Origin of the sequence: Dysosmobacter acutus (assembly GCF_018919205.1) — a bacterium.
In the GTDB taxonomy this organism is placed as follows: domain Bacteria; phylum Bacillota; class Clostridia; order Oscillospirales; family Oscillospiraceae; genus Oscillibacter; species Oscillibacter acutus.
The window spans coordinates 2,568,791-2,619,407 of sequence record NZ_JAHLQN010000001.1 but is presented as its reverse complement, the minus strand read 5'-3'; the positions used below and the strand labels follow the sequence as shown (position 1 = coordinate 2,619,407).

77 protein-coding genes and 1 other RNA gene (2 of these 78 cut by a window edge) are annotated in these 50,617 nt (G+C 55.3%); 51 read left to right on the top strand and 27 right to left on the bottom strand.

Going from position 1 to position 50,617, the window contains the following annotated elements; all coding sequences use genetic code 11:
• From pyrB to KQI82_RS12710, 7 genes are all read right to left on the bottom strand, one after another.
• Nucleotides 1-698, bottom strand: partial view of an aspartate carbamoyltransferase gene (gene pyrB, locus KQI82_RS12740; protein WP_216633111.1) — the 5' portion only. It extends 220 nt beyond the left edge of the window; only the first 698 of its 918 coding nucleotides appear in the window; it begins with the start codon at nucleotides 696-698; the stop codon falls past the left edge of the window.
• A 13-nt stretch (nucleotides 699-711) separates the two neighbouring features.
• Nucleotides 712-1,347 carry an orotate phosphoribosyltransferase gene (pyrE, locus tag KQI82_RS12735; protein WP_338148980.1) on the bottom strand — a complete coding sequence of 212 codons (636 nt, stop codon included), beginning with the start codon at nucleotides 1,345-1,347 and terminating at the stop codon, nucleotides 712-714.
• Nucleotides 1,348-1,381: 34 nt separating this feature from the next.
• Entirely contained in the window at nucleotides 1,382-2,083 is a 702-nt protein-coding gene (pyrF, locus tag KQI82_RS12730) for an orotidine-5'-phosphate decarboxylase (protein WP_216633110.1), read from the bottom strand.
• 31 nt (nucleotides 2,084-2,114) lie between these two features.
• The gene (locus KQI82_RS12725) at nucleotides 2,115-3,026 is read right to left on the bottom strand and encodes a dihydroorotate dehydrogenase (protein ID WP_216633109.1); all 912 of its coding nucleotides are present in this window, start codon (nucleotides 3,024-3,026) and stop codon (nucleotides 2,115-2,117) included.
• Nucleotides 3,020-3,754, bottom strand: a complete 735-nt coding sequence (locus KQI82_RS12720) for a dihydroorotate dehydrogenase electron transfer subunit (RefSeq protein ID WP_216633108.1) — start codon at nucleotides 3,752-3,754, stop codon at nucleotides 3,020-3,022. Before KQI82_RS12720 ends, KQI82_RS12725 begins: the two co-directional genes overlap by 7 nt.
• A complete protein-coding gene (locus KQI82_RS12715) occupies nucleotides 3,751-5,013 on the bottom strand; it encodes a dihydroorotase (RefSeq protein WP_216633107.1) in 1,263 nt (420 codons plus the stop codon). Before KQI82_RS12715 ends, KQI82_RS12720 begins: the two co-directional genes overlap by 4 nt.
• A 115-nt stretch (nucleotides 5,014-5,128) precedes the next feature.
• Nucleotides 5,129-5,773 (bottom strand): superoxide dismutase, encoded by a 645-nt coding sequence (locus tag KQI82_RS12710; protein WP_216633106.1) that lies wholly within the window; start codon nucleotides 5,771-5,773, stop codon nucleotides 5,129-5,131.
• A gap of 247 nt (nucleotides 5,774-6,020) precedes the next feature.
• Here KQI82_RS12710 and KQI82_RS12705 point away from each other — a divergent pair, with 247 nt between their 5' ends.
• Nucleotides 6,021-7,523, top strand: coding sequence for an IMP dehydrogenase (locus KQI82_RS12705; RefSeq protein ID WP_216633105.1), 1,503 nt, complete (start codon nucleotides 6,021-6,023; stop codon nucleotides 7,521-7,523).
• 136 nt (nucleotides 7,524-7,659) lie between these two features.
• Here KQI82_RS12705 and KQI82_RS12700 read toward each other — a convergent pair whose 3' ends face one another.
• Entirely contained in the window at nucleotides 7,660-7,827 is a 168-nt protein-coding gene (locus KQI82_RS12700; RefSeq protein WP_187333473.1) for a hypothetical protein, read from the bottom strand.
• A gap of 97 nt (nucleotides 7,828-7,924) precedes the next feature.
• Between KQI82_RS12700 and KQI82_RS12695 the strand changes: the two genes are divergently transcribed.
• Nucleotides 7,925-8,083: a hypothetical protein gene (locus tag KQI82_RS12695; protein WP_216633104.1), complete on the top strand. Its 159-nt coding sequence runs from the start codon at nucleotides 7,925-7,927 to the stop codon at nucleotides 8,081-8,083.
• 47 nt (nucleotides 8,084-8,130) lie between these two features.
• Here KQI82_RS12695 and KQI82_RS12690 read toward each other — a convergent pair whose 3' ends face one another.
• Nucleotides 8,131-9,564, bottom strand: a complete 1,434-nt coding sequence (locus KQI82_RS12690; protein WP_216633103.1) for an FAD-dependent oxidoreductase — start codon at nucleotides 9,562-9,564, stop codon at nucleotides 8,131-8,133.
• Between the two features lie 98 nt (nucleotides 9,565-9,662).
• On the opposite strand from KQI82_RS12690, the gene KQI82_RS12685 reads away from it, so the two are divergent.
• Nucleotides 9,663-10,340, top strand: coding sequence for a manganese catalase family protein (locus KQI82_RS12685; RefSeq protein WP_216633102.1), 678 nt, complete (start codon nucleotides 9,663-9,665; stop codon nucleotides 10,338-10,340).
• Nucleotides 10,341-10,429: 89 nt separating this feature from the next.
• Here KQI82_RS12685 and KQI82_RS12680 read toward each other — a convergent pair whose 3' ends face one another.
• The 10 genes from KQI82_RS12680 to KQI82_RS12635 all read right to left on the bottom strand — a co-directional run bounded on the left by KQI82_RS12680 (nucleotide 10,430) and on the right by KQI82_RS12635 (nucleotide 20,535).
• Nucleotides 10,430-12,157 (bottom strand): phospho-sugar mutase, encoded by a 1,728-nt coding sequence (locus KQI82_RS12680; protein WP_216633101.1) that lies wholly within the window; start codon nucleotides 12,155-12,157, stop codon nucleotides 10,430-10,432.
• Between the two features lie 16 nt (nucleotides 12,158-12,173).
• Nucleotides 12,174-12,485 carry a hypothetical protein gene (locus KQI82_RS12675; RefSeq protein WP_216633100.1) on the bottom strand — a complete coding sequence of 104 codons (312 nt, stop codon included), beginning with the start codon at nucleotides 12,483-12,485 and terminating at the stop codon, nucleotides 12,174-12,176.
• A gap of 15 nt (nucleotides 12,486-12,500) precedes the next feature.
• Nucleotides 12,501-12,983 carry a 23S rRNA (pseudouridine(1915)-N(3))-methyltransferase RlmH gene (gene rlmH, locus KQI82_RS12670; protein ID WP_216633099.1) on the bottom strand — a complete coding sequence of 161 codons (483 nt, stop codon included), beginning with the start codon at nucleotides 12,981-12,983 and terminating at the stop codon, nucleotides 12,501-12,503.
• The gene (locus KQI82_RS12665; protein WP_241426709.1) at nucleotides 12,971-13,774 is read right to left on the bottom strand and encodes an MBL fold metallo-hydrolase; all 804 of its coding nucleotides are present in this window, start codon (nucleotides 13,772-13,774) and stop codon (nucleotides 12,971-12,973) included. Before KQI82_RS12665 ends, rlmH begins: the two co-directional genes overlap by 13 nt.
• Before the next feature lie 113 nt (nucleotides 13,775-13,887).
• Nucleotides 13,888-15,186 (bottom strand): UDP-N-acetylglucosamine 1-carboxyvinyltransferase, encoded by a 1,299-nt coding sequence (locus KQI82_RS12660; protein WP_216633098.1) that lies wholly within the window; start codon nucleotides 15,184-15,186, stop codon nucleotides 13,888-13,890.
• 207 nt (nucleotides 15,187-15,393) lie between these two features.
• Nucleotides 15,394-16,206, bottom strand: a complete 813-nt coding sequence (locus KQI82_RS12655; protein ID WP_216633097.1) for a hypothetical protein — start codon at nucleotides 16,204-16,206, stop codon at nucleotides 15,394-15,396.
• Nucleotides 16,207-16,230: 24 nt separating this feature from the next.
• Nucleotides 16,231-17,472 carry a hypothetical protein gene (locus KQI82_RS12650; protein WP_216633096.1) on the bottom strand — a complete coding sequence of 414 codons (1,242 nt, stop codon included), beginning with the start codon at nucleotides 17,470-17,472 and terminating at the stop codon, nucleotides 16,231-16,233.
• An 18-nt stretch (nucleotides 17,473-17,490) separates the two neighbouring features.
• Nucleotides 17,491-19,236 carry an ATP-binding protein gene (locus tag KQI82_RS12645; RefSeq protein ID WP_241426708.1) on the bottom strand — a complete coding sequence of 582 codons (1,746 nt, stop codon included), beginning with the start codon at nucleotides 19,234-19,236 and terminating at the stop codon, nucleotides 17,491-17,493.
• A gap of 44 nt (nucleotides 19,237-19,280) precedes the next feature.
• On the bottom strand, nucleotides 19,281-19,988 hold the full coding sequence (locus KQI82_RS12640) for a response regulator (protein WP_216633094.1): 708 nt from the start codon (nucleotides 19,986-19,988) through the stop codon (nucleotides 19,281-19,283).
• Between the two features lie 10 nt (nucleotides 19,989-19,998).
• Nucleotides 19,999-20,535, bottom strand: a complete 537-nt coding sequence (locus KQI82_RS12635; RefSeq protein WP_216633093.1) for an NUDIX domain-containing protein — start codon at nucleotides 20,533-20,535, stop codon at nucleotides 19,999-20,001.
• A 248-nt stretch (nucleotides 20,536-20,783) separates the two neighbouring features.
• Here KQI82_RS12635 and smpB point away from each other — a divergent pair, with 248 nt between their 5' ends.
• The 4 genes from smpB (at nucleotide 20,784) to ssrA (ending at nucleotide 23,022) form a co-directional block, all read left to right on the top strand.
• Complete coding sequence (gene smpB / locus KQI82_RS12630; RefSeq protein ID WP_338148979.1) at nucleotides 20,784-21,257, top strand: SsrA-binding protein SmpB; 474 nt, start codon at nucleotides 20,784-20,786, stop codon at nucleotides 21,255-21,257.
• A 16-nt stretch (nucleotides 21,258-21,273) separates the two neighbouring features.
• Nucleotides 21,274-21,804 carry a peptidylprolyl isomerase gene (locus tag KQI82_RS12625; RefSeq protein ID WP_216633092.1) on the top strand — a complete coding sequence of 177 codons (531 nt, stop codon included), beginning with the start codon at nucleotides 21,274-21,276 and terminating at the stop codon, nucleotides 21,802-21,804.
• A gap of 14 nt (nucleotides 21,805-21,818) precedes the next feature.
• Nucleotides 21,819-22,577: an SDR family NAD(P)-dependent oxidoreductase gene (locus KQI82_RS12620; RefSeq protein ID WP_216633091.1), complete on the top strand. Its 759-nt coding sequence runs from the start codon at nucleotides 21,819-21,821 to the stop codon at nucleotides 22,575-22,577.
• An 80-nt stretch (nucleotides 22,578-22,657) separates the two neighbouring features.
• Nucleotides 22,658-23,022: a transfer-messenger RNA gene (ssrA, locus tag KQI82_RS12615) on the top strand.
• 156 nt (nucleotides 23,023-23,178) lie between these two features.
• Here ssrA and KQI82_RS12610 read toward each other — a convergent pair.
• Together KQI82_RS12610 and KQI82_RS12605 are read right to left on the bottom strand one after the other, a co-directional pair.
• Nucleotides 23,179-24,201: a site-specific integrase gene (locus KQI82_RS12610; protein WP_216633090.1), complete on the bottom strand. Its 1,023-nt coding sequence runs from the start codon at nucleotides 24,199-24,201 to the stop codon at nucleotides 23,179-23,181.
• Between the two features lie 133 nt (nucleotides 24,202-24,334).
• A complete protein-coding gene (locus KQI82_RS12605; protein WP_216633089.1) occupies nucleotides 24,335-25,018 on the bottom strand; it encodes a stalk domain-containing protein in 684 nt (227 codons plus the stop codon).
• A gap of 84 nt (nucleotides 25,019-25,102) precedes the next feature.
• On the opposite strand from KQI82_RS12605, the gene KQI82_RS15960 reads away from it, so the two are divergent.
• Entirely contained in the window at nucleotides 25,103-25,306 is a 204-nt protein-coding gene (locus KQI82_RS15960; RefSeq protein WP_420908115.1) for a helix-turn-helix transcriptional regulator, read from the top strand.
• A 437-nt stretch (nucleotides 25,307-25,743) separates the two neighbouring features.
• Here the strand turns inward: KQI82_RS15960 and KQI82_RS12595 are convergent, their stop codons facing one another.
• Nucleotides 25,744-26,097 carry a helix-turn-helix domain-containing protein gene (locus KQI82_RS12595; protein WP_216633087.1) on the bottom strand — a complete coding sequence of 118 codons (354 nt, stop codon included), beginning with the start codon at nucleotides 26,095-26,097 and terminating at the stop codon, nucleotides 25,744-25,746.
• Between the two features lie 173 nt (nucleotides 26,098-26,270).
• Between KQI82_RS12595 and KQI82_RS12590 the strand changes: the two genes are divergently transcribed.
• Nucleotides 26,271-26,477, top strand: coding sequence for a helix-turn-helix domain-containing protein (locus KQI82_RS12590; protein WP_216633086.1), 207 nt, complete (start codon nucleotides 26,271-26,273; stop codon nucleotides 26,475-26,477).
• Nucleotides 26,478-26,709: 232 nt separating this feature from the next.
• Here KQI82_RS12590 and KQI82_RS12585 read toward each other — a convergent pair whose 3' ends face one another.
• Nucleotides 26,710-26,880, bottom strand: a complete 171-nt coding sequence (locus tag KQI82_RS12585; protein ID WP_216633085.1) for a hypothetical protein — start codon at nucleotides 26,878-26,880, stop codon at nucleotides 26,710-26,712.
• 33 nt (nucleotides 26,881-26,913) lie between these two features.
• On the opposite strand from KQI82_RS12585, the gene KQI82_RS12580 reads away from it, so the two are divergent.
• Nucleotides 26,914-27,153: a toxin-antitoxin system HicB family antitoxin gene (locus KQI82_RS12580; RefSeq protein ID WP_216633084.1), complete on the top strand. Its 240-nt coding sequence runs from the start codon at nucleotides 26,914-26,916 to the stop codon at nucleotides 27,151-27,153.
• Between the two features lie 65 nt (nucleotides 27,154-27,218).
• Here the strand turns inward: KQI82_RS12580 and KQI82_RS12575 are convergent, their stop codons facing one another.
• Both KQI82_RS12575 and KQI82_RS12570 read right to left on the bottom strand, forming a co-directional pair.
• Nucleotides 27,219-27,722, bottom strand: a complete 504-nt coding sequence (locus tag KQI82_RS12575) for a hypothetical protein (protein WP_216633083.1) — start codon at nucleotides 27,720-27,722, stop codon at nucleotides 27,219-27,221.
• Nucleotides 27,723-28,269: 547 nt separating this feature from the next.
• Entirely contained in the window at nucleotides 28,270-28,470 is a 201-nt protein-coding gene (locus KQI82_RS12570; RefSeq protein ID WP_216633082.1) for a hypothetical protein, read from the bottom strand.
• Between the two features lie 111 nt (nucleotides 28,471-28,581).
• Here KQI82_RS12570 and KQI82_RS12565 point away from each other — a divergent pair, with 111 nt between their 5' ends.
• Nucleotides 28,582-28,794, top strand: coding sequence for a helix-turn-helix transcriptional regulator (locus KQI82_RS12565; protein ID WP_216633081.1), 213 nt, complete (start codon nucleotides 28,582-28,584; stop codon nucleotides 28,792-28,794).
• 63 nt (nucleotides 28,795-28,857) lie between these two features.
• Here the strand turns inward: KQI82_RS12565 and KQI82_RS12560 are convergent, their stop codons facing one another.
• Nucleotides 28,858-29,181: a hypothetical protein gene (locus KQI82_RS12560; protein WP_216633080.1), complete on the bottom strand. Its 324-nt coding sequence runs from the start codon at nucleotides 29,179-29,181 to the stop codon at nucleotides 28,858-28,860.
• Nucleotides 29,178-29,408 (bottom strand): helix-turn-helix domain-containing protein, encoded by a 231-nt coding sequence (locus KQI82_RS12555; protein ID WP_216633079.1) that lies wholly within the window; start codon nucleotides 29,406-29,408, stop codon nucleotides 29,178-29,180. The genes KQI82_RS12560 and KQI82_RS12555 overlap by 4 nt, the downstream gene beginning before the upstream one ends.
• 136 nt (nucleotides 29,409-29,544) lie before the next feature.
• Here KQI82_RS12555 and KQI82_RS12550 point away from each other — a divergent pair, with 136 nt between their 5' ends.
• The 40 genes from KQI82_RS12550 to KQI82_RS12360 all read left to right on the top strand — a co-directional run.
• Nucleotides 29,545-29,754: a hypothetical protein gene (locus tag KQI82_RS12550; RefSeq protein ID WP_216633078.1), complete on the top strand. Its 210-nt coding sequence runs from the start codon at nucleotides 29,545-29,547 to the stop codon at nucleotides 29,752-29,754.
• Between the two features lie 96 nt (nucleotides 29,755-29,850).
• A complete protein-coding gene (locus KQI82_RS12545) occupies nucleotides 29,851-30,105 on the top strand; it encodes a helix-turn-helix domain-containing protein (protein ID WP_216633077.1) in 255 nt (84 codons plus the stop codon).
• A complete protein-coding gene (locus KQI82_RS12540) occupies nucleotides 30,102-30,281 on the top strand; it encodes a hypothetical protein (protein ID WP_216633076.1) in 180 nt (59 codons plus the stop codon). The genes KQI82_RS12545 and KQI82_RS12540 overlap by 4 nt, the downstream gene beginning before the upstream one ends.
• A 127-nt stretch (nucleotides 30,282-30,408) precedes the next feature.
• A complete protein-coding gene (locus tag KQI82_RS12535; protein ID WP_216633075.1) occupies nucleotides 30,409-30,603 on the top strand; it encodes a hypothetical protein in 195 nt (64 codons plus the stop codon).
• 14 nt (nucleotides 30,604-30,617) lie between these two features.
• Nucleotides 30,618-31,199 carry an ERF family protein gene (locus KQI82_RS12530; RefSeq protein ID WP_216633074.1) on the top strand — a complete coding sequence of 194 codons (582 nt, stop codon included), beginning with the start codon at nucleotides 30,618-30,620 and terminating at the stop codon, nucleotides 31,197-31,199.
• Nucleotides 31,189-31,527: a hypothetical protein gene (locus KQI82_RS12525; protein WP_216633073.1), complete on the top strand. Its 339-nt coding sequence runs from the start codon at nucleotides 31,189-31,191 to the stop codon at nucleotides 31,525-31,527. The genes KQI82_RS12530 and KQI82_RS12525 overlap by 11 nt, the downstream gene beginning before the upstream one ends.
• On the top strand, nucleotides 31,515-31,874 hold the full coding sequence (locus KQI82_RS15955) for an HNH endonuclease (RefSeq protein ID WP_216633072.1): 360 nt from the start codon (nucleotides 31,515-31,517) through the stop codon (nucleotides 31,872-31,874). The genes KQI82_RS12525 and KQI82_RS15955 overlap by 13 nt, the downstream gene beginning before the upstream one ends.
• Nucleotides 31,846-32,025, top strand: a complete 180-nt coding sequence (locus KQI82_RS12515; RefSeq protein ID WP_241426706.1) for a helix-turn-helix domain-containing protein — start codon at nucleotides 31,846-31,848, stop codon at nucleotides 32,023-32,025. Before KQI82_RS15955 ends, KQI82_RS12515 begins: the two co-directional genes overlap by 29 nt.
• Nucleotides 32,019-32,441 (top strand): single-stranded DNA-binding protein, encoded by a 423-nt coding sequence (locus KQI82_RS12510; RefSeq protein ID WP_216633070.1) that lies wholly within the window; start codon nucleotides 32,019-32,021, stop codon nucleotides 32,439-32,441. Before KQI82_RS12515 ends, KQI82_RS12510 begins: the two co-directional genes overlap by 7 nt.
• 12 nt (nucleotides 32,442-32,453) lie before the next feature.
• Entirely contained in the window at nucleotides 32,454-33,062 is a 609-nt protein-coding gene (locus tag KQI82_RS12505) for a DUF6291 domain-containing protein (protein WP_216633069.1), read from the top strand.
• Between the two features lie 9 nt (nucleotides 33,063-33,071).
• The gene (locus KQI82_RS12500; protein ID WP_216633068.1) at nucleotides 33,072-33,440 is read left to right on the top strand and encodes a RusA family crossover junction endodeoxyribonuclease; all 369 of its coding nucleotides are present in this window, start codon (nucleotides 33,072-33,074) and stop codon (nucleotides 33,438-33,440) included.
• A complete protein-coding gene (locus KQI82_RS12495) occupies nucleotides 33,437-33,613 on the top strand; it encodes a hypothetical protein (RefSeq protein WP_216633067.1) in 177 nt (58 codons plus the stop codon). Before KQI82_RS12500 ends, KQI82_RS12495 begins: the two co-directional genes overlap by 4 nt.
• Nucleotides 33,610-34,002 carry a hypothetical protein gene (locus KQI82_RS12490; RefSeq protein ID WP_216633066.1) on the top strand — a complete coding sequence of 131 codons (393 nt, stop codon included), beginning with the start codon at nucleotides 33,610-33,612 and terminating at the stop codon, nucleotides 34,000-34,002. The genes KQI82_RS12495 and KQI82_RS12490 overlap by 4 nt, the downstream gene beginning before the upstream one ends.
• A 93-nt stretch (nucleotides 34,003-34,095) precedes the next feature.
• The gene (locus KQI82_RS12485; RefSeq protein ID WP_216633065.1) at nucleotides 34,096-34,674 is read left to right on the top strand and encodes a hypothetical protein; all 579 of its coding nucleotides are present in this window, start codon (nucleotides 34,096-34,098) and stop codon (nucleotides 34,672-34,674) included.
• Between the two features lie 87 nt (nucleotides 34,675-34,761).
• Nucleotides 34,762-35,058 (top strand): hypothetical protein, encoded by a 297-nt coding sequence (locus KQI82_RS12480; RefSeq protein WP_216633064.1) that lies wholly within the window; start codon nucleotides 34,762-34,764, stop codon nucleotides 35,056-35,058.
• A gap of 3 nt (nucleotides 35,059-35,061) precedes the next feature.
• Complete coding sequence (locus KQI82_RS12475; protein WP_216632002.1) at nucleotides 35,062-35,484, top strand: hypothetical protein; 423 nt, start codon at nucleotides 35,062-35,064, stop codon at nucleotides 35,482-35,484.
• Nucleotides 35,481-35,951 (top strand): hypothetical protein, encoded by a 471-nt coding sequence (locus KQI82_RS12470; RefSeq protein WP_216632003.1) that lies wholly within the window; start codon nucleotides 35,481-35,483, stop codon nucleotides 35,949-35,951. Before KQI82_RS12475 ends, KQI82_RS12470 begins: the two co-directional genes overlap by 4 nt.
• Nucleotides 35,944-36,102 carry a hypothetical protein gene (locus KQI82_RS12465; protein WP_216632004.1) on the top strand — a complete coding sequence of 53 codons (159 nt, stop codon included), beginning with the start codon at nucleotides 35,944-35,946 and terminating at the stop codon, nucleotides 36,100-36,102. The genes KQI82_RS12470 and KQI82_RS12465 overlap by 8 nt, the downstream gene beginning before the upstream one ends.
• The gene (locus KQI82_RS12460; RefSeq protein WP_216632005.1) at nucleotides 36,089-36,337 is read left to right on the top strand and encodes a hypothetical protein; all 249 of its coding nucleotides are present in this window, start codon (nucleotides 36,089-36,091) and stop codon (nucleotides 36,335-36,337) included. Before KQI82_RS12465 ends, KQI82_RS12460 begins: the two co-directional genes overlap by 14 nt.
• A 31-nt stretch (nucleotides 36,338-36,368) precedes the next feature.
• Complete coding sequence (locus tag KQI82_RS12455) at nucleotides 36,369-36,557, top strand: hypothetical protein (protein WP_216632006.1); 189 nt, start codon at nucleotides 36,369-36,371, stop codon at nucleotides 36,555-36,557.
• Nucleotides 36,550-36,822, top strand: coding sequence for a hypothetical protein (locus KQI82_RS15705; RefSeq protein WP_241426902.1), 273 nt, complete (start codon nucleotides 36,550-36,552; stop codon nucleotides 36,820-36,822). The genes KQI82_RS12455 and KQI82_RS15705 overlap by 8 nt, the downstream gene beginning before the upstream one ends.
• Nucleotides 36,704-37,024, top strand: a complete 321-nt coding sequence (locus KQI82_RS12450) for a DUF551 domain-containing protein (RefSeq protein WP_338149008.1) — start codon at nucleotides 36,704-36,706, stop codon at nucleotides 37,022-37,024. The genes KQI82_RS15705 and KQI82_RS12450 overlap by 119 nt, the downstream gene beginning before the upstream one ends.
• 307 nt (nucleotides 37,025-37,331) lie before the next feature.
• On the top strand, nucleotides 37,332-37,652 hold the full coding sequence (locus KQI82_RS12445; RefSeq protein WP_216633063.1) for a hypothetical protein: 321 nt from the start codon (nucleotides 37,332-37,334) through the stop codon (nucleotides 37,650-37,652).
• A 28-nt stretch (nucleotides 37,653-37,680) separates the two neighbouring features.
• Nucleotides 37,681-38,076 (top strand): hypothetical protein, encoded by a 396-nt coding sequence (locus KQI82_RS12440; protein ID WP_216633062.1) that lies wholly within the window; start codon nucleotides 37,681-37,683, stop codon nucleotides 38,074-38,076.
• A 450-nt stretch (nucleotides 38,077-38,526) separates the two neighbouring features.
• On the top strand, nucleotides 38,527-38,733 hold the full coding sequence (locus KQI82_RS12435; RefSeq protein WP_216633061.1) for an HNH endonuclease: 207 nt from the start codon (nucleotides 38,527-38,529) through the stop codon (nucleotides 38,731-38,733).
• A 111-nt stretch (nucleotides 38,734-38,844) separates the two neighbouring features.
• Nucleotides 38,845-39,288 carry a phage terminase small subunit P27 family gene (locus KQI82_RS12430; RefSeq protein WP_241426705.1) on the top strand — a complete coding sequence of 148 codons (444 nt, stop codon included), beginning with the start codon at nucleotides 38,845-38,847 and terminating at the stop codon, nucleotides 39,286-39,288.
• A complete protein-coding gene (locus KQI82_RS12425; protein ID WP_216633059.1) occupies nucleotides 39,281-41,011 on the top strand; it encodes a terminase large subunit in 1,731 nt (576 codons plus the stop codon). The genes KQI82_RS12430 and KQI82_RS12425 overlap by 8 nt, the downstream gene beginning before the upstream one ends.
• A gap of 4 nt (nucleotides 41,012-41,015) precedes the next feature.
• Nucleotides 41,016-42,254: a phage portal protein gene (locus KQI82_RS12420; protein ID WP_216633058.1), complete on the top strand. Its 1,239-nt coding sequence runs from the start codon at nucleotides 41,016-41,018 to the stop codon at nucleotides 42,252-42,254.
• Nucleotides 42,241-43,053: a hypothetical protein gene (locus KQI82_RS12415; protein WP_216633057.1), complete on the top strand. Its 813-nt coding sequence runs from the start codon at nucleotides 42,241-42,243 to the stop codon at nucleotides 43,051-43,053. Before KQI82_RS12420 ends, KQI82_RS12415 begins: the two co-directional genes overlap by 14 nt.
• The gene (locus KQI82_RS12410; protein WP_216633056.1) at nucleotides 43,050-44,207 is read left to right on the top strand and encodes a phage major capsid protein; all 1,158 of its coding nucleotides are present in this window, start codon (nucleotides 43,050-43,052) and stop codon (nucleotides 44,205-44,207) included. Before KQI82_RS12415 ends, KQI82_RS12410 begins: the two co-directional genes overlap by 4 nt.
• The gene (locus KQI82_RS12405; RefSeq protein ID WP_216633055.1) at nucleotides 44,207-44,365 is read left to right on the top strand and encodes a hypothetical protein; all 159 of its coding nucleotides are present in this window, start codon (nucleotides 44,207-44,209) and stop codon (nucleotides 44,363-44,365) included. The genes KQI82_RS12410 and KQI82_RS12405 overlap by 1 nt, the downstream gene beginning before the upstream one ends.
• 55 nt (nucleotides 44,366-44,420) lie before the next feature.
• A complete protein-coding gene (locus KQI82_RS12400; RefSeq protein WP_216633054.1) occupies nucleotides 44,421-44,702 on the top strand; it encodes a phage head-tail connector protein in 282 nt (93 codons plus the stop codon).
• Entirely contained in the window at nucleotides 44,699-45,001 is a 303-nt protein-coding gene (locus tag KQI82_RS12395; RefSeq protein WP_216633053.1) for a hypothetical protein, read from the top strand. The genes KQI82_RS12400 and KQI82_RS12395 overlap by 4 nt, the downstream gene beginning before the upstream one ends.
• The gene (locus tag KQI82_RS12390) at nucleotides 44,998-45,327 is read left to right on the top strand and encodes a hypothetical protein (protein ID WP_216633052.1); all 330 of its coding nucleotides are present in this window, start codon (nucleotides 44,998-45,000) and stop codon (nucleotides 45,325-45,327) included. The genes KQI82_RS12395 and KQI82_RS12390 overlap by 4 nt, the downstream gene beginning before the upstream one ends.
• On the top strand, nucleotides 45,324-45,770 hold the full coding sequence (locus KQI82_RS12385) for an HK97 gp10 family phage protein (protein WP_216633051.1): 447 nt from the start codon (nucleotides 45,324-45,326) through the stop codon (nucleotides 45,768-45,770). Before KQI82_RS12390 ends, KQI82_RS12385 begins: the two co-directional genes overlap by 4 nt.
• 7 nt (nucleotides 45,771-45,777) lie before the next feature.
• Nucleotides 45,778-46,359, top strand: coding sequence for a major tail protein (locus KQI82_RS12380; protein WP_216633050.1), 582 nt, complete (start codon nucleotides 45,778-45,780; stop codon nucleotides 46,357-46,359).
• Nucleotides 46,360-46,374: 15 nt separating this feature from the next.
• Nucleotides 46,375-46,755 (top strand): hypothetical protein, encoded by a 381-nt coding sequence (locus KQI82_RS12375; protein WP_216633049.1) that lies wholly within the window; start codon nucleotides 46,375-46,377, stop codon nucleotides 46,753-46,755.
• Nucleotides 46,756-46,960: 205 nt separating this feature from the next.
• Nucleotides 46,961-48,961, top strand: coding sequence for a phage tail tape measure protein (locus KQI82_RS12370; protein ID WP_216633048.1), 2,001 nt, complete (start codon nucleotides 46,961-46,963; stop codon nucleotides 48,959-48,961).
• 12 nt (nucleotides 48,962-48,973) lie between these two features.
• A complete protein-coding gene (locus KQI82_RS12365; protein ID WP_216633047.1) occupies nucleotides 48,974-49,348 on the top strand; it encodes a hypothetical protein in 375 nt (124 codons plus the stop codon).
• Nucleotides 49,341-50,617, top strand: partial view of a hypothetical protein gene (locus KQI82_RS12360; RefSeq protein WP_216633046.1) — the 5' portion only. Its footprint extends 925 nt past the window's final position; 1,277 of the gene's 2,202 nt are visible here — the first part of the coding sequence; the start codon lies at nucleotides 49,341-49,343; its stop codon lies off the right edge, out of view. Before KQI82_RS12365 ends, KQI82_RS12360 begins: the two co-directional genes overlap by 8 nt.

Here is a 50,617-nt window from a genome sequence, read left to right as displayed (position 1 = left end):
TTGAAAAAGCGCTCCTTCTGGACGCGGGTCATGTAGAGGATGTCCAACTGGGGCATGGCCTCTTCCAGGCTGGCAGTCTCCTCGTAGAGAAGACCGTTGCGCTCCAGCACGTTCTCCTTCAGGTAGTCCGGCAGCTTCAGCTCCTCCGGGGAGATGAAGACGAACTTGATGTCCGTTTCCCGGCTGAGGGCGTTGACCAGGGAGTGGACGGTGCGGCCGAACTTCAAATCACCGCAAAAGCCAATGGTAAAGCCGTTCAGCCGTCCCTTTTCCCGGTGGATGGTCAAAAGGTCCGTCAGAGTCTGGGTGGGGTGGTTGTGGCCGCCGTCGCCGGCGTTGATGATGGGCACCTCGCTGCGCAAAGAGGCGGCGAAGGGCGCGCCCTCCTTGGGATGGCGCATGGCGATGATGTCGGCATAGCAGCTGACGGTGTGGATGGTGTCGGCCACGGTTTCGCCCTTGGCGGTAGAGGAGCTCATGGCCTCGGAAAAGCCCAGGGTCTGGCCGCCTAAGGCCAGCATGGCGGATTCAAAGCTGAGGCGCGTCCGGGTGGAGGGCTCAAAGAACAGCGTGGCCAGTTGCTTGCCCCGGCACACCTGGGCGTATGCCTCCGGCCGGTCGATGATATCCTCGGCGGTGGCGATCAGCTGGTCAATTTCCTCTGTGGTCAGGTCGGTGATGTCGATCAGGTTTCTCATAGTGACTCCTTCCTCAGTTTCTCCAGCTCTCGTCGGAGGGGTTGGCCCGGAACTTTTTCAGCCGTGCGATGTCGGAGGGCTGGATGCGGCCCTCCTCGGCGGCCACCTCGCACACGGCGTCGAAGTTGCTCAGGCTGTAGTTGGTGACATCGGCCGCGGCCAGGCGGTCCAAGCCTTTTTGCAGCCCGTAGGTGAAGATGGACACGATGCCCAAAACCTGGGCGCCGGCCTCCCGGAGGACGTCCACCACCTCGATGCAGCTGCCTCCGGTGGAGATCAGGTCCTCCACCACCACCACCTTCTGGCCCTTTTCCAGCCGGCCCTCGATCTGGTTGCCCCGGCCGTGGTCCTTGTGCCCGCTGCGGACATAGCCCATGGGCAGGTTCATCAGATGGCCGCAGATGGCGGCGTGGGCGATGCCGGCGGTGGAGGTGCCCATCAGCACTTCCACGTCGGGATAGCGGGTGCGGATCAGCTCCACCAGGCCGTTTTCCACGGCCGCGCGCACATCGGGGGCGGTGAGGGTCAGACGGTTGTCACAGTAGATGGGGCTTTTGATGCCGCTGGCCCAGGTAAAGGGCTCATCGGGGCGGAGGAACACCGCGCCGATGCGCAGAAGTCCCTTGGCAATTTCACGTTCCATATTCATCGAATGATATCCTCCTTATGTGTAAAATCAGCGATTATCCCAGGAAATCGGCAACAGCCCGGCGGTAGGCGGCCACGGGGTCGGAGGCCTTGGTGATGGGGCGGCCCACCACGATAAAGTCGCAGCCGCTGCGGGCGGCCCGCTCCGGGGTCATGATCCGCTTCTGGTCGCCGGCCTCGCTGTCCGCAAAGCGGATGCCAGGGGTGACGGTGACAAAGCCGGCGCCGCAGCGCTCCTTCACCAGGGCGGCCTCCAGGGGGGAGCAGACCACGCCGTCCAAACCGCTGTCGGCGGCGTTTTTGGCGTAGCGCATGACGGTTTCCGCCATGGGCACGTCGATGAGCAGTTCGTTTTTCAGCGCCGCTTCATCGGTGGAGGTCAGCTGTGTGACGGCGATAAGCAGCGGCCGGGTGCCGTCGGGCCGGGTCAGGCCCTCCAGGGCGCCCTTCATCATCTCGGAGGCTCCGGCGGCGTGGAGGTTTACCATATCCACGTCCAGGCGGCTGAGCACGGCCATGGCCCGGCGCACCGTGTTGGGGATATCGTGGAGTTTTAAATCCAGGAAAATCCGATGGCCCCGGGCCTTGATCTCCCGGACCATATCCGGTCCCTCGGCATAAAAGAGCTCCATGCCGATCTTCACAAAGGGCTTTTCCCCGGCGGGAAACTGGTCCAGAAACGCAAGGGCCTCCTTCCGGTCGGGGAAGTCCAGGGCAATGATAACATCCTTTTGCATGGCAAAAAACACCTTTCTCTCTTGTTCAAATTCAGTGGGCGCCGCCGGTCAGCTTGCGGATTTGCGAGACGCCAAGCCGTTCGCAGACGCCGCTCAATTCCTCCACGATCTTTTTGCAGGCCATAGGGTCCCGCAGGTTGACCGCGCCCACCTCCACGGCGGAGGCGCCGGCAAGCATCAGCTCGCACACATCCTCGGCGCAGCTGACGCCGCCCATGCCGATGATGGGGATGGACACAGCCTCGTAGACCTCATAGACCATCCGCACCGCCACAGGAAGCAGCGCGGGACCGGAGAGACCGCCGGTTTTGTTGGCCAGCAGGGGCCTGCGGCGCTTTAAGTCGATCCGCATCCCAAGCAGGGTGTTGATGAGGCTGACTCCGTCGGCCCCGGCGTCCTCGCAGGCCTTGGCGATCTCCGCGATGTCGGTGACGTTGGGGCTCAGCTTCATGAATACAGGCTTACTTGTGACGGCCTTGACCGCCGCAGTGACCTCCGCGGCGCTGGTGGGGTCGGAGCCGAAGTTCTTTCCCCCGCAGTGCAGGTTGGGGCAGCTGATGTTCACCTCAATGATGCCCACCTGCGGGCATTGGTCGATCTTGCGGCAGTTTTCCGCATATTCCTCCACAGAGAAGCCGCCGATGTTGGCGATCAGAGGCCCTTGAAACAGCTTTGCCATGTTGGGGACTTCCAAGGCGATCACCGCGTCGATGCCCGGGTTCTGAAGCCCCACCGCGTTGAGCATGCCGGAGGGAGTCTCCGCAATGCGGGGCGTGGGGTTTCCGAACCGTGCCTCGGCGGTGGTGCCTTTGAAGGAGAAGCTGCCAAGGAGGTTCAGATCGTAGCACTCGGCAAATTCCCGGCCGTAGCCGAAGGTGCCGGAGGCGGGGATAACCGGGTTTTTCAGGGAAACGCCGGCAAGGGAGACGCTCAGATCTACCATACGATCTCCTCCTTATCAAGGACGGGGCCGTCCTTGCAGATGCGCTTGGAGCCGTACCTGGTCTTGCAGGTGCAGCCCATGCAGGCGCCGAAACCGCAGCCCATCCGCTCTTCAAAGCTGAACTGCCCGCCCGTCAGCTGCTCACAGCCCCAAACCGCCTTGAGCATGGGCTCCGGACCGCAGACAAAGCCGTAGCCGCAGCCGGTGTGGGGCAGCAGGTCCGTCACCAAACCCTTGCGGCCCAAGGAACCGTCCACCGTGGCCAGGGAAATCTGGCAGCCCAGTTCCGCGAATTCCTTCAGATAGAAGGCGTCGTCCCCCGAGTTGAACCCCATGGCGACGGCGGGGGCGTCCCCCGCCGTCGCCATGCGCTTTGCAAGGCCGTAGAGGGGCGCGCTGCCGATGCCGCCGCCCACAAGCACGCTCTTTCCGGTGGAGCGGGCGGGATCAAAGCCGTTGCCAAGGCCCATCAGGGTGTCAAAGGACGTACCCACCTCGGAGCGGCACAGCTGCTGCGTGCCCTTGCCGGCCACCCGGACCAGAAGGAGCAGAATGTCCTTGTCCCAGTCGCACACGGAGATGGGGCGGCGGAGAAAGCGGCCCTCAAGCAGCAGATTGACGAACTGTCCCGGCGCGGTGATGGCGGAGGTGTCTCCGGCCAGGGCCAGCTCCCACACGTCCCGAGTCAGCTGCTTTTTGTGAATGAGGGTCAAAGGCGTCTCGATCACAGATAGTCCCTCCCGTCGTATACGATTTTCCCGCCGCAGATGGTCATTTCCACCGCGGCGTTGACCTGCCGGCCTTCAAAGGGCGTGGCGCGGCCTAAGGAGCGGAAGCGGCGGCTGTCAATGATGTGGGGGGCGTTCAGGTTCAGCACGGTCAGATCGGCCTCGCTGCCGGGCTTCAAATCCACCTCCGGCAGGCCGAAAATGCGCCGGGGAGCGGTTGTCATCTTGTCGATGAGCTGTTCAAGGGGCATCATACCCGTCTCCACCAGCGCGCTGTAAAGCACGGGGAAGGCGGTCTCCAGCCCCACGATGCCCATGGCGCTTCCCCGCAGACCTCTGGACTTCTCCTCCGCGCTGTGGGGGGCATGGTCCGTGGCGATGCAGTCGATGGTGCCGTCCAGGAGGCCCTGACGCAGCGCGTCCCGGTCGGCGGCGGAGCGCAGGGGCGGGTTCATTTTGAACCGGCCCTCATCCCGCAGGTCGTCCTCGCACAGCACCAGGTAGTGGGGCGCAGTCTCGCAGGTGACGGGCAGGCCCTCCGCCTTGGCCCGGCGGATGAGCTCCACAGACTCCTTGGTGGAGATGTGGCACACGTGGTAGCGGCAGCTTGTCCTGCGCACAAGGCCGATGTCCCGCTCCACCTGGCGCCATTCGCTCTCCGACGAGATGCCGGGAAAACCGTGCTCCCGGGCCCAGCGTCCATCGTGGATGCAGCCGCCGCGAAGCAGGCTGTTTACCTCACAGTGGGCCACGATGGGCTTATTTAAAGATTTGGCGCGGCGCATGGCCGCCTCCATCCGCTCGTCGGACTGCACGCCCCGGCCGTCGTCGGAAAAGGCCACCACGTAGGGCGCCATCTCCTCCATGCCCGAGAGCTCTTCGCCCTGCTGGCCCCGGGTGATGGCTCCGTAGGGGATCACGTGGATGGCGGAGCCGCGCTCGATGGCGCTCAGCTCCCGGCGCAGATTGGCCAGGGAATCCGGCACCGGGTTTAAGTTTGGCATGGGGCACACGGTGGTGTAGCCACCCGCGGCTGCGGCGGCGGTCCCGGTGGAAATGGTCTCCTTATAAGAAAAACCAGGCTCCCGAAGATGAACGTGTACATCAACGAAACCTGGAACAAGGAAACGGTCATTCAGTTGAAGGACTTCCTCCCCGCTGCCGGAAACAGAAACAATGCGGCCGTGGGAAATGGCAATGTCCAAAGGATGAAAAGAGGAGCCGGAATATACGCTTGCGCCCTTCAGGGTGAGTCCCATTTTTGCACCTCCTGAGATTTTTTCTAAATTTAAATTTTAACGGATAGGAGGTGGGTTGTCAACTGAAACTTTTGGCAAAGTGTAAAAAGTTTTCCATACCGTGACGGACGCGCCGTCACGGCATGGGATAGGGAGGTCTGCCCGTCAGATAGGCCGCCATGCGGGAAGAAACGGCGGGCCAGTTGACCAGCATGAACCAGTTGTCAAAGTATTCGCCCCTGCGATTTTGGTACTGTAAGTAGTAGGCGTGCTCCCAAAGGTCTGTGCACAAAAGCGGGAACAGGGGCAGGGGCGTATCCTGGTTGGGCGTTTTCACCAGGCTGAGCTGCGCGTCGGCATTGACGCACAGCCAGGCGTAGCCGGAGCCGAATACGTCGGCGGCCGCCTTCTTCATGGCCGTGCGGAAGGGTTCAAATCCGCCGAAGCCGCGGATGATGGCGCCGCCCAGCAGTTCGTCGGGGCTGGAGATCGGAGGAGGAGCGAGCAGGCTGAAGTACAGCTCGTGGTTATAGACCCCGCCCGCATTTTTGCGCACTCCATGGCGGATGGTATCGGGCAGCGCTTCCCAGTCCAGAATGAGCTTGGCCAGCGGCCAGTTGTGGTAGGCGGGATAGGGCGTCAGCAGCCGGTTCAGGTTGTCCACGTACGCGGCAAAGTGGCGGTCATGGTGGAAGGCCAGGGTCCGGGAGTCCAGATGGGGAACCAGAGCGTCGTAAGCATAGGGAAGGGGAGGAAGAGAAAAGGGATAGTGTCGGTTCATAATCAGCCTCCTTATGGTTTCTATCAGTTTATGCGCGGCCGGGCGGAATCAGACTAAGAAAGAATTCCAATTTTTTCGGGGAAATGGTATAATCAATGAAACAAGCATGAGGCCGATGCCCGGAGGGACAAGCACCTTTTCACACTGAGCGAAAAACGGGTTGATTTTGACAGCTGTTGTGCTATACTGACTCATAAAAACCTGGCCGGAGCCGTCGGCTCCGACCGATACAAAAGGAGTGCATGCCATGGCTTACTACTATCCGGAACCGTCCCACACCTTCAGCGAGTATCTGCTGATTCCCGGCTATTCGGACGCGAACTGCATCCCATCCAACGTGTCGCTGCGCACGCCGCTGGTGAAATACCGCCGGGGGGAGGAGCCTTCGCTGTCCATGAACATCCCCATGGTTTCCGCCGTCATGCAGTCCGTCTCCGACGACCGCATGGCCATCGCCCTGGCCCGGGAGGGCGGCGTATCCTTCCTTTACGGCTCTCAGCCCATCGACCAGCAGGCGGAGATGGTCCGGCGTGTCAAGCGCTATAAGGCCGGGTTTGTGGCCTCCGACTCCAACATCCGCCCGGATCAGACCCTGCGGGACATCTTGGAGCTGAAGGAGCGGCTGGGGCATTCCACCATCGCCGTCACCGACGACGGCACCGGCACCGGAAAGCTTGTAGGTCTGGTGACCAGCCGGGACTACCGGGTCAGCCGCATGAGCGGTGAGGAACGGGTTTCAGAGTTCATGACGCCCATGGAAAAGCTGATTACCGCGCCGGAGGGCACCTCCTTGAAGGACGCCAACGACATCATCTGGGACCACAAGCTCAACGCTCTGCCCATTGTCACCGGGGACGGCCGCCTCTCTTCCTTTGTGTTCCGCAAGGACTACGACCAGCACAAGGAGAACCCCAACGAACTGTTGGACAGCCGCAAGCGGTATGTGGTGGGCGCCGGGGTGGGCACACGGGACTATGAAGAGCGTATCCCCGCCCTGGTGGAGGCCGGAGCCGACGTGCTGTGCATCGACTCCTCCGAAGGGTTCACGCAGTGGCAGAGCAGGACCCTTGCCTGGGTGCGCGGGCGCTATGGCGAAGAGGTGAAGATCGGCGCCGGAAACGTGGTGGACCGGGACGGGTTCCGCTTCCTGGCCGAGGCCGGAGCCGACTTTGTGAAGGTGGGCATTGGCGGAGGCTCCATCTGCATCACCCGGGAGACCAAGGGCATCGGCCGGGGCCAGGCCACGGCGGTCATCGAGGTGGCCCGGGCCAGGGACGAGTACTTTGAAGAGACGGGCGTTTATGTCCCCATCTGCTCCGACGGCGGCATTGTGCTGGATTACCACATCACTCTGGCTCTTGCCATGGGGTGCGATTTCTGCATGTTGGGACGCTATTTCTCCCGCTTTGACGAGAGTCCCACGGATAAGGTGCTGGTGGGCGGCAGCTATATGAAGGAGTATTGGGGCGAGGGCAGCGCCAGGGCCCGGAACTGGCAGCGCTATGATCTGGGCGGCGACCGCAAGCTCTCCTTTGTGGAGGGTGTGGACTGTTATGTGCCCTACGCCGGCCCCCTTCATGACAACGTGATCACAACGCTGTCCAAGGTCCGCTCCACCATGTGCAACTGCGGCGCGCTGAGCATCCCGGAGCTTCAGCGCAAGGCGAAGCTGACGCTGGTCTCCGCCACCTCCATTGTGGAGGGCGGCGCCCATGACGTGATGGTCAAGGACAACAGCACCAGCCGCTGAGCAGGCGGGGCTTTTACAATTGCGCCAACCGCATTCAAAAAAGGAGGGCCTTCCCATTTGGGAAGGCCCTCCTTTTTCCATACAGGCGAAAATTCGACAGATTTTTTGTATCCGGCGGCTTATAAATAGAAAGGAATTACAGTTCGATCTTTCCGTATTCTTTTTCAAACGCGGAGATGCGCAGCCGAATCATGTGTTCCAGCTCCCGGTTTTTGGTGCGCCCTTCAAATTCGGCGATATACCCAAGCTTTTCCAACAGCTCCCTGCTGACGCGCAGGGTAAAGCGGGACATGGGATCCTTCACAGCATCACCTCTTGACTCAATATTGACATCATCATAGCGTCATGCTATGATGTTTTGTAAGAATGACGCAGTTTTGACGCATAGAATGGAGGCGGACATGCAGGATTACCAACAGAATTATGAGATTCTGTGCGCCGCCGTTTCCGATGCGATTGAGCTCATCCAGGAGAACGAGTCAGAGCGGGCCAAAGCGCTTTTGGAGCGGATTTTAGACCGGGCGCAGGATCTTTCCAAACAGATGGAGAACGACCGCTGAACAGGCGGCCGTTCTTTTTTATTGTCACAAGGGGGGATGCGCCGCCCTTACTCCTTAAGCCCTTTCTGGGCCGGTCCTGACAACAGCGCGCCCTGATAGTCGAAGCGGGAGCCGTGGCAGGGGCAGTCCCAGCTCTTCTCCTCCGGGTTCCACTCCAACTGGCATCCCAGATGGGGACAGCGGATGTCCACCGCGAAGACCTGCCCCCGGTCGTCCCGGTAGACGCCGGCCTTTTTCCCGTCCACCTCCACAATGGCGCCGTGGCCGGCGGGGAGGTTTTCCACGGGAATCCGTCCAGGCTCCAGCAGGAAGCGGCCCAGGCCCTCAATGGCATGCCCCATCTCTCCGGCCAGCTTTTTTGCGGAGGCGGTTGGGCGGAACCGGTCGGGGGAGAAGACCTCGCTATCCTCCGCACTGTGGCCCTGTACCAGCGCGCAGAGGATGCGGCCGGCGGTCATGGAGGAGGTCATGCCCCACTTCTGAAACCCTGTGGCCACAAACCAATTGGACTCTCCGGAGGAGAAGGGGCCGATATAGGGGACGCCGTCAATGGGCATGCAGTCCTGGGCGGACCAGGAGGCCGCCTCCCGGCAGTGGGGCCAGTACCGCCGCGCGGCCTGGCGGAGGGAGGAGTATTGTCCGCCCTCCCGGTTTTCCCCGGTGCGGTGACCGCCGCCGCCGATGAGCAGGTACTTGTCCCAGCTGCGAAAGGAGAGCCCCGCCCCGGAGACGCCCAGGTAGATGTCTTCAAGGACGGCGGCCTGCTCCAGGGCCAGCACGTAGCTCCGCTCCTGGTGCTGGCGGGCAAAAAAGTAGCCCGGCACATTTACAAAGGGGAAATGGCAGGTGAAGATAAGCTTCTCCGCCCGCACCAGCCCTTGGGGCGTGCGCGCCTGGTCGGAGGACACCTCTGTCACCGGCGAGTTCTCATAGACGGTCAGATCCTTTGCAAGGGCGGCAAGGAAGCGGAGGGGGTGGAACCGGGCCTGATCCCGGAATCCAAGGGCGTTTACAGGGAAGGGAAGCTCAGTCTCCCGGGTGAGAAAGGCGTCGATGCCCAGGCGTTTGGCCGCCTCATACTCCTCCTGTAGCGGCTGAGGGTCCTCCTCCGTGAACAAAAAGGCGGTGCATGGGGTGAAATCGCAGTCCATGTGCTGCCGGCGCACCATGGTCGCGTAGGCCTCAATGGAGCGGAGATTGGCATGGGCATACTGGCGGGAGCGCTCCTCGCCAAGCTGTTCCAGCAGACGGTGGTAGATCAGCCCGTGCTGGGCCGTGATTTTGGCCGTGGTGCCCGCGGTCTGGCCGCGGCCGACGCGGCCCCGCTCCAACACCACCACCTGTACTCCGGCGCACTGCAAAAGATAGGCGGTGAGGAGTCCGGCCAGCCCGCCGCCGATGACGGCCGCCTCGGCGCGGGCCTCTCCCGTCAGGGTGGGGAATGAGGGCAGCGACGAGGTCTGTTCCCAGAGAGATGACATTGAAAAACGCCTCCTTTTTTTGTAGTTTGTCCCTCCTGCGCCGTATCATCCCCGGCGGGCGGGAGAAACTATGGATACAATGAAAAAGGAGGAACACTATGTTCAAACATGAAAAACTGCTTTTCCACCCCGTGCAGGTGGAGAAGCCCAATCCCCAGTACGCCGCGCTGCTGCAGGAGCAGTTAGGCGGCGGGAATGGTGAGCTGAAGGCGGCCATGCAGTATATGTCCCAGAGCTTTCGCATCAAGGACCCGGCTATCAAGGACTTGTTTATGGATATTGCCGCGGAGGAGCTGAGCCACATGGAGATGGTGGCCACCACCATCAATCTGCTCAACGGCCACGACGTGGACTATGAGAAGGTGGGCGCCGGAGAGGTGGAGACCCACGTGCTGCTGGGTCTGAACCCCGGACTGATCAATGCCTCCGGCTATTCCTGGACCGCGGACTATGTTACCGTCACCGGCGACCTCTGCGCGGACCTTCTGTCCAACATCGCCTCGGAGCAGCGGGCCAAGGTGGTGTACGAGTATTTATACCGCCAGATCAAGGACAAGAAGGTGCAAGAGACCATCGACTTCCTGCTCAACCGGGAAGAGGCCCACAACGCCATGTTCCGGGAGGCCTTCAACCGGGTGCAGGACACCGGCTCCAACAAGGATTTCGGTGTGACAAAGGATTCCCGCATCTATTTCGACCTGTCCACCCCCTCGCCCAAAAACGGCTTTGGGGACACAAAGGCAGACGCGCCCGAGTTCAAAAACCCCAACAAGTAAAAAAACGCCGGACAGCCCTTCTCATGGGCCGTCCGGCGTTTCTCAAAGAAAAAACAAGCGGGACGGATTTTTCCGTCCCGCTTTGTTCATCAGTCCTGAAGGGAGGCCGCCCACCGACCGTAGCGTTCCAGGTTGGCGGAGCAGTCCGCCCCATCCGCGCCCTGGGTCAGGATGTAGACCTTGATCTTGGGCTCCGTGCCGGAGGGACGCACCAGAATGGTGGTGCCGTCGGTGAGTTCAAAGCGCAGCACGTTGGAGCCGGAGAGCTCCATGGTGGTTCTCATGCCGCTTGCGCAGTCGGTGAGCGTGCCGTCGGCGTAGTCCTTGCGGACCGCCACAGCCACGCCGGAAATCTCCTCCGGCGGCGCCTCACGGAGGCGCTTCATCAGCGCCGCCATCTTGCTCAGGCCGTCCAGGCCGGGCATCACCAGGTTGTGGGTCTTTTCCGCGTAGTAGCCGTACTTTTTGTACAGGGCCTCCAGTGCGTCGAAGAGCGTCATGCCCTGGGCGGCGTACCAGGCCGCCATCTCCGTGAGGAGCATGGAGGCGGTGACGGCGTCCTTGTCCCGGACGTAGTCGCCCAACATATAGCCGTAGGACTCCTCATAGGAGAAGATCACCTTACCCTGCCCGCTGGACTCCAGCTGGCCCTTTTTCTCAGCCATGAACTTAAAGCCGGTAAATGTGTCATAGCAGGCCACGCCGTTGGATTCGGCCACCTTCCGGGCCATCTCTGTGGTGACGATGGTCTTCAGGGCCACCGGATGCTCCGGCAGCTTCCCGGAGCGGCGCATGGCGCCGATCAGATAGTCCAGCAGCAGCACGCCGGTCTGGTTGCCGGTGACGGGGCGGTATTCGCCGCTGCGGTCCCGGATCATGATGCCCACCCGGTCGCTGTCCGGATCGGTGCCTAAGATGAAATCCACGTCGTTTTCCCGGGCCAGTTCAATGGCCAGGTAGAATCCCTCCGGGTTCTCCGGGTTGGGGGAGACCACAGTGGGGAAGGAGCCGTCGATGACCATTTGCCTGGGCTCGCAGAGCAGGTGCTTGATCCCCAGGGCCTTCAGTGCCTCCGGCACTAATTTGTAGCCGCAGCCGTGGAAGGGCGTGTAGACCATCTTGAAGGTGTCCGCCACCCTGGCCACGGTTTCTTTATCGTTGATCATATCGGTGACGTTGGCCATGAACTTCTGGTCCGTCTCCTCGCCCAGCACCTCGATGAGCCCGGCGCTGACCGCCTCATCATAGTCCATGCGCCGGACGCCGGCGAAGATGTCGATCTTCTCCAGTTCCCTTGCAATGGCGTCGGCATGGTGGGGGGGAAGCTGGGCGCCGTCCTCCCAGTAGACCTTGTAGCCGTTGTACTCTTTGGGATTGTGGCTGGCGGTGACGTTGATGCCCGCCTGGCAGCGGTACTCCCGGACGGCGAAGCTCAGCTCCGGCGTGGGGCGCAGGGACTCAAAGATGCGCACGTGGATGTGGTTGCCGGCACAGACCTCCGCCGCGGCCCGGGCAAACTCCATGGAGTGCAGACGGCAGTCCATGCAGATGGCGACGCCCCGGCGTTTGGCCTCCTCGCCCTCGGCGGCAATGACGTTGGCAAAGCCCTGGGTGGCCCAGCGGATCACATAGATGTTCATGTTGTGCAGCCCCACGGCCATGGTGCCCCGCAGCCCGGCGGTGCCGAACTCCAGGGGACCGTAAAACCGGGACTCAATCTCCCTGGGGTCGCCGGCGATGGATCTGAGCTCTTCGGTTTCCGCCTCGGTCAGCACGCCGCTGTCCAGCCACTTTTCATACTCTTTCATGAAATCCATTTGCGCTTCCTCCTTTTTATTCTTCTTCCGCGGGGGCCGCCGCCTCCAGCAGGCCCTTTGCTTCCTCCAGCCGGGAGGCAGGCACGTACAAACTGGCGCCATAGCCGGAAAATCCAAGGATGACACGGCCCAGTCCGCCTTCTTTTTCATAGCGCTTCATTACGGGGATGCCGTATGCCTCCAACTGGGCCACCGTCATATCCGCGATAGCTCCGCTGTCCGGCAGGTCGACCAGAAAAACCGCCTTTTCCGGTGCGCCGCCCTCCTCTTTGGGCCAGCGGTCATAGAGGCCGCCCTCGGCGCGGCCCCAGGTGGTGGGATCGTTCATGGCGCGTCAACTCCTTTACTTGTGGTATTTTGTATTGGATTGAATCTGATAGGCCCGGTAGATCTGCTCCAGGAGCATGACCCTGGCCAGGTGGTGGGGAAAGGTCATGGGAGACATGGAAAGCTGCGCCCAGGCCTGGGTCTTGATGGAGGAGTGCAGCCCAAAGGAGCCGCCGATCAGGAAGACCAGCTGCTTTTCCCCCCGGCCGGCCCATGCGGCCATCAGCTGTGCAAGCTCCTCGCTGGAACGCATCCGGCCCTCAATGCACAGCGCGATGACACTGGAGGAAGGGGGCAGTTTCTCCCGGATGGCTCCGGCCTCTTTCAGAAGGGCCGCCTCGATCTGAGCTTGGGAGGGGTTCTCCGGCAGCCGCTCCTCCGGAAGCTCAAGGATGGTCAGACTGCAGTAGCGGGAAAGCCGTTTGACGTACTCCGCCGCCGCCTCGGCGTAGAACCTCTCCTTCAGCTTACCCACGCACAAGAGCGTTATCTTCTGCATCCGGCACCGACCATATGGCACTCGCTCAGGGCGCTGCGGGGCGCCACGGTGAGACGGGGAGAGAGCCCGGCGGCGGCCAGGCTGCGTTCCACGGCACTGCGGGCCATGGCGGGCGTATTGTTCTCCTCACTCAGATGGGCCAGCACGATTTCCGAGGCGCCCCATCCGGCCGCTTCCGCGGCAAAAGATGCCGCCGCCTCATTGGACAGGTGTCCATTGTCTCCAAGGATACGGCGCTTGAGATAGTAGGGGTAGGAGCCGGAGCGCAGCGTGTCCACGTCGTGATTGGCCTCAAGCAGCAGCAGCTCCACGCCAGGCAGCACCTCGCGCGCTCCGTCGGGAATGCATCCGGAGTCCGTGAGAAAACCAAAGCCGCCCTCCTCCGTGTCGATCCGGTAAGCGGTGGAGCCCGGCGCGTCATGACAGGTGGAAAACGGCGTGACGCGGCACCCGTCAACCTCAAAGGGAACGCCCTGGGAAAAGGGACGGAGCAGATCCTCCACCCCCGCGATCCGGTACTGGAGGCCGCGGGCGGTCTCATAGCTGGAGTAGATGGGCGCGCGGCAGCGCTTCACCAGGGTGGCAAGGCCGCTGATGTGGTCGCTGTGGGTGTGGGAGATCAAAAGGGCGGACAGGTCGCACAGCTCCAGGCCCAACTGGCGCAGTCCCTGTTCAATGCGCCGGCAGGAGATGCCGGCGTCCAACAGGATGTGGGTATTTTCCGTTGAAAGCACCAGCGCGTTCCCGGAGGAACCGCTGGAGAGCGTATGTACAGTGGTCAAGTCTATCATACCTCACTTGCAGAGTCGAAAATGCGTCCGTTGCGGAGCACGATGACCAACGTCGCCATGCTCCGCAGCGGACGCAGCGGTTGATTTGATATCCGGCCGCCGCGTTTCGCGGCTCAGCCGATGTGAGCCTCCAGCTCTTCGCTGTCGCCGGGGACCTCCACCGCGCGGATGTCGGCGCCCAGGGCGCGGAGCTTGCCCACCATGTCCTCATAACCCCGTTCAATATACTGCACGCCGCTGATCTCCGTGGTGCCCTCGGCGGCAAGCGCCGCAATCACCAGCGCGGCCCCGGCCCGCAGGTCGCAGGCCTGGATGGGCGCTCCGGTGAGATGGTCCACGCCCTCCACCACGGCGGTCTTCTCGTCCACCTGGATGTTGGCGCCCAGGCGCTTGAGCTCGTCCACATAGCGGTAGCGGTTGCTCCAAACACCCTCCGTTACCATGCTGGTTCCCTCCGCCAGCGTCAGCACCGTGGTGATCTGAGGCTGCATGTCGGTGGGGAAGCCGGGATAGGGCATGGTCTTCACATTGGCCTTTTGCATCCGCCCGGTGCGCCGGACCAGCAGCGTGTCCTCCTGCTCCTCAATCTGGACCCCCATCTCCTGGAGCTTGGCCGTAATGCAGTCCATATGCTTGGGGATGATGTTCTTGACAAGAACCTGCCCTCCGGTGGCGGATACGGCGGCCATGTAGGTGCCGGCTTCAATCTGGTCGGGGATGATGGCGTAGCTGCCGCCTCTGAGGTGGTCCACGCCCTGAATCTTAATGGTGTCGGTGCCGGCGCCGCGGATGTTGGCTCCCATGGAGTTGAGGAAGTTGGCCAGGTCCACGATATGGGGCTCCTTGGCGGCGTTTTCAATGGTGGTATTGCCCTGGGCCAGCGCGGCGGCCATCATGATGTTCATGGTGGCGCCCACGGAAACCACGTCCAGATAGATGTTGGCGCCCTTCAGCCGGCCGCCCTCGGTGGTGGCATGGATGAAGCCGCCCTCTACCACCACCTTGGCGCCCATGGCGGTAAAGCCCTTGATGTGCTGGTCAATGGGGCGCACACCGAAGTTGCACCCGCCGGGCATGGCCACTTCCGCTTGGCCAAAGCGGCCCAGGAGCGCGCCGATCAGATAGTAGGAGGCCCGGATGCGGCGGACCATTTCATAGGAGGTCCGGGCTCTGCGGATGCGGCGGCAGTCCACTTCCACCGCGTGGCGGTTAATGGTGCGGATGCCGGCGCCCAACTCCTCCAGAATTTTAAGAAATAGGGTGACATCGGAAATCTGAGGGATGTTTTCAATGCGGCAGACCCCGTCCACCAGGAGCGCGGCGGGAAGGATGGCGACAGCGGCGTTTTTGGCGCCGCTGATCTCGACTTCCCCAAACAGCGGCTTTCCGCCGTGCACGACATAATTTGTCAAAAAAAGCACCTTCTCTTCAGGCATTTATCAGCGCCGGGACGCCTTTGCGCGCACAGTTAGGCGCAAAGACAGTTTGCCCCCGGCAATGGAGCTTCATACTCTCTTTTTCAGAGGCAGAAGAAATATACGTTTAGCAACGTTTAGCAGATTTAGTATAACAGAAATTTCATAAAAAGCAACGAAAAATCCACGAGAAAAAATCAACGCTCAGCTCTGAGTCACAGCACGGGTTGAGAAGTTTACATAATATTTATACGTGTCGGTGCCGATCAGCCAAACGGGAGTCAGGGAAAGGGGCGCCGCGGGAGTGCTCTCAAGGAGGTAGCCCGCGGAGATGGAGGTGACGGCGCTGGCCACGGAGATGGCGTCGGTGGTGGTGCGGGACTGAAGAAACAGCGTCAGGGCGGTGGAGGCGGACATGGAGCCCTCCGCAGGGGCGGGGGCGGTATGGTCCGGCAGAGCATAGCCGCTGACTGAGGTGAGCACGTTTTTTGCAAAGGTAAAGGAGACGGAGCAGTTGACCACCTCCGCGCCGCCGAACAGAAGGGGCGCGGTATAAGTTCCGGTCCCGCCGTTCAGGCGGCCCTGAAGCTCTCCGTATCCAAATTCACGGCAGACCCGCCTGCACAGGTCCTCCGCCGGTTCGTCCGGCATCTCCACCACAGCGATGTTAAAGGCGCCGTTGGCGCGGAAACGGGCGGTGCCGGCTCGTCCCGTGTAGAGATAAATGCCTCCGCCCTCGTCGGAGACAGTGAGGTTCTCCCCCAAAATGGATTCAGCCAGATCCTGGTCGCGCTCCGTGCTGCGGCTGAGCGTCAGGGGAGCAAGGGTGGAGTCCTCCGGGATCAGGTCAGGGTCCAGGGAGATGCCCTCTGATTCAAACAGAGCGGAGAGCTGCTGACCAGAGGCTTGTCGGGCGCTGCGCCGGGCGGCCTGGTGGTTGCCCAACAGGCCCAAAAGGCACACATTGACCAGGACCAGGATCAAAATAATGATGTTTTTCAGGCGATAGGTCTGCATCGGTCAAAGTCCTTTCCTGTGGATTCAGCCGGCCACCCACTGGGCGCTGACGCTGTCGGAGAGCGAGTCCACATAGGCCACCATCAGTTCCGCTCCGCTGTAGCGGTGCCGGGCAATGGCCGCCGCCTGCCGGACGGGCAGGAGGACGGAGGGGGAGTCGGTGGCTGTGTAGCTGCGCAGACGCAGGGTGAAGGAGACGATGGAGCCGTTTTGAATCAGCAACTCCGCGGCGCTCATCTCATCGGAAAAGAGGATGGGGACTCCATCCAGCTGATACCCGAAGGAGACCAGCCAGCCGTCCGCCTTCTGCTGGACACCGCGCAGGCAGAGGGACGCTTCCCCCGGCGACAGGACGGATTCCGCCAATGACCGGGCCGCGGCCGCCGCTTCCACGGCGGTGGGCGACTCACCGGCGGCGGAGACGGGGAAGGAGCGCTCACCGTCCCCCGACTGATAGGTTACGGTGCCGTCGGTATAGATGCGCAGCGTCCGGTCATTTTCGATGATGACCTCCGTGCCGCCGGAGTCCACATAGCGGTTGTTGGTGTGTGGGTTGAACTGGAGCCGCCGGAGCAGTGTGTCCGTGTCCGCCAACGGGTTGGAAGCGGAGAGAGTGTGATACTCGGACGGCTCGTCGATGAACAGGGTATAGGGGTCCAGAGCCGAGTACTCCTCCCCTGACTCAAAGGCAAAGGAGGCGCTGGAGGACTGGTAGCTGTCCAAAACAGAGGAGAGGGCGGACCCCAGCACGCTGGTGGTGCAGGAGTAAACGGCCTCGTCCTCAAAATAGAGCTGCACCGAGGAACCTTCGGCGGCAAGGATCAGCCGCCTTGCGGTGAGCGAGGCAAGGGATGGTGAAGCCTCCGCGCCCAGCAGGGCCGAGAGCACCGGAAGAGGAAGGGGAAGGGTAAAATCAAAGAAGAGGTTCTCCCCGTCCAGCAGCTCCCGGAAGGAAGCCTCCGGCACAGCGGAGGCGGGGCCGGCAGTGCCCAGCGCCTCACCCAAAAGCAGAACCAGGCTTGAAGCGTCGGAGGTGGTGCTGCGGCCCTGTCCGGAGCGGCCGAAGCTGTTGGTTACCGCCACGCGGAGCGGAGAGGAGAATTCCGCCAGAGAGCCGGTGGCGCCCTGCACGGCGTCGGCGGGGTCGGCCGCCAGCTGGATGCGGCCCAGGGCGGTCAGCTGAATCTGGGCAAAAAGCACCACGGCGGACAGGGACAGGAGGCAGATGGCGATATTTTGCAGCCGGTTGCGTGTGAGCTTGCCCATGGCATCTCCTTTCTGCGGTTATTCCGGCTGCTTGACGGGCAGGCTGAGCCGGACGGTGGTGCCGGGGCCCTCGTGGTCGGCCAGGGCGATGGTGCCGTGGTGGCGGGCCACGATTTCGCGGGCGATGGACAGCCCCAGGCCGGTGCCTCCGTGCTCTCTGGAGCGGGCCTTGTCCACCCGGTAGAAGCGGTCAAAAATCCGGTCCCGGTCCTCGGGGGGAATGCCGATGCCGTCGTCGCTGACCTCCATCCACACGTGATCGTCCGCGCTTCCGGCGCTGACGCGGATGTGGCCGCCGTCGGGGGTGTACTTGATGGCGTTGCCCAGGACGTTCATCATCACCTGCTCCAGCCGGCCCCGGTCCCCCATGATGAGGGGCAGGTCCAAGAGGTCGCCGCAGACAAGCTGGTGGCTGTGGCGCCTGGCCTCCAGGGCGTTGGCCCGGCACACGCTTTCGATGGCGTCGGCAAAGGGAAAGCGGGCCATGCTGAACTCGCCCCGGCCGGAGTCCAGGCGGGAGAGGGTCAGCAGGTCCTGGACGATGTGGGTCATGCGGTCGGTTTCGCCGATGATGATGTCCAAAAAGCCGTCGGCGGTCTCCTTGGAGATGTCGCCGGAGTCCCGCAGGGTCTCGGCATAGCTGCGCACGTTTGTCAGGGGGGTTCGCAGCTCATGGGACACGTTGGCCACGAACTCCTTGCGCCGCTCTTCGTTGCGGTGCTGCTCCGTCACGTCGTGGAGCACGATGAGTACGCCGCCGTCCGCGTCGTCGGAAAAACGGGCCAGGTACAGCTCCAGCGTGCGCTCGCCCACCGTCTGCTGGCTTTCGGCAAAGTTGGGCCGCTGGAGGGAGAGCATCTGCTGGAAGGGGTATACCTCGGCGAAGAGGTCGTCGTAAGTACAGCCCTCGATGGACCGGCCCAGCATTTCCGTGGCGGCGGGGTTGCAGTGGATCAGCGTCCCGGCGTGGTCAAAGGCCACCACGCCGTCGGTCATGTGGAGGAACAGGGTGTCCAGCTTGTTGCGCTCGTTCTCCACGGCGGCCAGCGTGGACTGCAGCACGTCCGCCATTTCATTGAAGGTGTTGGTCAGGATGCCGATTTCATCCGTGGACTCCACATCGATCTTGCTTGAGAAGTCTCCGTCCGCCACCCGCTCCGCGCCAAGGGTCAATTTTTCAATGGAACTGACCATGGCCTTGGAGAGCAGGAAGCTCAGAAGCAGCGAGATCAGAAGGCCGATGACCAGGGCCTGCATGATGAGGAGGAAGAGCTGGGAGTTGAGGTCGCTGACGGTTTCCCGGCTGTCCTTGATGTAGACGATGAAGGAGTTGCCGCCCCCGGCAATGGGCACCGCCACATCCATGTAGTCGGCTGTGGCGTCACTCTTGTCGCCCACCTCGCCGTTGAGGGCGCAGAGCAGGTTTGGCGTGTCGTAGCTCAGCTCCTCCCCGCCCGGTTCGTCGGAGCCGGTGAGAAACGCGCCGGTCCGCCCGTCCAGGATATAGTAGTTCCGCGTGCGGTAGTCGATTCCCAGCCGGCCGGCGTTGGCGGCCAGGATGTCCTGGATGGTGTCGGCGGGGTTCTCCTGCTCGGCGGCGCTGCACAGGCTCAGGTAGAAATCGGCGTTGTCCTCCCCGAACACGTCCGTGATTTGTTCATAAAAGCTGTTGATATAGAAATTGGAGACGCTGGTGGTCAAAAAGGCGCCGACCACCGCCATCAGCGAGGTGATCATCAGCAGCATAATCAAGACCAGCTTCATGTGCAGGCTGCGGAACATGGCAGATCTCCTTTCGGAAGGAATGGCTATTGCGCTGTGCTGAAATAATAGCCCAGGCCCCGGCGGGTCAGGATAAAGACAGGGGTGGCGGGGTTGTCTTCAATCTTCTCCCGCAGCCGCCGGACCGTGACGTCCACCGTCCGGGCGTCGTCGCCCACATAGCCGTAGTTCCAGACCTGCTCCATCAGGTCGACCCGGGAGTAGACCTTATTGGGGTGGCTGGCCAGGAAGGTCAGCAGTTCGTACTCCCGCTGGGTGAGATCGATGTGCCGGCCCCGGCGGTAGACCTGGCAGCTGTCGGTGTGGATGGTCAGGTCCCCGGCCACAGGCATGGCGTCCTCCTGGGAGGCGGAGGCCGCCATGGCGGTGCGCCGGATGTTGGCCCGGACCCGGGCGATCAGCTCACGCATGGAAAAGGGCTTTGTGATATAGTCATCGGCGCCGATCTCAAGTCCCAGGACCTTGTCGGTTTCCTCCTCCCGGGCGGTGAGGATGATGACGGGCACGTTGTCCCCGCTCTCCCGCAGGGCCTTGCATACGTCAAAGCCGATCATTTTCGGCAGCATGACGTCCAGCAGGATCAGGTCCGGGCGGGAGGACCTTGCAAGCTCCAGCCCCGCCTCGCCATCATAGGCTTCCAGGGTGTCGAAGCCCTCCCGCTGAAGGTTGAAGCGGAGAATATCCACAATATTTTTTTCATCTTCCACGATCAGGACGGTTTTCTTGCTGTCCATGAAATCCTCCTTACAAATTGAGCAGTACCTTGGTCTTCAGCACGGCGGCCACGGTCTTGGCGTCCTGGAGCTCACCGGCCATCACCCGGTGCACCATCTCGTCGAACGGGACCCGCTCCATGGTGAGAAACTCGTCCTCATCCGGCTGCTGTGCCTCCATGTGAAGGCCCCTGGCCAAAAAGAGGTGCAGGACCTCCCCATAGCAGCCGGGGGCGGGAATGATGGAACCTAAGGGGAGGATGGTGTCCGGCACGGCCCCCGTCTCCTCCTTCAGCTCCCGCAGGGCGCTGGCCATGGGGTCCTCGCCGCTCTCCATTTTACCGGCCGGAATCTCCTGCATGGTGCGGCCGAAGGTGTAGCGGTACTGGCTGACTGTGATGACGTTGTTCCGCTCGTCCAGGGGCAAAATGGCCACGCCGCCCGGATGCTCCACCACCTCGCGGACCGCCTCCTTCCCATTGGGCAGGGCGACCGTGTCCACATGGAGCTGAACGATGCGTCCGCTGTAAATCTCTTTGCGGCTGAGCCGCTTTTCCGTAAAATCCATTTCAAAAGACCTCTTCTGACAAAATTCTTCACAAAATGCTCATATTTATCTGTTATACTGTCATCATACGGCGGGCGGCATCGCGGCTATTATGCCTTGGCGGCGGCCCCGCTAAACAAACCGGCTGTTTGGACTGTGTAATCCTGTGGCAATTATATCATACGGCGCCGAAAAATCCAATCCAATTCTCCCGCTTGAAAGCAAGAGGGGAGTATGGTATACTATCATCCACTTGCAGGGGAGAAGAGGTGGTCCTCACGGAAAAAAAGGGAATTAAGATCGCGGCGCAGAACCGAAAGGCATTCCACGACTATTTTGTGGAGGACCGGTACGAGGCGGGCATCGAGCTCTCCGGCACGGAGGTGAAGTCCATCCGGGCAGGCACGCTGAACCTGAAAGACGCCTACTGCACTGTCAAGGAAGGGGAGATGTGGCTCCACTCCATGCATATCTCTCCCTATGAAAAGGGAAACATCTTCAATAAGGACCCGGTGCGGCCCAGGCGGCTGTTGATGCATAAGCGGGAAATCCGTAAGCTCCACGCTCTGGTGAAGCAGGACGGCTACGCTCTGGTCCCGCTGTCCGTTTATTTCAAGGACGCGCGGGTGAAAATAGAGGTGGGCCTCTGCCGCGGCAAGAAGAACTATGATAAGCGCGAGGCCCTGGCCAGGCGGGAAGCGGGCCGTGAGATGGACCGCGCGGTCAAAGAGAGAAATCGCTGAGAAAGGACGTAGAACAATGTCTGAAGGAAAGAACCCCATCGCTGTCATTGAGCTGAAAAACGGCAAAGTGCTGAAAGCGGAGCTGTATCCGGAGAAGGCGCCCAACACGGTCAGCAACTTCATCGACCTGGCCAACGGAGGGTTTTACGACGGATTGATTTTCCACCGGGTGATCCCCGGATTCATGATCCAGGGCGGCTGCCCCAACGGCAACGGCATGGGAGGCCCCGGATACTCCATCCGCGGGGAATTTTCCGGCAATGGGTTTGCGGAAAACGACCTCAAGCACGTCACCGGCGTGCTCTCCATGGCCCGGGCCATGCAGCCCGACTCCGCCGGCAGCCAGTTTTTTATTATGGTTGCCCCCGCACCCCATCTGGACGGGCAGTACGCCGCGTTCGGCCAGGTATTTGAAGGGGTGGAGGAGGCCATCCGGATCTCCGAGGTGAAGACGGACTGGAACGACAAACCCAAGGAGCCGGTGGTGATCCAGTCCATCCGTGTGGACACCCAGGGCGTGGAGTATCCCCAGCCGGAAAAGAAGTAAGGAGTGAACGCTCTATGAGAACCGCGATTATCACCGGCGCATCCTCCGGCCTGGGCCAGGAGTTTGCGCGGCAGTTCACGGATGTGTTTCCCAATGTGGAGTGCGTCTGGCTGATTGCCCGCCGCCGGGAGCGGCTGGAGGCTGTCCAGGACGCGCTGGCGGAGCTTCAGGTGGAGATCCTTCCCCTGGACCTGTGCGAGGGGGCCAGTTTTGCCTATCTGGAGGAAAAGCTGCGGCTGGATCAGCCCAATGTGACGCTGCTGATCAACTGCGCCGGCTGCGGTTATTTGGGCAACGTGGGCGAGATGCCCACCCAGACTCAGACCCGCATGGTGGACCTCAATGTCCGCGCCCTGACCGCTGTGACCAATTTGGTGCTGCCCTATATGAAGGCGGGAGCGCGCATTCTCAACGTGTCGTCCATCGCGTCGTTCTGCGTCAATCCCAGGATGACGGTCTACTCCGCAAGCAAGGCATACGTCTCCCGGTTTACCGTTGGGATCAGCGAGGAGCTGCGCAAGAAGGGCATCCACGCCACGGCGGTCTGCCCTGGACCCATGGAGACGGAGTTTCTCACCTTGGGCGGAATCACCGGCAACTCCCGGATGTTTGAAACCCTGCCCTACTGCGACCAGGTGCGGGTGGCGGCGGGCGCGCTGCGGGCGGCCCGGGCCGGGCGGACCATTTACACGCCCAGGGCTTTCTATAAGTTCTACCGGCTGGCGGCAAAGGTGCTGCCGGAGCAGATAGTTGCAAAAATTGCCAAGACCTGATCAATTCATGCACAGCGCCGCCGCGCACTTCGCGGCGTGCGGCGGCGCCTGTAAGCGTTTCCCCAACCGACACCAGATATGGGGGTGTACCGGTTTCGACGGGGGTATGGAGGCTGGATAAGCGGGCGGATGCGCCTAACATCCTTAAAATGGGCATTTTATAAATTAAAGAACAACAACACTGTTGCTGTTGCTGCCTAACTAAAGGCAGCCGTCCGACCGGACAGGACCGCGGGTCCGGAAGGGCGTCGTTTAGCGGTAAATGTGAGTACAGTAAGCTTTGCCTGTGCCACACATCATGAAGCTCACCTGACCTGACGGCGTGGCGGCTTGCCGCCGGGAAGGGGAACGGGAAGAGAAAGACTTCCAAAATAACCGCCTGCGCCCGGAGAAAGTCCTGTCAAAGTGCTTTCGGACGGGGGTTCAACTCCCCCCACCTCCACCAAAAAAGAATCCCTGAACCCACAACGGTTTCAGGGATTTTTCTTTTATTTTCAATGGTTTGCTGGTTTTCTGATTTTGCTTTTTATATGCTTAAAATAGCATTCGTGTGCAAAATTTATCCAAAATTTGCACACGAAATTGCACACAAAAAACCGGATCAATCCGGTTTAAAAAGCTCCTCAAATTTACTGTCGATTTTTGCATCATATTCAATCTCCCTCTCACGTATCGTGTGTTGATATACCGTTTTCAACATATTGTTTGTAGCATGACCCATACGCTTCATCCCGTATTTATCCGGTATCCCTTCCGCAAGCATGATTGATGCGTTCATATGCCGCAGGTCGTGGAACCTGAAATGAGGGGTCCCTGCTTTTTCACAAATTCGGCTAAACCCGCTGTAAATGGCCTTTCCAGTCAAAGGGACAATATGGGTTCCCTTGTTAGGCTGCGCATTGATCAAAGTCTTGATAGGGTCGGGCAGATGGATTCTCCGCGTTCCGCTATATGTCTTAGTCCCCTTTTCTACCGGGCCATTTTCACCCATAACGATCGCACGGCGTATATGAAGGTAATCTCCGTCGATGTCGCTCCACTCTAATCCCAAAATTTCAGATTGCCTTAAACCAAGCCAGAGCGCGAGGATGATAGGCAGTTCGTATCGAGTTCCCCTGCTTGCTTCCACAATGGCCTTTATTTCGCCCTCTGACGGGATATGAATATCAGCCTTTACCTTTTGCGGCAAAGTGGTCTTAAGCGCCATGCTGGGCTTATATTCGCTCAGAATTGCACTAAGAAAGCCGTGGGCGTTTGCAATTGTTTTTGCGGATTTTCCAGACTTGACTAATCCGTTTACCCAGTGTTGAATTTTCTCCTGCGTCAGATCGGGGAGGGATGTGCTGCTGATAGGGCCCATTAGGTTTTTCTTGATTTTTTTATAGCCGGCAATGGTAGAGGGAGACAAGACTGCATCCTTTGATTCTATATATCGGTCTGCCGCCTCGCTGACAGTGATTCTCCTTGGCGATTTATCGTTTTCGATACTCTTTGTTTTGATACCGCTGGCCCAGTAGATGCATTCCTCCGGCGTGGCAAATGTCTTGCCGGTGCGCTTGCCGTCCACCATCACTTGGATACGGTATTTCCCAGATGAAAGTTTTTTTGGCTCTGGAATCTTCAAATTGCATCCTCCTCCCATCTTTGATAAAATGGAAGGGCAGCGAGGCCCACAAAGCTTACTGCCCTTATACCCGCCCCTGGTACTCACAATACCAGGGGCGGGCTTACTTTTCCATACTTAGTAGGGATAAATTTTATTTACTCACAGTGATCTCACTTGTTTCAAAAATGGTATCCCACGTATCACCATCGAGCGCAATAAACTTGAAACTTGCATTGTCAATAGTGGTTATATAATTTTTATCAAGGGCGCTCTGATAAAGTGTAATTTCATCAATTGCAGTCTTTCCAGCAGCAATGTCACAAGAGAAAATGGAGTCCGTCATAATTCCGTTTACAGAAAGGTTCCTGACCTGAATCATGACATCACGATTGCTGTCGTTTACGATTTTGAGCTTGATGCCGTATCCGCCCATGTAGGAATCACTTGTGCTGATGCCATGATAATAGATTTTGATATTTTCCTTATCGACAATAAGCCCGTCCGTGTTGGTCTGTGTCGGAGTAGTTGAGGCAGAACCGGGAGTTTTCAAAACAACAGTATTTGAGCTTCCATCCCAAGCAACATTCAACCCAAGCGCCTCGGAAATGGCTCTGACCGGCAAATAGTTGGTCCCATCAAACATAAACGGCTCCACAGGGTTTCCCTTTGCATCCTTCAGATCCAATTTCTTTCCATCAAGAGTGACACTAATATTCTTGTACTCAAGTGTCTTTTGGATGGTGCCTGTCTGGGCGACTGCGGTCACAACCAATACAACCAACAGTAGGGAAGTGAGTACGCCGGAGATAAATCCTTTTGTTCTTTCTCGTTTCATTTTCTCTTTCCTCCATTTTATTTTTTACCGCTCTCCAACGGCTTGGATACAATAGTTCAACCTGGGCAACCTACCACAAAACGCATGTGGAGGAAGCCGATGGTCAAAAACAAAGTAAAGCAACGCAGACAGGAGATGGGGATTACGTTGGATCAGTTGTCTGCAAAAAGCGGTGTACCCGTCAGTACAATCAGCGATGTAGAGCAGGGAGGGGAGCCACGGGTTAAGACGGCTCAGCGAATCGCACACGCGCTGCTCTGTACTGTTGATGAATTATGGCCCGATTAGCTCCGTTTCGGCGGAGCTTTTCTGTTGGGTACAGCCTGAAAGCATTGCAAATCAATGGCAAAATTCCGGCTTACCGGAAATTACAAAATTCGCGTAATTTCGACATTCAATAAGTTCATTATATAATCAGAACAAGTGAGGAAAAATGTGCCAGAAAACCTCGAATTTTAGACAAAAAATGCAACAACAATTTTGAAAAACACCCTATTGAATCCCAAGCATCTTGGTGTTATACTATCCTCACTGAATGGAACAAATATTCGATTTGAGGAGGAGCAACTGGATGAAGCTGGAACAAGAGAACTGCTGTGGTGAATTGCTCCACAGCGAGGTACATACGAGCGCCCCGGAAAAGGGTACTTATATGCCAAGCGAGGAGGATATTTCAAGAGTCATTGAAAAAATCAGCCGTTTAGATGATGAACAACTTGATTGGTTTATACATCAAATGCAGCATCAAGGATTTTTTCCATGCGACGAAACGTATCCTGATCCAAAGTAGCAATCCACGTAACCAATCTCAGCTTGGCACTATCTGCGCAGATTGTTTTCCAAATCCCCTCGTCTACTTGGGCGGGGGGATTGTTTTCATCCCAGCCAAGCAAGTGAGCAGCTGACACGTTAAGCGCGTCTGCAATGGATTCCAGTCTATCGAGTGGTATTTTCTCCGTTTCTCCTGTTGCATAGCGTTGCAATGCAGATTTTGAAATTCCGGTTCGATCTGCCAATTCAACATATGTTGTGTTGGCTGCCCTCATAGCGGCCATTAATCTGTCGGCTATTCTTTCCATATTGTTTTCCCTCCGATGCTCAGAATATATCATAGGTTTCCCACTTTTGCAACAAGCAAAGGCAAATTTAAAAAAATATTTCCCAAAAGTGGGTTGACAGCATTCTAACAACGTAGTATGATATGGGTGTTCCCAAAAGTGGGAAATAGATATCAAAAGGAGGTGTGGCCGTCTTGGTCAACGCAAACCTGCTTAAGGGGAAAATTGCAGCGGCTGGCTATAGCCAGCAAAGCCTTGCACCAAAAGTAAAAATGAGCGTAAACTCCCTTAACGCAAAAATAAATGGTCGGAAGAAGTTTGACACTGATGAAGTGTCCCGAATTTGTAGCGCCCTTGGCATTACAGATCCAAATGAGAAGTGTAATATTTTTTTATTCTAAAATTCCCAAAAGTGGGAAAATGGATTGCAACTCAGACGGCCAAATAGATGAATGATGAAAGCCAAGATACCACTGGGACTGGGCAAAAGAGAACCAAGGCAAGGACAGCGCATGAAAGGAGGAGAGAGCATGGATCGCGAGCAGACGACAATCCGCCTGCCCGGTGAGCTGAAGGAGCAGCTACAGCGGGAGGCGGACAGACGGGGAATTACGCTTCATGATCTTGTGATGTTTATTCTGTGGGAAGTGTTGCAACGTATCGCTCCAGGATGAACTCAATCTCTTTCGCTGTTGAACGCTTGTTTTTATCTGCTTCAACCTTTATGCGCTCCAACAACTCGGAGTTGATTCGCATGGTAAAACGGGTTTGATCGTCACGGGTAAAGGGGTCATTTTTCTTCATAGCAAATCCTCCTTTAAATGTCATTATGACACCATGAAGAAAAAAAGTAAAGACACCGTATTGACACCAGAAAGCAGACGTGCTATTATGCATATGAAAGGTGGTGTCAATAATATGACAAATGAAACGGAGCGGTTTACACTCCGAATCACTAAGGAACTTAAACATCAACTTGAAACAACCAGAAAAAGGATGGGAGTTTCTTTAAACGCCCTTGTCCTGCAAATCCTTTGGGACTGGGCAAAAGAGAACCAAGGCAAGGACAGCGCATGAAAGGAGGAGAGTAAAACATATGAGCCCGATACAAATTGCATCGCTTATTCTTGGTATATCTTCAATCATTTTAGGTGTTTTAACAGCAATTTCCAATCTGCGAGATCGGCAGATAGAGCGAGAGATGTTCCGCGAATGGGACCACGACTCGTCCCGAGACGAAAATCATACGAACCCGGAAGCGTAGGGTTCCATTTGTCTGTTTCCATAAAGAGTTGAACGGCACTTAGCGGCTCAATTTTGATTGGGAATTTCTGTGTGCGTTCTCCGGCCTTTCCAGACAAATCCGGATGAGCATATGTAAAAACCATAGTGCTGATTTCCCCGAACTTGTGTTCCACGTCATTATCATAAAACGCAGCACTCGTAATAGAAATGCCCAGCCACGACTTATTCACAAATTCGACAATCAGCAGCAACATCCCGGATTCCTTTAAAACATACTTTACTTTTATGTCTAAACGGCGCATGTGAGATATCCGGTTTTCTGCAAAGTTAAACAGAGACATTGCGAATCCGGCAAACGCAATCGCAAAAGTTACATTTTGTATGGAAAGCCAAGTTGGCATATAAAATCACCTCAAACAAAGTTTACCATGCATAGCTCGAACCGTCCAGACTACCCGTGAAATTTTGGATCTACCGGAGCCAGCAAGGACAGCGCATGAAAGGAGGAGAGCACGCTGAAAATCTATCAGTGGATGGACAGGCTATTTGACCCCCACCCAAAGAGGTCAGAGAGCGCAGAGATAAATCCAGCATAATGCTCTACTACGAGGCCCAAGACAAAAGTTGCCGTCGGTATAAGTACAGATGCTACAGAAACCTTATTTTGAAATCGTTGCTGGCGTTCATCCTTGGCCTTTTGGTCGCGTATGCTTTCAAACTCAGCTTATGAATCCAATGTGGGCTGTACTGGGGTGTGTTGCCCTTGCATTATCCGTGGTTGGATGTAAAAAAGCAAACATTGCCTTGGCGGTGTCTGGGCAGTGTTTAGGAGTAATCGTCTTGTGTTTGCTTTTTTATACTGCCAAATAAGCAGAAAGAGAGCGCACGAAATAGGAAAAGAAAATCCCCGCCAGGGTGCGACCTGACGGGGCAAGAACAAACAGATGATTAAGGTTCAACGGATTCAATGTCCTCATAATCTATGCCAGATGATAGATCCGGGCTGCCTGCTACAAACCCGACCCAAGCAGGAATTCCAGCAGAATTATCTGGTTCAAATAGGGACAAAGTAACAAACTCCATACCATCGTCCATCATATCTTTAGCCTTTTGATAAAGTTCCTTAACGGAAATTGTAATTTCATTCATGCAACCACCTCCTTTTCCAATATTTTATCAAAGGTAAATGAAGGGCGCAAGTCAAATAAAAAGCGTCCTGTCCAGTGCGCCAACACCAGACAGGGCAGAGAGGAGTCCAATATGCGGGAGAACCTAAGAGCCGCCCGGAAGGCCAAGGGCATGACGCAGCAGGCTATGGCGGATGAGCTGGGTGTCCACGAGCGATACTATAAGGCGTTGGAAAGCGGTGAGCGGCTCGGAAGTATTGAGATATGGGACAGGCTTGAGGATATGTTCGGCGTCAATCAGCGTGTCTTGCGAGAGGTTCTTTCGCAAGGAAACGAAAGGAAGTAGACATGACCAAACACGACAAATTTTTATTAGTCATTACAGTTGTGAATGCGGTTTTCTTATTTATCAGCATCCTGCGTTTTGGATGGTTTGTATGATAATTACGATTAGTTCAATAATAGCGATTACCGTTGGCGTTACGAATTTCCAGTCCTTATATGGATACAGAAATTTAAGGCCGTCGATTGTAAGTCGCGGATGAGCGTAATCGACGACAACCCGCCCACTTTCCATTGTGGAAACCCGCAGACCTTCAACATATCCCTTTTCCTGGCATTGCTTGAGAGCATATCGTTCGGTATCGCTAAGATGTGGGAGTTCGGCAGTGTTATCGAGCAGAGAAAGGACGTGTCTCATGTTTTTTTCCATTTCTTTTCTGGAGTTATTCATTTTAATTCCCTCTCATGCTTTGCGAGAAACCCATCCCGGCACAGCAAATAATCCGTAGAAACATCAAAACAGTCAGCAATCTTGACCAAGACAGAAAAGGACGGTTCCCGATCGTCGCTTTCATAGGCCCTGTATGAACGCAAACCAATTTCAAGTAAATCAGCCATCGCCTGGGCCGTAAATCCCTTTGATTTTCTGGTTTCATTTAGACGCTTTCCAAAAGTCATTTGCAAGCCCTCCCGTTATTCTTTGGTGTTCATATTGTACACTTTATAAAAAGCACTTGACAGTGCGCAGTACGAGCACTATAATAACGACAAGAATAGTGCTCTAATCGAGCACTATAAAAGGAGGGACAACGCAATGACAATCAACAGCTTATTGCAGGACATCATTGTAGGCGACCACACATCAGGAGCAAAGTACCCGGATGGAAGCGGCGGGAAAGACCAGTACACGCTGATTGTTTTCATGGATGGGCACGGGAAGATTCTGAATGCAAAAGTCAAGAAGGCCAAAATAGAAAGGGGGATGCTGTTGATTTCGGCAGATGGAGAAAAAAATCCCGCCTGATGCTGGAACATCAGACGGGGCAGAACCTAAATCAACACGAAAAGGCTCTTTGAGAGGATTATAACGCTCCAGGGGCCAAAAATCAAGGAGGAACATATGCCAAAGGTAAAACTTGGGCGGGACCCGGCGGAAGAACGGGCAAAAACCATTCGATCCGTCATCAACGCTAAAAGGGGAGAGCGGGACATTCAAAGCCAAAAGGACTTGGCGGAGATGGCCGGCATTAACAGGACTACACTCAGCGCGAAAATGCGAAACGGCACTTGGACTCTTGCGGATTTAACAAGATTGGACAGGGTGCTACGGTTTGATGTTGATGACCTGCGGCAGATCGTGAGGGGTTCAAGATGAAGCAAACGAGAGAACAGCGCCGGCGGCGCAAACAGGAGCAGCGGATCATCGTGACGGCTATCCTGACCATCCTGATCGCGCTGCTGTTAGCCGGCAAGGCCAACAGCGAGTGGACAGGCCAGAGCGTGGGGGAGCAGGTCTGCGAGGCGGTGTTTGTGACAAAGGACTGGGAGTGAGCATATGGACAAGCCGTGCAGGCGCTGCCGGAGAAAGAGCTGCAAGGACCATTGCACGGAGTGGAACAAATGGTTTTGCCAGTACTGGGCGGCGTTGCGTAAGAAATGCCTGAAGGAGAGAAACACCATGAGAAGATACCCACACTGTGAAGAGTGCGGCAGCGAGATCAACCCCAATAAGTACGAGGACTGCGAGCGGTATTACGTATCCAATGGCCGTGTCCTTTGCAGGGAGTGCTTTCTGTCCGAGGCCGAGGAATACCTGGAGCGTAATACAGAGGACTTTGCCCGCGCTGTGGGCGCGGCAATTGTGGAGGTGTAAAAGTGGAAGGATTCATGAAACGGGTATCCGCGGTACAGGCGGAGCTGAAGGCGCCGAAGGGGCAAACCAACAAATTCGGCGGATACCGCTACCGCTCCTGCGAGGATATTTTGGAGGCGGTGAAGCCTCTTTTGAAAAAGTACGGTCTGGTGCTGACGATCTCGGATGAGATGATCCAGCTGGACGCCCGGTATTACATACGCGCGACTGCCGCCTTGCGGGATACGGAGAGCGAGGCGGAGATGACAAACAGCGCATACGCCCGGGAGGCGGAGAGCAAGAAAGGGATGGACGAGAGCCAGATCACCGGCACAGCGTCCAGCTACGCCAGGAAATACGCCCTGAACGGTCTGTTCTGCATCGACGACACCAGGGACGCGGACACAAACAGCTACACCGAGGTCCAGCAAAAGGCGCAAGCGCAGCATGAAATCCTCTGTGAGCGGTGCGGGAGCTTCCTCTACCCGGTGACAAAGCGCAACGGCGAAACCTGGGAAGTGGAGGATATGGAGAAATACAGCAAGCGGCATTTTGGCGCCTGCCTGTGCGCCGATTGCATGAAGACCGCACAGAAGGAGCAGAACAATGCAGGCTGATTTGATTACGGAGATTGGCTCCAAGACCCGCCTGCTGGATGCGGCGATCAAAGAGGTGGGCAAGCGCGGCCAGACCTATGCGCAGACGGAGCGCAGCTACCGGGTGGCCCTCGCAAAAAAGACGATGGAAGAGCGTGAAAAGGGGACCCCGGTGACTATCATCTCCGACATCTGCCGGGGAGACCGGGAGATCGCAAAACTGCGGTTTGAGCGGGACTGCGCGGAGGTGGTCTACAAGTCCGCGATGGAGGCGATCAACTCCTACAAGCTTCAAATCCGCATTTTGGATGCCCAGGTACAGAGGGAGTGGTCCGGATGCACAAAATGACAAAGTACACCTCAATTTCTCCGGCGGTCAAGAGAGCCGTATTCCTGCGCGACAACGGGTGCTGCGTCCTGTGCCGCTCTCCGTATGGGGAGCCGGTTGCCCATGTCGTGCGGCGAAGCCAGGGCGGTCTCGGGACTGAGCGGAACGTTGTGACGCTGTGCCGGAGCTGCCATCGGGCATATGACGAGGGAGCGAATTTGAGCGGGTATGGCGCGGGTACAACGCAAGAAAGCCTGTACTGCTACCTGGTGGCATACCTCAAAGGCTTCTACCCGGACTGGAACCGTGCAGACATGATTTACAAGAAAGGAATGGACTATGGAGAAGCTGTTGATGACGCGCGGTGAAGCTGCGCAGGCTTTGAGCATCAGCGTTGACACGCTGGATGAACTGAGAGGCGCGGGGAAAATCCGCGCTGTGCATATCGGGGCGCGGGTATACTACAGCCCGGACGAGCTCAAATCGTTCATCACAAAGGAGGGCGATTTGAAGTGTTGAACCGGATTTTGCTGCAAGGGCGGCTGTGCGCGGACCCGGAGCTGCGCAGGACCCAGGGAGGGACTGCGGTGACTTCCTTCCGGATCGCTGTGGATCGTGATTTCAAGAACCAGAGCGGCGAGAAGGAAACCGACTTCATCGACATCGTTGCATGGCGCGGTACGGCGGAGTTCGTCAGCCAGTACTTTGCCAGGGGCCGCATGGCCGTGGTGGAGGGCAGGCTTCAGATTCGCACCTGGACGGACAAGGAGGGCGGCAGGCGTACCTCTGCGGAGGTGGTGGCCGACAACGTCTATTTCGGTGATTCCAAGCGGGAGGGCGGAGAGCCCCCTTCCGGACGCAGCTCCGCCGCTTCTCCGGTGGACGCCCATTCCGATTTTGTTGAGATTCCTGAAGACGGCCGGCTTCCTTTTTAAGGCGGTGGGACCATGAACGAACGGGCGCAGTTCACATTCTACCGCTCCTACTATGAGGCGATCCGACGATTGGGAGCAGAAGAACAGGCCGAAATACTGCTTGCAATCTGCGGCTATGCGCTGGACGGCATGGAGCCTGAAGCTATGTCGCCGATCGCTGAAACCGTGTTTACCCTTGTAAAACCAACACTTGACAGCGGTTGGAGGAAAGCATCCAATGGGAAGACAGGCGGTGAAGCGAAGCAAACTGGAAGCAAACAAAAAGCAAAGCGGAAGCAAACTCTAAGCAAGAAAGAGAAAGAGGGGGAGAAAGAGGTAGAGAACGAATGTTCTCCCCCTATAGCCCCCAAGGGGGCATTTGAACGGTTCTGGTCTGCGTATCCGAAGAAAGTTGGAAAAGCGGCTGCTAAGAAAGCGTTCGGCAGGGTAAATGCGCCTGTTGAAACACTCCTGTCGGCTATTGACCGGCAGAAGTGCAGCGACCAATGGAGTAGGGACAATGGCCAGTACATCCCCAATCCCGCCACATGGCTGAACCAGGGGAGATGGGAGGATGAACTTGCGGGAGAAAAGCCGCCTGAACACAGAGGCGCCGCAGAGCTGGCGCGATACCTGAAGTGAGGGAGCGCAATGAGGATAACCATACCAGGAAGGCCGATTACAAAGAAAAACTCCATGCGGCTGGTGCAGAGCGGAGGGAGGACATTCCCAGTGCCTTCCAAACAGTTTGCAGAGTATCAGGAGCGGGCGGGATATTTCATCCCATGCAAGTGGACGGCGATTTCCTTCCCGGTCAACATCCGCTGCCTGTACTACATGCCCACCCACGGTAAGGTGGACCTGACAAACCTGCTGGAGGCCACCTGTGACATCCTGGTCCACTACGGCGTCATCCAGGACGATCACAGCGGAATCGTGACCTCGCATGACGGGAGCAGGGTTCGCTACGACAAGGAGAATCCGAGGGTGGAGATCGAGATCACGGAGGCTTGCCAATGAGACGGCCAGTATACATGGAAGTCACAAAAGACCACTTTGAGCTGCCCCTTGCCGTGGCGGACAGCCCCTATGAGCTTGCCAGTCTACGGCATGTCCACGTGACCGGGGTTCTCCGCGCAATCCGGCACGGCGGGAACCCTGTCAGCAAGTACAAGGTGGTGTGGATCAGGTGAAGCCGATTGAGCAGGAAACCATAGAGCGCATCCGGTCGCTGACGCTGGCGGGGAAGTCGGCGGAAGAGGTGTCCGTGCTGGCCTGTGTGTCGGCGCAGACGGTGCGGACGTACCGCCAAAAGCTTGGCCTGCCGCCCCTTTGCAAAATCCGCAAGGAGCTGCGGGCACAGGGGAGGCTGGAGACGCGCTGCAACGACGCATACCACGCCTCCAGTGCCAACCTCTGCTTTGACTGCGTCCATGCTGTGTCGGATAACCGGGGCCACGGCTGCCCGTGGACGATTGACGCCTGGTTTCGGGAGGTCCCAGGATGGACGGTGCGGAGATATCAGCGCAACGGAAAAGAGTATGTGCAAATCCTACACTGCCCGATGTTTGAGAGGGGATGAGGGGCCCCTCAGCCAAAATGAATAGACAATACAAAAAATAACACAGGAGGCTCCCGGGATAATGAGCGCTCACCTCCAGACGTGGAGGGACCTGTGAAAATATTAGTGGCTTGTGAAGAGTCACAGGCGGTAACGATTGAGCTGAGGAAACTGGGGCATGAGGCGTACAGCTGCGACCTCGAGCCATGCTCCGGGGGACACCCTGAGTGGCATTTACAGGTGGATGCTCTTGAGCTTTTGAAAATGAAGTGGGACATGATCCTGGCATTTCCACCATGCACACACCTTGCAGTGTCCGGGGCCAGATACTTTGAGGAAAAGCGAAAAGATGGACGGCAACAGCGGGGAATTGAGTTTTTCATGGCATTTGCAGACGCAGATTGTGACAGGATCGCCATTGAGAACCCTGTGGGAATTATGTCTACATACTGGAGAAAACCAGACCAGATCGTCCAGCCATGGCAATTCGGGCACGGAGAAACAAAGGCAACCTGCCTGTGGCTGAAGGGATTGCCGCTGTTGCAGCCGACAAACATTGTGGATGGTAGAACTGCCCGCGTATGGCGTATGCCGCCCGGACCTGACCGGGCGAAACTGCGAAGCAGAACCTATTCAGGTATAGCTACTGCCATGGCAGAGCAATGGGCAGGCAAATGTGAGGAGGCAATCTGATGAACGCCAAAGACAAAATCAGGGACTACCGGCATCTGCATAATACGCGGCGCGGCCCGCAGGTGGCTTGGAAGGAGAGGAAAAACCATGAGCGCTATATGTAATAATTGCCCAGGCTATGCTGGATGCGCCCTCAATCCAGATGGGAAACCCTGCAAACGCCGTCGCAAAGAGCTTGGGTATTATCCCACCAACGGCGACCGCATCCGGGCCATGAGCGACGAGGAGCTTGCGGAATTGCTTTGTACCGCAGACTGGTGTGAAGAGTGCGACCAGTTGAAAGAAGGCGGCACATGCCATGCCATGGAGTTGGACGGGCCGCTTAGCAAGTATTGCGTGGCAGCTGGACTGAAATGGCTCGCCCAGCCCGCGCAGGAGGAATAGACGATGAACGTCAACAAAACAAGACTATATGTCGTTTGGAAAAATATGAAAGCACGTTGTTACAATCGCAATAGGCCTGATTATAAATATTATGGGGCAAAAGGCATTACTGTCTGCGATGAATGGCAGACATATGGAAACTTTGAGATATGGGCTAAGCAAAACGGATATGACGATAATTTGACTATTGATAGAATTGATGTTCTGCGGGGATATGAGCCGAGTAATTGCCGTTGGATTCCATTTTCAGAGCAACGAGAAAACACAACACAGGCAAGAAGAGTTACCATCAACGGAAAAACACAGACCCTAAAAGCGTGGTGTATTGAGTACGGGATTAGCTACAACATGGTTATCATGCGCGTGCATAGAGGGGTTGATATTGTTTCTGCCTTATTGATGCCAAGCAGGAAAGGGTCGAAATGAATAGATTGACCATGTGGCACGATGGATGCCATGCAATTTGCACTGATGACGACTGTTCGTCTGAACGATGCCCATTCGCTGATGCTCCGTGTGAGCGTGTGCAAGATGTGATTGACCGCCTCGCCGCCTACGAGGACGCCATCCCGTTTGCCGATCTTCCCCGCGCCGCAGAGCTGGTCAAGGCGGAGAAGGAGGGACGGTGCAAAATTCCTTCATGTGGTGAGACGGTATTTGTTCTAACCGATTCCTGCTGGTGGACAGCAAATCTCAAAGTGGAAGAAATTATTGAGTGTCGGGTAAAAACGCACAGGTTGACCAAAAAGGGAGAAGTCAAATTCTCTGTAGATGGAATCTGGAAAAGCGGACATCCCTACAAGGCCTCTTTTGGGGCAACATCAATTGGCAAAACCGTTTTTCTTACCCGCGCCGAGGCAGAGGCGGCTTTGGGAGGTGGAGAGAATGGATAAGGACTACACCGATATGACATTGTCCGAACGCCTGCGCTGGTGGGCGGAAAATTGTGACAGATGCAATTATGGCTGTCAAGTAAAATCGCTGTTGTTAATGGCATCCGATAAGCTGGCATCCCAGGAAGGAGCGGAGCATGACGGAGATTGAGAAAGCGGTCATAGCCTTTGAGCGCATGGCAGGCAGCGGAATTTGCACGGAATCCGACAAGGTTGCCCTTGCCGCCCTCCGTGAGAAGCAGGAGCGGGAGAAGGGGTGCGATTTCTGCCGAAAAGAATTGGATGATTACCCGTACATTAATGCCTGCGGAGATTGCGATTCCAGCGGTACGGTCTACACGCCAGCGTTTTGCCCAATCTGTGGCCGCCCGCTGAGCGAAACATAACGTCCGGCCTGAGCCGGGGGAGGGGAAAATAATGAGCCTTACAATTATGGAAGTTTTGTATAACGCACAGTATAACCTTTGCAACGCCGCAATTCCAATTCAAATCGAAATTGGGAAAGAGCAGCTAAATAACGCAATTTTGGCTCTCGAAAGCGGAAAGAGCCTCAATGATATTTTTGAAGAAGCTGACGTGCTCCGGAAGGATTCCCAACATGGATGACCTGATCAGCCGGGAGGCGCTTTTAGCACATTTGTTCAGCAAGCAGGACGAGCCGTTAGACATTATGAAGGAAATAGCGAAGTTTCCCGCCGTGGACGCAGTGCCGGTGGTACACGGGCGGTGGATTGCCTTCAGAGGCGGGGTTGATAAGCAATGCTCTGAATGTAACTGGGGAACAGACTATAATATTCCGAGAAACTATTGTCCCAACTGCGGCACTCGTATGGACCTGCCGGAGGGAGAGGAGGAGCGCCACGATAAGTAAGTGGATCAGCGTCAAGGAAAGACTGCCGGGATGCGGAGAGCGTGTACTTGCCACAGACGGCACATTTGTTGGTGAGGCATATCGGACAAGCGCAAAAAGCTGGTATCGGATGAGTGGCTTTGCGTGGCGGGATGCGTTAGGGACTATCGTCACCCACTGGATGCCCCTGCCGGAGCCGCCGAAGGAGGACGACCATGGATAAGCAGTACAAGCCCAGCGGTTCCATTGGGTGCATGAAATACCTTTGGGACAATCCCATAACAGGGCGGACGTGGTGCCAGTGCGGTCATTGTGGGAATAAGGTTTCCAGAAAAGCTGATACTTGCCGGCACTGTGGCGCACATTTTCAAAATATGAAGGATGGGAAGCTGGTGCTGAAATGAAATTCCGAGACCCCAAGATGGGGGAAGGGTTTGCTGGCGCATGAAAAAGAAGGTTAACCCCCGCCGTCGGCCCGCAAGCCGCGCGGACGTGGAGCGGGCCAAGCGGGAGGCCCAGGAGGGAACGCGGTGAATCGGGCGGAAAGACGAAGGAAGGGCGCTGCAGTCAAGAAAGAAGCTGTATGGAATATCAAGGCGTCCGATATTCAGAAGATGAAGCGGGATGCATCCAGAGATGCGGCAAATCTGGCATTTTCTATGATGCTTGGCTTACCGGTGATGGTGCTTCATGACAAGTTCGGTTTCGGCCCGGTTCGATGTGAGCGGTTCACTGACGCAGTTCTTGAACTGTACGACAGCTTTGAAAAAGGCTATGTGTCCATTGAAGATATTCACGGAACCCTGAAGGAGGAAACAGGGATCACCATAGAGCCGGAATTGCGCAAATGATTGGAGCGGAGAAGTTGAGGAGTAACTTGTGACGAAAGAAGAATTGTCTAAACTGCTCTGGATAAATCGCGAGATCAGCATTGAAAAGAGGCGGCTTGAAGAGCTGAAGGCTGCTGCGAAGGATTGCACAGCAAAAATTACAGGGCTGCCGCATGTGAGCGGAGCATCCAGGAGGATGGAAAATATTTCGATTTTAATTGCAGAACAACGCGATTTGGTTGACTTGAAAATCAAACAATCAGTTATTGAGTACAATCGCCTGAACCGCTACATATCCGGTATTGAAGACCCATTGATCCGCTCTATTCTGAAATTGCGATTTATTGACGGATTCTCATGGCTACAGGTGGCAATGAGGGTTGGAGGGGACAATACAGCAGACAGTGTAAGAAAGTCTTGCGATAGATATTTGAACTCTCACTGAAAGTTGTCCGATTTGTCCGCTTGCCCTGCTGTATAGTGTAATTGCTAAAAATTGATCATCACGAGTCCTTTTCAGCCTCCTTCACCGCCGTGGCTCCGTGGCGGTAATAACGGAGCAATATGCCGCCATTGGCCGCATGAGGCTGATGGTGGCACGAATAAGACAAGAGTCGTCCAGAGATGGGCGGCTCTTTTGGTTGTGCCGAAAGGCGGGTAATGTTTGCTGCGTATTGGGCCAAGGGTGGGTGGCTGGCAGCAATAACGATTGAGAGGAAACAAATGGAGTGATTGTATGCCGCTTACAAAGCTGTGCGCCAGATGCGGCGCTGTGATTCCGATTGGGCAAAGATACTGCACAGCCTGTCAAGCGAAATCTCAGAACAATGCAAGACAATACGACAGGCGTATCCGGGATAAGCGTTCGGCGGCGTTCTATAAATCAGCTGAATGGATGCGTATCCGCGACTTCTGCCTGCATAGGGACGGCTATATGTGCCAGGAGTGCAGAAAGAAAGGCGTTGTCACGGCAGCGACCGAGGTCCATCACATTGTGCCTCTAAGGCACGACTGGTCAATGCGGGCTGATGCATCCAATCTGGTCAGCCTGTGCCACAAGCATCACATGGAAGTGGAGCGAAAGACCCACAGGGGGATGTAAAAAAGTATAGAAAGTGGGGATTCTGAACCGCGCCTGGTCTGTTTTGCGGCAAGAACTCCCCACGGAGCGAAAGTTTGAGGTGATGAATAAATGGCGGGAGCACGTCAACCTTTGGAGCTGATTGAGTTTAAAGGGAAAAAGCATCTAACGAAAGCAGAAAAAGAGATACGCAAGAAGACAGAAGTCAAGGCGAGAGCGGACGGAATTTGCGCTCCTGACTATTTGACCGACGAGCAGAAGCGCGAGTTTGATCGGATTGCCGGGGAACTAAAGTCCATCGGCATCATGTCAAACCTTGACTGTGGAACGCTTGGCATGTACTTGAGGATGCTTGATAGATATAAGGCGCTTGACGAAAAGCTGAACGACCCGGAATTAATGGATGATATCTTTGCCTATGAAAAGACATTCAAGCTGTGGGACAGAGCAATCAGCCAGTGTCAGAGCCTCGCCAAGTCTCTGGGAATGACAATCGACAGTCGCTGCAAGTTGGTAGTCCCCCAAAAGGAAGAGGAGCCAAGGCGGAACAAATTCGCGGTGGTTGAAAATGGATAGATGCACCGCGTTTGCGCAGGCGGTTGTTGATGGGACATACAACGGCAGGGCGGTCGGAGAGCTTGAAAAACTGGCCTGTCAGAGACACCTGAATGACCTGAAGCGGCAGAATACAGCGGGCTTTCCATACTATTACGATGAAGAGGCGGCGCAAGCCGTCATTTCTTTTGCGGAAAAGCTGACAATCGCCGAGGGGGCGGAGCCGAAGCCCGTTCAGCTGAGGCCATTTCAAGACTTCATTTTCGGCAGCTTATATGGATGGAAGAATAAAGACGGATACCGGCGGTTTCGCCTGTCCTATATCGAGATGGCGCGGCAAAACGGCAAAAGCTTTACCAATGGCATCAATGCATCGTACATCGGCAATTTCAGCGGCTATCAATATGGCCAGTTATATCTGACTGCCACAAAGCAGGACCAAGCAAAGATCGTTTTCAATGAAGTCGCAAAGTTCATCTATTCAGACCCCGACCTTGGTGAGCTGTTTGACGTAAAGGACTACAAGAGCGAGATTGACTGCAAGCTGACCAATTCCACCATCCGGGCGCTGTCAAGGGACAGCAAACGTATAGACGGCTTCCGCCCCCTGTTCGGATCAGTCGATGAATACCATGCCCACGAAACAAACCAGATGTATAAGCTCCTGGAGGGCGGCACCGGCAATATGCCGGAGACACTGATCAGCATCATCACAACCGCCGGCTTTGACCTGAATGCGCCGTGCTACGAGATGCGCCGGATTGCAGAGCAGATTTTACGCGGCTCTTTCCACAAGGAGACGGAGTTCTGCGCCATCTATACGATGGACAAGGATGACGATATCTGGGACCCGATGAATTGGGCAAAGGCAAACCCGCTTACCTGCGAAACGGAGGAGGGCCGGGAGCGGATGAAGGATACGGCGGCAACTGCCAAGCTTGCCGGCGGCCATGAGCTGCGGGACTTCATGACGAAGCGCTTGAATATTTGGGTGCAGGATGCTGATGACCAGTTGTTTGATGTTGAAAGCGTCATTCAATGCGGCGTTGATAAGAAGCTGTCTGATTTTGCCGGCATGGAGTGTTATGCGGGCCTTGACCTGTCCAGCGGCGGAGACTTAACCACCCTCTCCCTTGAATTCCCGTACAAAGAGAGCGGGCGGCAGAAATATTACATCTGGTCACATAGCTTCATGCCTCGTGCACGGCTTCAGGAGCACATTCAGACGGATGAAGCACCATATGATATTTGGTCAAAGCAGGGCCTGCTGACTGTTACAGGAGGTGCTGGAGATTACAAGAACGATTACAAATTCATCATCAAGACGCTAAAAGACCAGATTGAGCGTTTTGATCTAAAGCTGCAGGCAATTGGGTATGACCCGCACAACGCGGATGCGTTTTTGCCTGATTTGGATGTGTTCGGGTGCAATTTGACGCCCATCACGCAGTCCGCCCGGTTCCTGAACGACGCAACGCAGGATATGCGGCTGTTGTTTAAGCAGGGGGATATCGCCTATGACAAGGAGAACGATCTTCTGCGGTGGTCATTTGTAAACGCAAAAATGGTGGTCAACTCTTTTGGTGAGATAAAGGCCGACAAGGAAAACGGGAATGCAAAGTCCTGCAAGCGCATAGACCCGGTAGACGCTGCCATAGATGCGCACTGCATCGGAATGAAATGCACTGAGGCGGAGGTTGACATGGACGAGAGCATTCAAAAATTTTTAAAGTGGATGGGGTGATACAGTGCCATTTTGGAACAGGAATAAATCGGTTACACAGGTCGAGACGGTGCAGGGGCTGCTGGATTTTTTGAAGATCGGCACAGTGGACAAGTCTAAGCTGTCCGAAAGCACATATTTCGCGTGCCTGAAAATTCTTGGTGAGACGATTGGCAAGCTGCCGCTTAAATTGCAGCAGCATACCGACGAAAATGGAGTTGTGAAGGCATATAGGCACCCATTGTATAGCATGGTTGGAATGCGGCCCAACCCATATATGACGGCGACGCATTTCTGGTCGACAGTTGAATTCAACCGCAACCACCATGGCAATGCCTACGTGTGGATTGTAGGGGCCGGAAGTAAGGAGACGTTGTGGATATTGCCGTCTGAGTGTGTATCTGTATGGGTGGATGACAGCGGCATCTGGGGAAAGAGCAATGCCGTTTGGTATGTCTACACGGACAGAAAGGGTGGCGGCACGTATAAAATTCCATCTGACAGTATCCTGCACTTCCGTACATCAACAAGCTTTGACGGTATTGTCGGGAAACCTGTTCGGGAAATCCTGGCTGATACGCTTGACGGAAACATGACCGCGCAGAAGATGCTGAATAAGGCATACGAGAGCGGATTCACCGGGAAAGCCGTCTTGCAGTACACCGGAGAGCCGAGCAAGGAAAACGAAAAGAGATATGGACAGCGAATCCAGGATTTCTTAGACGGTGTTGAAGGTATGAAAGACGTTATACCAGTCGCCTATGGAACACAGTTAACGCCTTTTTCAACAAAGTTTGCAGATAACGAATTTCTTGGCCTGAAGCGGTACTCTGCTTTGCAGATTGCGGCGGCGTTTGGAATCAAGCCAAACCAGATCAACGACTATGAAAAAGCGTCGTACAGTGCCGCGGAACAGCAGCAGTTGGCATTTTACGTCGATACATTGCTCTATATCCTCAAGCAATACGAGGAAGAACTCACATTCAAACTGCTGTCAGCCGATGAAATTGCGGCTGGCTATTATTTTAAGTTCAATGTGGGGGTTATTCTCCGTGCAGACCAGAAAACACAGCTTGAGGCGCTCAAAAGCGCGGTCAACGGCGGTATTTACACAGCGAATGAGGCAAGGGCGCTCCTTGATAAAGAGGCGCGGCCAGGAGGAGACGAACTGATTGTAAACGGCACGATGGTCAGGTTGACACAGGTTGGAGCCGCTTATGATAGAAATTCTGGCGGAAAGGAGGAACGAGATGGGAAAAATTGAGGAAGAAAAGGTACTGGACAGCGGTTTCGTATTTAAATCCGCCGAGGTCTCCATCCAGGACGTTACAGATGACGAGCTGAAGAAAATCAACAAGCATACAATGGAGGCGCTCAAGGCGGAGGATGTGTTTGTGTTCAAGGCTGTTGTCGGGGACAATGAGTTGGATGACCGCAATTTTGAGCCATTTAATGCGAACGCCCTGAAAGACCTGAAAGCCCTGTATGTCGGAAAGCCTGTCGTTAAAGACCACCGCCGCAGCGCAGATAACCAGGTGGCGAGAATCTACGACACTGAACTGATTGCGGACGAGAGTAGGCAAACGGGGGCGGGGGAGCCTCACACAGAACTGATGGTGAAGTGCTACATGGTCAAAACCTCCGGCAACGCGGATTTGATTGCCGAAATCAAGGGCGGCATCAAAAAAGAGGTATCCACAGGTACTGTTCCGAAGCACGCGTGGTGCTCCATCTGCGGAACGGACAATGTAAAGACATACTGCCCACACTTCCGGGGCAGGGAGTACGACACGAAAAACGGAAAAAGGACATGCTATTTCACACTTGACGGCGTGAAAGACGCTTATGAGCTGTCCCTGGTGGCGGTCCCGGCGCAGCCGAGAGCCGGGACACGCAAGAACTACGGCGGCATTGAGCCTGAAACCCCGCCCGAAGCGGAAGAGAAGCTGGACACAGAAACACCCGCGAAGACCGAAAAAGAAGTGCTGGCGCTGAAAATCAACAGCGTGGGCGCTTTTCTTTTTGCCAAAAACCATAAATTTGAAAAGGAGATTAACGAATGAATAAAAAAATGAGAGAATTTCTTGCAGCCATCGAGGAGAAGCAGAAGGAAGCCCGCAGTTTTGCGGATGCAAACGAAACAGATAAGGCTGCCGGTATTCTGGACGAGATTGATGACCTTAAGAAACAGTATGAGACCGAGGAAAAGCTGTTCAAGCTGGAGCAGGAGCAGGCTGCCAACAGCCACGAAGAGGTCAGGACTGAGAAGGAACTGACCCAGAGCGAGAAGGACGTCAAGGCATTTGCAGGATATGTCCGCGCCATGGTCAATAAGGCCAGCACCCCCCAGAACATTACCATGGGAAATAACGGCGCTATTATTCCTCAGACCATTGCCTCCCAGATCATTCAGAAGGTCAAGGAGCTGTGCCCCATTTATGCCAACTCCACCATCTACCACAGCAAGGGCACCCTTAAGATTCCCGTTTACGGCGACAAGACCGTTTCCGGTGATGACGCTCCCCACAATATCACCGTTGGTTTCGCCGCCGAGTTTTCCGAGCTGACAGCAGACGCCGGCGCGTTTTCCAGCGTTGACCTGACCGGCTATCTGGTTGGCGCCTTGACCCTGATCGGCAAGAGCGTGGTCAACAACGCCGACATTGATGTTACCAACTTCATCGTAAACGAGATGGGCAAGAAGATTGCCGAGTTCCTTGAGGACAAGCTGCTGAACGGTGCATCTGGCTATAATCAGGGCGCACTGGCAACCACCACTACCATGAATGCAGGCAGCACCTCTGCAATCACCGCCGACAATCTGATTGACCTCCAGGCAAAGATTCCCACCGCATATCAGGGCGCGGCTGCCTGGTATATGGCTCCCGCTACCTTTACTGCGATCCGCAAGCTGAAAGACGGTAACAATCGTTACCTGCTCCAGGACGATATCACTGGAACGTTCCCTTATCGCCTCCTTGGCAAGCCCGTGTACATCTCCGACAATATGCCCGCCATCGCCTCCGCCGCCAAGGCTGTTCTGTATGGCGACGCTTCCGGCCTCGCTGTCAACATCCGCGAGGAACAGAACATTCAGGTTCTGACCGAAAAGTATGCCACGCAGCACGCTATCGGCGTTGTCGCCTGGATGGAGTTCGACTCCAAGGTTGCTGACAATCAGAAGCTGGCCACCCTGGTCATGTCTGCCAACTCCTGATGATGCAGAAATATAGGGCCACGGTCAGTTTTGTTGGCGAAATTTGTATGGCTTTCGACGAGACAAGAGAAATCGATGAAAAGGTTGCACGGCCTCTTGTCGATTGCGGCTATCTCGTCAAGGCCGCAGAGACAAAGAAGCAGACCGCGAAGAAGTAACCCGCCGGGGAGCGGCTGAAATATGCCGCTCCCAGCGAGAACAGGAGGTGAGTCTATGGCAGTGCCACTGGCAAGCGTAAAAATGGCGCTGGGCATCAGTTCCGCCGCCTATGACAATGAGCTGACCGCCCTGATTGCGGCGGCAGAGGGCGATTTGAGGCTGTCCGGCGTGACCTGTTACGAGGCGGAGGATCCGCTGATCGTTGTGGCTGTTACGGCGTACTGTCAGGCCAACCGTGGCAGTGACGTGGACAAGCGCAGGATTTTTCAGGAAATGTACAAGAGCGCAAAGCGGAACCTGATGCTTGCGTGCGAATACACGGAGGTCATGGCATGACGCTGACGGATACCATCAGGCTTATCACGCAGAAAAAGGCAGAGGATGCGGACGGGTATTCCACGGTCACTGAAACAGCCGTGGAAGTAAAGTGCGACTCAGGAAAGGGGATAACCCGCGCGGAGTTCTATGAGGCATATAAGGCCGGTATACAGCTCTCTGCGGCCTTTGAACTGTGGGCGTGTGATTATGGCGGACAGACGTTTATAGAGCATAACGGAAAGCGCTACAAGGTGGAGCGGGCCTATCCGATTGATCGGGATATCCTGCAGCTGAACTGTTCGGAGGTGACGCGGTGAGCATCAACTCTACAATCAAAGCCGCTGTTGTGCCGATTGTTCCAATATGTGTTCCGCACCTGTACGCAGGAACGGAGAAAGAGTATTGTACGTTCAACTATACAATGTATCCGACCGATTTTGGGGACAATGCACCGGGCGTTATTGGGTATTCCGTGCAGCTGCACTATTGTTTGCCACTAAACGATAGTCCGCTCGCAAAGCTAAAACTTCTTTCTGACGCACTTTTTTCGGCTGGATTTGATTACCCGCAGATTGTCGATGTAACGGACAAGAAAGGGCAGCACTACGTTCTGGAATCCGGTTGGCATGAGGTTATGGTATGAGCATCACTATAAAACTCCCGGAAGAACTAATTAATCAGCTTAGCGAGTTTGATAAGCACACCGGAGAAATTATGGATGCTGCGTTGACCGCTGGCGCAAAAGTGGCCTGTAAACAGGCAAAAACGAATTTGAGTTTTGCTATTGGCAGTGGGACAAAGGAGCCGAGCCAGAGCACAGGAGAGCTTGTACGTGCGCTTGGCGTGACTCCTGTCAAGCCTGATAGAGATGGCTGGAATGTGCGAGTTGGATTTGCAGAACCCCGGAGAGATGGAAAGTCAAACGCTATGGTTGCAAACATCCTGGAATATGGCAGTAGAAAGCACAACCAGCCAGCACGCCCGTTTATGAAACCGGCTGCAGACAGCACAAAAGCCGCTGCAAAGGCTGAAATTAAGCGCGTGTTTGATGAAGAAGCAAAGAAATATTTGAAAATGAAAGGATGATACATAAATGGCAACTATTGGATTGGACAGTATCTATTATTCCATCATTACCGACGGCGAAAGCGGAGAAACCTATGCGACACCCGTTAAGCTGGCGAAAGCGACAAAAGCCGACCTGTCTGTTGAGTTCTCCGAGGGTACTCTGTACGCCGATGACGCCCTGTGTGAGGCTGTAAAGGAGTTCAAGTCCGCAAAGCTGACACTCGGTGTTGATGATCTGTCTGCTGCGGCTGCGTCTGCGCTGACTGGCGCAACCATCGACCAGAACAAGGTTCTCGTACACAATGCAGAGGACAGCGCCCCCTATGTCGCAATCGGTTTCCGCGCAAAGAAGTCCAATGGGAATTATCGTTACTATTGGCTGTATCGTGGGAAATTTGGAATTCCGTCTGACAGTTTGGAAACCAAGGGAGATTCCATCAAGTTTGCTGAAAAGAGCATTGAGGGGACTTTCATGCGGCGCGAAAAAGCTGGAGATGACGGCAGTCATGCATGGAAAGCACAGGTTGATGCTGATGATACAGGTGTCCAGACCAGTACAATTTCCGGCTGGTTTACTTCCGTTTACGAGCCTGACTTCACCGCTTAATCGGAGGGCGCGAGGATGGACGATAGAAGTGTAGCCGTAACAATTGGCGGTGAGGAGTACAAGCTGCTCCTCACTACTCGCGCTACCATGGAGATTGCCCAAAAATACGGCGGTCTTGATAAGATGGGCGAAAACATGATGCAGTCCGACAATATTAAGGACGCACTTGAGGAAATATGCTGGCTGATTGCTTTGCTTGCTAACCAGAGCATCACGATTTGGAATCTGTGGAATCCAAGCGAAGCAAAGTCTTTGCTGTCCACTGAAAAACTTGAATATATGACCAGTCCGGCAGATATTGCAGACCTCAAGGACAATATTATGCTTGCTATCACAAAGGGCATGAAGCGAAACGTTATCAGCGAGGATGACACAAAAAACGCAGTGGGCGAGTAAGTGACAATGAGTTATTTACTCGCTTAATTTATGCGGGAACGGTTCATTTGCGCAGAACGGAGCGGGAAACATGGTTGATGCCGTATGGTTGGCTTTGTGATTTGAACGAATGCTATTGTCAGGAATTTTGCGGTGCAAAGCCGCGCAGAGAACACTTTATCGATGAAATTATCCCTGATGGGATATGAAGGGGATGAAGTTATAGATGGCTGATGTAGGAATCAAATTTGGCGCAGAGGGCAATACGGAGTTTAAAAGGGCGCTGGCCGATATCAATTCGCAATTTAAGGTGCTCGGGTCTGAGATGAAGCTTGCGCAATCTCAATTTGCTAAAAATGACAAGTCAGTTGAGAGCCTGACAGCGCAAAACAAAGTATTAAACAAGCAGATTGAAGAACAAAAAAACAAGGTTTCTTTGCTCGAAGCCGCACTCAAAAACTCTGCCGAAACCTATGGCAAAAACAGCAAACAGACAAACGACTGGCAGATCAAGCTTAATAATGCAAAGTCTGACTTGAACAAGATGGAGCGCGAACTTGAAAGCAACAAAAAGGAAATGTCCGATTTTGGCAAGGAGACGGACGACGCTGGAGACAGTTTGAAAACCGCCGGAGATAACGCTTTATCTTTTGGTGACGTTTTAAAAGCTAATGTCCTTAGCGACATTATCATGAACGGAATAAGACAGTTGTCAAGCGCCATTAAGGGTATGGCAAAGGACTTTATCGAATCTGCCGCAACTGTAAAGGCGGAAAACAGTCAGTTTGAACAGGCGTTTGGAGATATGGCTGGCAGTGCGGAAGATGCGGTTTCACGTATTGCCGAGAAAAACGGAATACTTGATACCCGCCTGAAAGGTTCGGCATCGTCTATTTATTCATTTGCGCGCTCAAGCGGAGCCAGCACACAGGAGGCAATGGAACTAACAGAGGAGGCTTTGCAAACCGCTGCCGATAGTGCCGCTTACTATGACAGAAGTCTTGAAGATGCAAGTGATACCCTTATGAGTTTCTTAAAAGGAAACTTTGCCAATGATGCCGCGCTTGGCGTATCTTGCACAGAGACAACGCGCAATGCAAAGGCGATGGAGCTGTTCGGGCAGAAATACAACGAACTTTCTGAGATTCAGAAACAGCAGACATTGCTAAAAATGGTTACCGACTCTCAAGCGTTATCAGGTGCAATGGGACAAGCTGCACGAGAATCGGACGGCTGGGAAAATGTTATGGGAAACCTCAACGAAACTTGGAGGCAGTTTCAATCGCAGGTTGGAGCACCATTGCTTGAGAATCTCATACCGATTGTGCAAAATATAACGGCAGGATTTCAGTCATGGGTTGAAACCGTCGATTGGGACGCCTTTGGAGCAAGCATTGGAAATTTTGTTAGCCTGGTTTTGGACAATGGGGACACTATAATTGCGATACTTGCTGGGATCGGGACTGGATTTATTGCCTGGAATGTAGCTTCTATGGTTACAGGGCTTGTTGGAGCTATTAAGGGTTTTACTACGGCGATGCAAGGAGCCAAGACTGCGCAGGAAGCATTGAACATTGCAATGAATAAAAATGTTATTGGAATTGTAGTTACTGCCGTTGCAGCTCTTGTTTCTGCCGTTATCGTCCTTTGGAACACAAACGAAGATTTTAGGAACGCTGTTATTGAAATCTGGAACAAAATTAAAGAGGCATTTTTCAACGTCATTGATTCGATCACAAACGCTTTTGATAAGTTCAAAGAAATAGGCACAAATATTATTAACGGCATTAAGGATGGAATTTCCGAAGCATGGGAAGGACTGAAAAGCTGGTTTTCTAATTTGTGGGACGGGTTGTTTGGCAACAGAAAAGTCAGCGTGAGCGCAGAAACCAGAGTAAACGGATCACATGCAAGCGGCCTTGATTATGTCCCATTTGATGGATACATAGCACAACTACATAGGGGCGAGATGGTTGTTCCTGCCGCGCTGGCTGACAGCCTGCGAAATTCCGTATCGATCGGCAGCAGACAAAGCGGCGGCGTGACTGTCTCTGATCTGCGAAGCGTAACAAGCGCGGCGGTCAATGCGGTTACTTCCAATTCCAAATATGCAAGCGGCGACGCACAGTTCAACATAATAATTGACGGGAAGCGTTTCGCAACTGCGACCTTGGACGATTTCCGCAGCGTCAGCAGGGCCAATCCCGAAGTAATAGCAGAGTTTTAAAGGGGTGGGAGTATGACACAACTGATATGCGGAGGGGTTCGTCTTCCGCAGACCAGCCACGACAACTACAAATGCTATCCATCACAGCTCGGCAAACAAATAGAGATGATTTCCGGTCGAATAGTAACAGAAGTGCGAGGAACGGTGCAAATCATTGAATACAGCTATGACAAGATGCCGGACGAGATATATACTGCTCTTCTTGCTGTTCTGCGTTCTAAACAGGCGTTTCCAGTAGTGTATTTGCCGGACGATTCCGACGTGATGATGAGCAGCCAATTCATCTGCACAGCATTCCCGACACCGACATTTGCATTTGATGTTAGCGGGAAAGCAGTATGGCATAACACAGCGTTTACCTTGAGAGAGGTGGCGCCGCATGATTAACGTGACAGATGGCTTCAAGGCTGCCGTAACTGGTGACGTGCGGCAGATGTTCATAAAGGCCGTCATTGATTTGACTGATCCTGACATTGCATATGGAACAGCAACGGCACAGTCAAGTGGAGAATATTCAAAGCCCGACGAACTGCATAACAAGGTGTTCGCAATCAAGAAGTACGCAAGCCTTGAAACCAACCGCTGGCAGTTAGACGGAGGCTATGCCATCTATCCTGATGAGGTTTCCGACGCAGGAGAATGCGGGTATCAAAGTTCAACGTTGTCCGGCCCTGATGGATATTTTCCGACTGCACAATATGTCGAAATGACGTTCAGCAATGTGTCTGTACTACAAGCTTGCTCTGTGTATTTTTCTGACGACACCAATGACGGGACTGCAGAGGATTTCACGGTTGAGGTTAAAGTTGGTGGAACGGCGGTTTATGCAAAAACATACACAGGCAACATTGAAACGAGCGTGTCCCTGGCTGGCTTCACGGTGAATGCTCCTGACGCTATCAGAGTGACGGTTACAAAGTGGAGCAGGGCGGGCAGACGGATGAGGGTGGCCGAGATTGTACCTGGCATTTATGAAATCTGGGACAGCCACATTATTGCGGAGCTGTCTATCAACCAGCAAGTCAATACAAGCTGCTGTGCGCTCCCGTATGGCACGGCAACACTTAAGATGGATAACCTCGACAGGCGTTTTGAACCACGCTCTAAAAGTGGTTTATTTCAGTCCATCGAGGAGCGGCAGGGGATTCCCATAGAAATAGGATGTAAACTGGCTGATAATTCGATTGAGTATAAACAAGTTGGCGTGTATTACCAGTATTCAGGCGGTTGGAAAACTGGCGATAACGGGCTAACAATGCAGTGGGATTTGGTGGACATCATCGGATTGCTGTCTGACCGTGCGTATATCGTTCCTGATGTGCTGCCAACCACGCTGACAGGCTGGGCCGCTTCACTTGTGGCACAGTTGGGAATAAACTTTGAAAGCTTGTACAGTGTTGATTCTGATTATGCAAGCACGCCCTGCACGGTAGTATCTGCTGACAATTTGAGCGGGAAAACGTGTGGTGATGTTCTGCGTTATGTCTGCATGGCTTGCGGTGTATTTCCGCGTGCAGACGCTGAAACGGGCTATCTATGCATCGAGCCGATGTGGGACGCGGGAAACAGTATAACGCTCGACAACATGGATAAATACCCGACCATGAAAGCAAATGATGATTGTGCCTATGTTCGGTTTAAAATTTACGCTGTCGA

Excerpts from the sequence above, each read along its gene's own strand:
- pyrE (WP_338148980.1), bottom strand. The coding sequence starts at position 1,347 with ATGAATATGGAACGTGAAATTGCCAAGGGACTTCTGCGCATCGGCGCG.
- pyrF (WP_216633110.1), bottom strand. The coding sequence starts at position 2,083 with ATGCAAAAGGATGTTATCATTGCCCTGGACTTCCCCGACCGGAAGGAG.
- KQI82_RS12725 (WP_216633109.1), bottom strand. The coding sequence starts at position 3,026 with ATGGTAGATCTGAGCGTCTCCCTTGCCGGCGTTTCCCTGAAAAACCCG.
- KQI82_RS12715 (WP_216633107.1), bottom strand. The coding sequence starts at position 5,013 with ATGGGACTCACCCTGAAGGGCGCAAGCGTATATTCCGGCTCCTCTTTT.
- KQI82_RS12710 (WP_216633106.1), bottom strand. The coding sequence starts at position 5,773 with ATGAACCGACACTATCCCTTTTCTCTTCCTCCCCTTCCCTATGCTTAC.
- KQI82_RS12705 (WP_216633105.1), top strand. The coding sequence starts at position 6,021 with ATGGCTTACTACTATCCGGAACCGTCCCACACCTTCAGCGAGTATCTG.
- KQI82_RS12695 (WP_216633104.1), top strand. The coding sequence starts at position 7,925 with ATGCAGGATTACCAACAGAATTATGAGATTCTGTGCGCCGCCGTTTCC.
- KQI82_RS12690 (WP_216633103.1), bottom strand. The coding sequence starts at position 9,564 with ATGTCATCTCTCTGGGAACAGACCTCGTCGCTGCCCTCATTCCCCACC.
- KQI82_RS12685 (WP_216633102.1), top strand. The coding sequence starts at position 9,663 with ATGTTCAAACATGAAAAACTGCTTTTCCACCCCGTGCAGGTGGAGAAG.
- KQI82_RS12680 (WP_216633101.1), bottom strand. The coding sequence starts at position 12,157 with ATGGATTTCATGAAAGAGTATGAAAAGTGGCTGGACAGCGGCGTGCTG.
- KQI82_RS12675 (WP_216633100.1), bottom strand. The coding sequence starts at position 12,485 with ATGAACGATCCCACCACCTGGGGCCGCGCCGAGGGCGGCCTCTATGAC.
- rlmH (WP_216633099.1), bottom strand. The coding sequence starts at position 12,983 with ATGCAGAAGATAACGCTCTTGTGCGTGGGTAAGCTGAAGGAGAGGTTC.
- KQI82_RS12665 (WP_241426709.1), bottom strand. The coding sequence starts at position 13,774 with ATGATAGACTTGACCACTGTACATACGCTCTCCAGCGGTTCCTCCGGG.
- KQI82_RS12655 (WP_216633097.1), bottom strand. The coding sequence starts at position 16,206 with ATGCAGACCTATCGCCTGAAAAACATCATTATTTTGATCCTGGTCCTG.
- KQI82_RS12650 (WP_216633096.1), bottom strand. The coding sequence starts at position 17,472 with ATGGGCAAGCTCACACGCAACCGGCTGCAAAATATCGCCATCTGCCTC.
- KQI82_RS12645 (WP_241426708.1), bottom strand. The coding sequence starts at position 19,236 with ATGAAGCTGGTCTTGATTATGCTGCTGATGATCACCTCGCTGATGGCG.
- KQI82_RS12640 (WP_216633094.1), bottom strand. The coding sequence starts at position 19,988 with ATGGACAGCAAGAAAACCGTCCTGATCGTGGAAGATGAAAAAAATATT.
- KQI82_RS12635 (WP_216633093.1), bottom strand. The coding sequence starts at position 20,535 with ATGGATTTTACGGAAAAGCGGCTCAGCCGCAAAGAGATTTACAGCGGA.
- KQI82_RS12625 (WP_216633092.1), top strand. The coding sequence starts at position 21,274 with ATGTCTGAAGGAAAGAACCCCATCGCTGTCATTGAGCTGAAAAACGGC.
- KQI82_RS12620 (WP_216633091.1), top strand. The coding sequence starts at position 21,819 with ATGAGAACCGCGATTATCACCGGCGCATCCTCCGGCCTGGGCCAGGAG.
- KQI82_RS12605 (WP_216633089.1), bottom strand. The coding sequence starts at position 25,018 with ATGAAACGAGAAAGAACAAAAGGATTTATCTCCGGCGTACTCACTTCC.
- KQI82_RS15960 (WP_420908115.1), top strand. The coding sequence starts at position 25,103 with ATGTGGAGGAAGCCGATGGTCAAAAACAAAGTAAAGCAACGCAGACAG.
- KQI82_RS12595 (WP_216633087.1), bottom strand. The coding sequence starts at position 26,097 with ATGGAAAGAATAGCCGACAGATTAATGGCCGCTATGAGGGCAGCCAAC.
- KQI82_RS12585 (WP_216633085.1), bottom strand. The coding sequence starts at position 26,880 with ATGAAGAAAAATGACCCCTTTACCCGTGACGATCAAACCCGTTTTACC.
- KQI82_RS12580 (WP_216633084.1), top strand. The coding sequence starts at position 26,914 with ATGAAGAAAAAAAGTAAAGACACCGTATTGACACCAGAAAGCAGACGT.
- KQI82_RS12575 (WP_216633083.1), bottom strand. The coding sequence starts at position 27,722 with ATGCCAACTTGGCTTTCCATACAAAATGTAACTTTTGCGATTGCGTTT.
- KQI82_RS12570 (WP_216633082.1), bottom strand. The coding sequence starts at position 28,470 with ATGAATGAAATTACAATTTCCGTTAAGGAACTTTATCAAAAGGCTAAA.
- KQI82_RS12565 (WP_216633081.1), top strand. The coding sequence starts at position 28,582 with ATGCGGGAGAACCTAAGAGCCGCCCGGAAGGCCAAGGGCATGACGCAG.
- KQI82_RS12560 (WP_216633080.1), bottom strand. The coding sequence starts at position 29,181 with ATGAATAACTCCAGAAAAGAAATGGAAAAAAACATGAGACACGTCCTT.
- KQI82_RS12555 (WP_216633079.1), bottom strand. The coding sequence starts at position 29,408 with ATGACTTTTGGAAAGCGTCTAAATGAAACCAGAAAATCAAAGGGATTT.
- KQI82_RS12550 (WP_216633078.1), top strand. The coding sequence starts at position 29,545 with ATGACAATCAACAGCTTATTGCAGGACATCATTGTAGGCGACCACACA.
- KQI82_RS12545 (WP_216633077.1), top strand. The coding sequence starts at position 29,851 with ATGCCAAAGGTAAAACTTGGGCGGGACCCGGCGGAAGAACGGGCAAAA.
- KQI82_RS12540 (WP_216633076.1), top strand. The coding sequence starts at position 30,102 with ATGAAGCAAACGAGAGAACAGCGCCGGCGGCGCAAACAGGAGCAGCGG.
- KQI82_RS12535 (WP_216633075.1), top strand. The coding sequence starts at position 30,409 with ATGAGAAGATACCCACACTGTGAAGAGTGCGGCAGCGAGATCAACCCC.
- KQI82_RS12530 (WP_216633074.1), top strand. The coding sequence starts at position 30,618 with ATGAAACGGGTATCCGCGGTACAGGCGGAGCTGAAGGCGCCGAAGGGG.
- KQI82_RS12525 (WP_216633073.1), top strand. The coding sequence starts at position 31,189 with ATGCAGGCTGATTTGATTACGGAGATTGGCTCCAAGACCCGCCTGCTG.
- KQI82_RS15955 (WP_216633072.1), top strand. The coding sequence starts at position 31,515 with ATGCACAAAATGACAAAGTACACCTCAATTTCTCCGGCGGTCAAGAGA.
- KQI82_RS12515 (WP_241426706.1), top strand. The coding sequence starts at position 31,846 with ATGGAGAAGCTGTTGATGACGCGCGGTGAAGCTGCGCAGGCTTTGAGC.
- KQI82_RS12505 (WP_216633069.1), top strand. The coding sequence starts at position 32,454 with ATGAACGAACGGGCGCAGTTCACATTCTACCGCTCCTACTATGAGGCG.
- KQI82_RS12500 (WP_216633068.1), top strand. The coding sequence starts at position 33,072 with ATGAGGATAACCATACCAGGAAGGCCGATTACAAAGAAAAACTCCATG.
- KQI82_RS12495 (WP_216633067.1), top strand. The coding sequence starts at position 33,437 with ATGAGACGGCCAGTATACATGGAAGTCACAAAAGACCACTTTGAGCTG.
- KQI82_RS12480 (WP_216633064.1), top strand. The coding sequence starts at position 34,762 with ATGAGCGCTATATGTAATAATTGCCCAGGCTATGCTGGATGCGCCCTC.
- KQI82_RS12475 (WP_216632002.1), top strand. The coding sequence starts at position 35,062 with ATGAACGTCAACAAAACAAGACTATATGTCGTTTGGAAAAATATGAAA.
- KQI82_RS12470 (WP_216632003.1), top strand. The coding sequence starts at position 35,481 with ATGAATAGATTGACCATGTGGCACGATGGATGCCATGCAATTTGCACT.
- KQI82_RS12465 (WP_216632004.1), top strand. The coding sequence starts at position 35,944 with ATGGATAAGGACTACACCGATATGACATTGTCCGAACGCCTGCGCTGG.
- KQI82_RS12460 (WP_216632005.1), top strand. The coding sequence starts at position 36,089 with ATGACGGAGATTGAGAAAGCGGTCATAGCCTTTGAGCGCATGGCAGGC.
- KQI82_RS12455 (WP_216632006.1), top strand. The coding sequence starts at position 36,369 with ATGAGCCTTACAATTATGGAAGTTTTGTATAACGCACAGTATAACCTT.
- KQI82_RS15705 (WP_241426902.1), top strand. The coding sequence starts at position 36,550 with ATGGATGACCTGATCAGCCGGGAGGCGCTTTTAGCACATTTGTTCAGC.
- KQI82_RS12435 (WP_216633061.1), top strand. The coding sequence starts at position 38,527 with ATGCGTATCCGCGACTTCTGCCTGCATAGGGACGGCTATATGTGCCAG.
- KQI82_RS12425 (WP_216633059.1), top strand. The coding sequence starts at position 39,281 with ATGGATAGATGCACCGCGTTTGCGCAGGCGGTTGTTGATGGGACATAC.
- KQI82_RS12415 (WP_216633057.1), top strand. The coding sequence starts at position 42,241 with ATGGGAAAAATTGAGGAAGAAAAGGTACTGGACAGCGGTTTCGTATTT.
- KQI82_RS12410 (WP_216633056.1), top strand. The coding sequence starts at position 43,050 with ATGAATAAAAAAATGAGAGAATTTCTTGCAGCCATCGAGGAGAAGCAG.
- KQI82_RS12405 (WP_216633055.1), top strand. The coding sequence starts at position 44,207 with ATGATGCAGAAATATAGGGCCACGGTCAGTTTTGTTGGCGAAATTTGT.
- KQI82_RS12400 (WP_216633054.1), top strand. The coding sequence starts at position 44,421 with ATGGCAGTGCCACTGGCAAGCGTAAAAATGGCGCTGGGCATCAGTTCC.
- KQI82_RS12395 (WP_216633053.1), top strand. The coding sequence starts at position 44,699 with ATGACGCTGACGGATACCATCAGGCTTATCACGCAGAAAAAGGCAGAG.
- KQI82_RS12385 (WP_216633051.1), top strand. The coding sequence starts at position 45,324 with ATGAGCATCACTATAAAACTCCCGGAAGAACTAATTAATCAGCTTAGC.
- KQI82_RS12380 (WP_216633050.1), top strand. The coding sequence starts at position 45,778 with ATGGCAACTATTGGATTGGACAGTATCTATTATTCCATCATTACCGAC.
- KQI82_RS12375 (WP_216633049.1), top strand. The coding sequence starts at position 46,375 with ATGGACGATAGAAGTGTAGCCGTAACAATTGGCGGTGAGGAGTACAAG.
- KQI82_RS12370 (WP_216633048.1), top strand. The coding sequence starts at position 46,961 with ATGGCTGATGTAGGAATCAAATTTGGCGCAGAGGGCAATACGGAGTTT.
- KQI82_RS12365 (WP_216633047.1), top strand. The coding sequence starts at position 48,974 with ATGACACAACTGATATGCGGAGGGGTTCGTCTTCCGCAGACCAGCCAC.